This window comes from Streptomyces sp. NPDC017940 (genome assembly GCF_044328435.1).
Taxonomy (GTDB): Bacteria; Actinomycetota; Actinomycetes; order Streptomycetales; family Streptomycetaceae; genus Streptomyces.
Genome location: NZ_JBIRHJ010000014.1, coordinates 1 through 57,671, shown reverse-complemented (window position 1 = coordinate 57,671; position 57,671 = coordinate 1). Strand labels below are relative to the sequence as shown.

Genomic DNA, 57,671 nt, shown 5'->3' with positions numbered 1-57,671 from the left:
CAGCGGGATCAGGCGGGAGCCCTGGTGCCATCCGCGTCGCTTTAGATGTCAACCTCCCCGGCGGCAACCCGTGCCCCTGCTTCGATGTCGTCGTAGCGCACCCGTACCTCCTGGATGCCGAGCGCACGCAGCAGATCTGAGAGCCGCACCACATACCGTCGCCCGGCACTCCGGACCGGGCAGGGAAAGCTACCGTTCCTGACCTGGCGATACGCAGTGGTCAAGCTCAAGTTCAACGCTTCTGCGGCCTCGCGTAGCCCGACCTCCGGCGGGAGTCCAAACATTGCGGAGAAGGACACGGACTCGTCACGATGGCGCTTCATCCACCGGCCCCCACATCTCGAACAGATCAGGCTGACTGCCAGCCCTGCCTGGGATCTGGTGCGTACTGGCAAGCGGTCGACCCTGCCGGGACCGGAGATGTCGGCGCTCACGGCGCACATGTGCCAGAAGACCCATGCGATATGCCAGCGAACCCAATCGTTCACCCTGCGCCCGTTGAACGATCGCACCAGTCATCACGTCGACGCATATGACCTCGCCAGGCGTGGCGCCTGAGGACTGCAACACCATCTCTTCCCGCCCCCTGTCCCGCTCCCAGACGTCACCGACCGGCGTCTCCCTGGGGCTGCGCCGACCGGTCTGCCATCCCACGGTGAACGCCGTGTCGATCAGGTGTTGCTCGACCCGCGCCGCATCCACCTTTTCGATGGCCTGTGCGGCTTCCAAAGCGCCCTGCAAAAGCGCGGAGCAGACATCTGCCCGCTCGGCGCCCGTTCGGCGGGCGATGGCGTACGCCGCTCCCCGTAAACGGGGGACGAGCAGCCATATGGTGATCAGCATCCAGTCCCGTTCGCCCTCATCCGCCGCCTCGTCGCGCAGGTGGCGGGCGACGTACCGCCAAACAGCGGTGTGTTCGGGGGAACCGGGCTCGCCATGGACTGCGCGAGCCTTCAGACCGTCCAGCGTGATTCCGTCTATGCCGCAGCGCGGTGTGTCACACCGGTCCGTACGCGTGCACAGCGGTTCTGTGTCGGCGTACCGAGCCTCCACGGATCGGCAGATGCGGTCGAAGACATCGCGCACCGGGAAGATTTTCACTGTTCGCTCCCTTCAGGGACCGAACCGCGTGCCTCCTGTCCCTGGCCAGCAGGGGCCCACCAAGTCCTCTCGTTCGCTTCGGACACCTGGCCTTGCGGCGTGTCCTGCCGGCCGCCCGGACGGGGTGGCTGGGCTTCGTCGGTCCCGTAGCCGTCTCCCCCTCCCTCGTACGGGGGCGGAGTATTGGCACTATCGGCAGCCACCGGCACGTCGGGCGGGGAGTGCTCGAAGGGGTCGGCAGCGGGCGACCCTTCTTCTCGCCCCGCCCCGCGCATCTTCCTGCGAATGTTCTCCGCGGCCTCCGACCGCCCGGCCGCGTCCGACATCTGCGCGAGGCGGTGCAGGAACGCCGTGCCTTCGGCAGATCCCTCGTCGAGCCCCATGCTCTCCATCCAGTCGGACAGGTGCTTGCTCATCGACGGCGATCGCTCCGCTGTGGGCCGGTTGCAGTCACCGCCCGGCACGGCTCCCACACCGAACGCCTCCGGGTGATCGAATCCGCCCGTCTCCTTTTCGACTGCATTCCCATACCTCTGCAGGAAGTCGCGGTACTCCTCCGGGATCCCCTCATCATTGGCAGCGGCGGACAGGACCGTCAGCGGGGCGATCATCTCCACCGCGCGTCCGATCTGATCGTCGTGGCGGGCCATCCACCACACCACCGCGTTGCCAGGGCTCTGCAGGACGTCATTACCGAGGTACTCGCGGACATTCCGCTCGTGCTGGCGACGGCTCTCCCAGGTGTCCACGGCTTTGCGTAACCCGTCCAGTTCTTCGAGGTGCTCCCGATCCTTCTGGCGCAGAACGAGCCGGATGTCCGTGGCGAAGGCGACCACCAGTCCCTTGCCGTCGAGACCGGGCATCCCCAGTACGCCCTCCATGGAGTGCTCCAGGAACGTGCACCGGTTGGGATGTTCCATGGACGTGATCCGCTGCACGCGTTCGAGGACGGACGTCGAGGCTAAGGCAGCGGGGTTGCCGTGCGACCAAGACGCGCCCTCATCGGCGAGCCGCCACCAGACGTTGGCCGAGAACAGGAACGGGCAATCCGCGACGGCACTCTCGACCGGCACGACCACCACCGAGGCCTCCTGGTAGGGGTTTCCGGCGGGACGCTCCGGCGCCGGCGTACCCGGCGAGGGGACCCAGGCGGAGCGCTCCTCCTCGGGGCGCGGTACCCGCATGTCGATCAGGAGGGCACCGGCGCACAGCGCTGGGAGCAGAAACCACACCCAGATTGGCCAGGCGAGCGTGGCTCCCATCGTCAGTACGGCGATCAGGAGCCCGGCGGACAGGAGGCGGGTGTTGTAAAGGATATTCATGTTCCTTCCCCGGGGCCTAGTGCAGCCGGGTCGGGGGAACAGCCCCCGACACCTTGCGCAAGATCGATTTCGTGGCAGAAGGCCTCGGTGATCCGTTTCCTGTCCTCCCACCGCGCCTGCTCGGCCGTGCCACCAACCTGTGAGTCTGCCCAGTCACAAGTGGTCACGTAGAGCTGGTTCAGCAGTTCCCGGTCGCCCGAGGAGGCCAGAAGCAGAGCGCCGAGGATCCGGTCACTCACTTCCCGCCGTGCGAGCAGGGTGAGCCAGCGTTGCACGACCGGCCGCCAGGCAGCAGCAGGCTTTCCACCCATGACCGCCCGCCATGCCAGCGTGAACTCCTGCCAGGGGGGCTCGATCGCCACATCCGTGGGATCCAACAGGGCCAGGAGGACATCGAGGTTTCCGCTCTCCAGCCTGGCCCGGGGCAACAGCGACAAGATCGAACGCACGTACAAACGGCGGTTTCCGCACGCCAGTTGGGACAGGGTCGAACGTGCCTCTTTGACCAGTGGCTCGGGCACCTCCCGGCGCAGCGCGAGGTGGCGGAGCCTGACCACGGCCTGTTCCGGGTGGGTGACGGCGATGACGTGCCGGCAGACGCCGATCAGTACCCGTGCTAGATCCGGCGTCAGCCGCGTTGCCGTTGCCCATTGGTAGACGCGGGAACGGAAGCGGGAACCGTACTGTTCATGGCTGAGGCCCAGTTCCAGGGCCGTCGCGGCCGCGGCGCTCAGCCTGCCTCCTGCTGAGGGTTGGGTCCACTTCTCGACGAGTACGCACAGGTCTTCGGGGCGCCCGGATGCGAGGGCCTGCTCGGCGAAGCGGCCGACGAGACGGCCACGGTCCTCCGAAGCCAGGCCCGGGAGTGCCGTGCACTGCGCCACCCAGTCCCGGAAGCCCGACCGAAGGTCGGGAAAGTTCTCCCAGAAATGCCTGCGGACCGCACCGTCATAGGCGAGACCGCCGAAGTGGACCCGTCCGTCGGCTTCCCGGACGAGGGACAATTTCTCGAACTGCTCCCCCAGACCCTGCTGCGCCAGTCTCGGTGTCTCGTCCTTCGGGTGCCGCACGAGCTCAAGGAGCCGGTTCGCGGCGCCCATGACTGTATCTGCCGTCGCGCCGCTCATCATGGCTGCCGCCAGCAACAGCGCACGCTCAGGGCCGCTGCGGTGCTCCCGCAACTGCTGAACCACCTGATGGGACCAGTTCGTCGCTGCGGTTAGGGCCTCGTCCCGCCAGTGGCTGAAGTCCGTGCCGTACCGGGCGCTGTCCCGGGCCTGCAGCACCAGTTCCGCCAGACGGTCCAGCTCCCGCATCGGCGCGGTGGCGAACATCTGCGTCAACTCATCCGTGCTCAATTGCTCGTACTCGAACTGCACGCCTCGTACACGCAGGTGCCTGCTCAGGACGGCCCGGCCGCGGGGCCGCTCGATGGCCACCGCCAGCGGGGCAAGGTCCGCGTCCAGCATCCACTCCAAGCCGGTCGGGAAGACGGTGACCATACGGGCCCCGTGCTTCTCGACGAGCGACCGGTACATCATCAGCGTGCGCTGCGCAGCCGCGTAGTCGTCCTCACCGACGCGGGAGAGATCCAGCAGGTAGCGGTCCGCAGGCGACGGTTCAGGGACGCCCTCTTCCGGATTCGACTGCAGTTCCTCGATCCGGTCACCTGGTTGCGATGCCCTCTCCAACAACATCGTCGCCGTCGTGCGCCGACCCGACCCAGAAGCGCCCTGCAGGATCACCATGGCACCGGGTTGTGTCAGCCGTTCGGCTGCCCGGCCGCAACCGCGCGGGGGTACGAAGCACCGGGCAAGCCGGAGTCGGTGCTCCCGTACGATCTCCAGCCGGTCGGTACCGGCTCTGACCAGCGGCTCTTCGCTCCCCATCGACCAGTAATAGTTGTACTGGTTTCCTCCTCCGCTGTGCAGGGGACCGTGCTGGTTACTGACCGACGTTCCGCCCAGACCGGTCAACGCTGCTCTTCCTCGGGGTGTCCGTTCCGATCTCCCCGATAGACGTCTCCATGGTTGTCGGCCTCGTAGTGCACATCGCCGCCGTCGCTGGAGATGTACGAGCCCAGGTACTGCTCGCCCGCCTGATAGAGATGGCCGCTCCCGGTATGGACAGGACCCTGGGACTCATTGACGAAGGTCCCGGAGAAGTCGCCGTTGAGGTTGCCGATGCCGCCACGCTGACGGTGCTTGATCAACTTTGTCGGCGTCCGCTCGTCCGCGCGCCTGCCCGATTCGCCGCCTCGGCCCCGATCCGCTGTGGCCGAAGGCGACCGGTAGCCGTTGTTACGAGCGGCAGTGGCGAGCTCGGGCAACAGTCGCACGAGATCGTCGGCCAACCCTGTCAGATCGGCGTCGGCGTTGCGGTGATTGAGCCGCCGGTACTGGCAGTCGGCGAGGTCCCCGATCTCAGTGGGGAGATCCTCTTTCCCAAGCCGCTTCGCTCCGCCGACCAGAAGAGGGATGACGACGGCTCCAGTCTCAAGTGCTTCCTGGATCTCCCGTCGCGTCCAGTCACTCTCCTCTTGAAGAGGGCTCCGGCCCCCGGGGCCTTCCGCCTTCAGCCAGCGGGGACCGATCACAGCTAGCAGCACACTGCTGCGTCGAACAGCGGTGAGCAATTCCTGCGGAAACCGGCTCCCCAGCCCGATGGACTTGCTCGCCCGGAAGACAGCGTCGTTGCCGAACACTCTGGAAAGTTCCCGGTCCACGAGCGTGGCAGTTGCTTCCTCATCGTCGGTCCGGTAGTTCACAAAGATCAGAGGCATGTGGGTTCCCGTTCTGTGTGGATGGTGTTTGAGTCAAGAAAAGTAGAACAACCCACTGTCGCCTTATGGAGCACTGATCGGCTTTACGGCGCCAGAGGGCATGGGAGTAATCCACCGGGCCAGAACGAGTTCCTGACCGGGATCACAGGTGAGCACTGCAGTGTCAGCCGATAGATTCGGCGAGACAGTCAGTTACCGGAGCTCAATGCATTGGCAAGCACGGGCCGTAGACTGCGCACCACCGCGTTACCGCGGAACCTAGACCATTCACGGTCCAGCCGCATCCCGTCTGTGCGCACGGTGGCGGAGGGGATGACGGTCATGAAGGAGAGCAGCTCGCGAGCCGTCTCACAGGAACTCTCGACCTCGCCCGCTGAGGCCAGCGACAGGGCACGTCGTATCCCGTATCGCATACGGGTACTCAGGGCGTGCGGTGCGATGTGGCGGCACTCACGTTCCAGAACGTCCGCCGCCTCCCGAGGTCGGCCCAAGTCGTACAGGCACCAGCCGGACACCATCGAGACCGGGTCGAGGAGTTGTGTCGTGCCCAGCACCGCGTCGCCGGAAAAGTCTCCCTCCAGCGCGAGCTGTTCGCGAGCTCTGTCCAGAGCACGCCCACAGGCCCGTTCGTCGCCAAGGAGCGCATGTCCCTGAGCCTCGCGCTGGGCCGCAAGACCCCTGACCCGGGGTGGCGCGGCGCTGTGCTGGGCCTGTTGCGCGAGCGCGACCGTCCGAGCCGCCTCTCCGTTGTAGTACGTGATGAGTGCGTGACGGACCAGTGCATAGTCCGCGAGGTGCTCGTCACCACCGGCCCGTGCCAAGTCGACCGCCTCGGCCGTGGCGTGCAGCGCCATGGCCTCATCACCATTCTCCTGGGCCATCCACCCGATGTACTCGACGAAACGTGACGCCGTGATCAGCAGGCCGGACCGGGTGACGCCCGCGCACCGGGAGGCCAGCCCGATCACGTTCGAGACCTGAGAGCGCAGAACGGGCAACAATACGGCGGGGGGCAGGTTCTGCCCCAACTGCTTCATCTGGCGCAGCTGGTCCTGGTAGAGCGCCCTCGGCGGCAGTTCCCTGTCACCGGCGTGGCCGTTCCTTCCTCCGTCGACCAAGCCGGCGGCAAGCAGGGAGCCCACTCCCGTAACGAGCACCTCGCGACGGGCCGGGACTCGACTTGCTTCCAGCTGACTCCACCTCCGCGGAGTACATCTTGCGCAGTCGTCCGCCGGCACGGAAGTGAGCGTCGCAACGCTGCGCCAAGTGCATGGTGGGGGGATTGGCTCCCCGTTCGATCTTCGAGAGGTGCCCTCTGCTGTAGCTCGTGACGTCAGCCAGTTGCTGAAGCGTCATGCCCGCGCCCTCCCGCAACCGCCGCAACTCCGCTCCGAAACGTAACGGGACGTCCATACCTTCACCCTTCTCCACCGGCTTGCCGGCCGAATTCCCCTTCGCCCGCCGGTGGGGAAGAGTCTGGCATGACCGACGTTCATTCCGTCGGGTAAGGAGAAGTTTCATGTTTCCTCCTTGGGTGTGGGTGCACGGTGCCAGGGAACGCGGGGCGTCCCGAGTGTCGGTTGTGCATCCCCGGTTACCGTGAATAGCTCCTACCGGCTGAGACGACTGGCTATCGTGGCCGGGAGACGATCAAAGGGGGAGCGGGTGCTGCCGGAAAACATGCGTGCCATCACAGTCGAGGCGGGAGTCGCCGTCGTGGAGACGGCTGGGACAGCGCTCTGGGGATCTTTGGAGCAGCGGGTCGTCTCTTGGCTCACCCAGGTCGATGGTCAGGCCGAGCGGACAGGGATCGTCCGCCTGACAGAGACCGCGGCCGCTCTGCGGACTGGCGGCGGGCGCTCCGCGAGCATCGCTGCCAGGCACGCGTTGGACTGGCACATCTACTTCACCGAGGTACTGGAACACCTCCATGCCGACGTGCGTATTCCAGCCGCAGAGCGCCTACGGCGACTGGTAAGTGAGCACTCTGCCGTCAGCACCGGCGTGTCCCCCGCCGCCGGTGGCATCGCCGGCGAGAACCTACGGGTCCAGGCCGACCACGGCTCCTTCGCCGCAGGCGTGGTGAACGGAGACATACACATGGCTTCCCCTCCCGTCCCGGATCCGGCACAGGGCTGAGCGGACCGGGTGCTTCAGGCCCACACACGACGCACCACCGCGGTCAACTGGCCGTGCCGTCCGCCGCCGCCGAGGCTCCAGCAGGGGGTCCGCTGAGTGTGCAGGCGTCCGGTCATGCCTTCGCCGTGGGCATCTTGAACCAGTACCTCCAGCCCGAACCACAGCACACAGCCCCTGCCACCTCGCCCAGCCCGACCGGTTGTAGTCACCCCGACCTGAGCACAGCGAATTCCGATCGGCGAGCTGTCCGGCAGGCCCAGCGACGCTTCCTGCGACGTACAGAACGAGTACGACCGCCGTTCGGGCTGGCGGTGCGGCCCCAGGCACAGGAGCTGTTCGATCGCCTGCTCGCGGGGGACGGGCCGTCCACGATCGTGTGCGACGGCCCTGCCGGCATGGGCAAGTCCACAGTGGCGAGCGAGGTCATCGACATGATGGCAGTCCGTGGTTGGCCAGTCCTGCCCTTCCGGATGGACGAAGTGGAGGCAGACGACCGCACGGCCGAAGCCGTCGGCCGACGACTCAGCCTTCCGTCTTGCCCCGACACGCTGATCTCCCGGGTGGCCAACGGCGGTCCGGCGCTGCTGGTGGTGGACCAGCTCGACGCGGTGAGCACCTACAGCGGCCGTATACCCGACGTCTTCGAGGCTGTGGACGAGATGCTGGAAGCACTTGCCGACGCACCGAACGTCAAGGTCGTACTGATCGCGCGGACCGTCGACGTCGAAAAGGACCCACGGCTCACAAGCCTGATCGGCCAGGAAGGTGTCGTCGAACGGTTCTCGCTGGGCCTGCTGGAGGATCACGCCGTACGCACGGTGCTCGAAGCGGCTGATACACCTGCGCACAGGCTGAGTGCCGAAACCTTGGCTCTCTTGCGGACCCCGTTGCATCTCGCGGTCTTCTGCCGCTTGGCGACGAGTTCGCGGGCAACCGCGTACGGGAGCCTGCAAGAGTTGTACGACCAGTACACCGACCAGACCCGGCGCGAAGCTGAACGGACTCTTTCCCGTGGGGCGTGGCAGGCCATCACTCACTGGCTCGTCGAGGAGATGAGTCGCCGCGAGACCGTTACGGTCCCGTACGCGCTTTTGGACCAGTTCCCCCGGGCCGACCTGGCGGTGCTCGTCTCAGGAGGGATCCTGCTCCACGCGGACAACCGGATCGGTTTTTTCCACGAGACGTACTTCGACTACCTCTTCGCCCGTTCCTTCGTCCTGATGGGTAAGGACCTCCATGACTTCCTAGCGGCGAGTGGGCAGGCTCTTTTCCACCGGGCTCAGGCCCGGCAGGTTCTTGAGCATCTGCGTGATACGGACCGGGAGGCGTTCAGGCACACCGCGGTCCGTCTCCTCAACTCGGTCGTGGTCCGGCCTCATCTGCGGTTCGTGGTTCTCGCAGTACTCGAACAGCTCGCTGCCACGAGTGAGGACTGGGTCGCGCTGGAGCCCTACGCGTGGGGAGAGGATGTCACCGCGGTCAGGCTGCGCGGTCTGCTGGCCCTGCCCACCTGGTTCGAGGCCGCCGACACGGGGAGATGGGAGAGATGGCTCGCCCATCCCCAGCTGGTTCCTCTGGTCTTCCCGCAACTGGAGTGGTGCACCGATCACCATCCCGTTCGCGTGATGGAACTCCTCGAACCGTACCGGGACGCCGACGGTCCGTGGCGGCAACGACTTCTCGGCTGGGTCAGCACACGCCCCTCAAAGTCGTCCCTGGATCTGGCGCTCACATTTATCGAACGGGGCGACCTCGATGACGCGCCCGGCCAAGCCGTCGGTGGCGACCGGCAGTTCTGGGACCTTTTCGAACAACTCGCTGACAAGGACCCGCCCGCCGCGATCCGCTTGCTGGGAGCTTTCCTGCATCGCGGGTTGCGGCGCGCTGCGGAGGCAGGGCACGGTGATCCTTTCGCATCAGGTCATCTGTCCGCCTCCCCCGGCTCGCACGTGAGCGCCGCTGTTGCGGAGGCAGCCGACGCGGCCCCCGCAGCTATGCTCAAGCACGTCCTGCCGTTTGTGATCGCCGTCGCGAAGGCGAGCCACGCCGCGCACGGGGACAGGTCCGCTCTTCAACCCCGTTGGGCCTATCCTCCCTCGCTCGTCGATCCCAAACTCGACGACGCCCTGTACTTGGCCGCGCACGATGCCCTGCGGACGTTGGCACAGCAGGATCCGTCCTCTCTCACAGAGACCATGGGGCTGCTGACGGCAAGCAGCGGGCAAGCCCTGAGCTTCCTCGTCTGTCGGACCTACGCCGTCTGGAATCGCCCGGACGAAGCGCTCACATGGTTGACGGACGATGTCGAACGCTTACGCATCGGATGGCTGGACAGTGCGTGCTGGGCTTCGCGTGAACTCATCGCCGAGGCGACGCGCCGCTGCGGAGAGCCTGCCCTGCGCCGACTCGTCCATCTGCTGACCAACCTTGTGCCGGGCTGGGAACGTCATCCCGACAACCGACACGCCTTCGGCCGTACCCAGTACGTGCTTCTTACCGGGGTCGCCGAGGAGCGCCGCAACGCCGAGGTGGCGAAGCGTCTGGGAGAACTAGAGCGAAAGTTCGAGCGACAGCCACCGACCGGGCCCCAGCCAGGAGAGGCGCACTGGGCCGGCCCGCCGGTGCCGCCCTCCGCCGGCGAACGCATGACGGATGAGCAGTGGTTGCGAGCACTGAGGAAGTACGCCACGGAGGGCGTTGATTGGAGCAAGAACCCACCGACAGGGGGAGCCCGCGAGCTGGCCTCCCTAATGGGTGCTGTGTCCGAGCAGCAACCGGAGCGTTTCGCCCGGCTTGCATGCTCCTTCGACGCGAGCATTCCCCCGTCCGCTTTCAGCGCCGTCATCAACGGGGTCGCTGGAAAGGTGCAAATCAACAGCCTGCTGAATCTCTGTGTGCACGCCCATCGGCTCGTCGGGCCGAGCGTGGGGCGGGACGTTTGTTCAGCGATCCAGGCCGCCGGCCCGGAGGCGGCGGAACATCCCGCAACCTTCCAACTTCTGGACAGTTGTGTCCGCGACCCACACCCGACCTTCGAAGCGGCACGAACCATCGCCGGGTCCGGCCAGTTCGGCTACGGGGGTGATCTCCTGACCGCAGGGATGAACTCCACGCGAGGCGAAGCCGCGCTCGCTATTGCCTCTCTGCTGGAGACCTCCGACGCCGCTTGCCAGGACCTGCTCCCGATGCTCGACCGACTCACCCACGACCCGATCATGGCTGTGCGGGCCTGTGCTGCGAAGGCCGTGACCGCGCTCATGCGGCACGCTCCAGAAGCCGCACTCGACCTTACGGAGGTCCTGTTCAAGGACGTCCCTGTCGACGTCCACGAGGACCGGGCCATCCACACTCTGCTCACCTGGGCCCTGATCCTCGACACCGAGCGGTTCGCGCCAGAGCTGACGAGGGCTCTCCTCGGTCCCGGTCCAGCCGCCCGACACGCCGGAGTGTCATGGGCCGTTCTCGCGATGCAAGGACGGCTTCCTCACTGTCTGCCCATGAGCCTGGCCGACCTCACCCCGCCAGCACGCAAAGGAGCTGCCGAGGCAGCCGCCAGCGATCCCGGCTATGGCGTATCTCTGCTCCGGGAGCTGTTCCACGACAGCGACACGGCAGTGCGTACGGCGACAGTACGCTCCCTGAGCGACGTGACCTCGCTGCCACCGGACATCGCGGACGACCTCATCGGTTCGTTTCTCAACAGCCCCGCTTTCTACGAAGGCCCGGAGTCACTGGCTCGCGCGCTCGCGCGCTCGACCCGGCGGCTGCCCTCCCGGACGATCGAGGCGTGCCGTGCACTGGCAGCCTTCTCCGAGCAGGGCAGCAAGGACGGGCGACGCGCGTACGCGCTGATCCAGCGCCATCTGATCGAGGTGGTGCTGCGTCTGTACCGCCAGGGGAACCCCGCGATCCGGAGCCAGTGCCTCAGCATTATTGACGATCTCTACCGTATGGACGCGCGCCAACTGGACAGCGCCCTTTCCGGAGAACGCTGACACCTTTTCGTGGTCCTTGACGGCGCCGACACCCTCGGCAACCACGCCGACCCGCCGTGGCTGGTGACCCTGCCCGAGCCGGGCGCTGCGCCGACCGTCCCACGGAGGCGTGGGACGCACCCCCGGAGGAGCGGGCTCCGGCCCCGGGGTGCGGTCAGTGCCCCACGTACGCCGCCAGATGCTCCCCAGTCAGCGTCGGCCGCGATGCCACCAGTTCCCGCGGGGTGCCTTCGAAGACGACCTTGCCGCCGTCGTGGCCCGCGCCGGGGCCGAGGTCGATGATCCAGTCGGCGTGGGCCATTACCGCCTGGTGGTGCTCGATGACGATGACGGACCTGCCGGAGTCGACGAGGCGGTCGAGCAGGGCGAGGAGTTGTTCCACGTCGGCGAGGTGCAGGCCGGTGGTGGGCTCGTCGAGTACGAGGACGGTCCTGTCGCCGCCCTTGTCCCCCATGTGGGTAGCGAGCTTGAGCCGCTGCCGTTCGCCGCCGGAGAGGGTGGTGAGCGGCTGGCCGAGGGTGAGGTAGCCGAGGCCGACGTCCGTGAGCCGGGAGAGGATCCTGTGCGCGGCGGGCGTCCGCGCCTCGCCCCCGGAGAAGAATTCCTCGGCCTCGGTCACGGACATCGCGAGCACCTCGCTGATGTCGCGCCCGCCGAAGCGGTACTCCAGGACCGAGGGCTGGAACCGCTTGCCCTCGCAGTCCTCGCAGGGGCTCGCGACCCCCGCCATCATGCCGAGGTCGGTGTAGATGACGCCGGCGCCGTTGCAGGTGGGGCAGGCGCCCTCGGAGTTGGCGCTGAACAGCGCCGGCTTCACGCCGTTGGCCTTGGCGAAGGCCTTGCGGATCGGTTCGAGCAGTCCCGTGTACGTCGCGGGGTTGCTGCGCCGCGACCCTTTGATAGGGGTCTGGTCGACGGCCACCACCCCCGCCTCGGCCGGGATCGAACCGTGGATCAGGGAGCTCTTGCCGGAGCCCGCGACACCGGTGACGACGCACAGGACACCAAGTGGGACGTCTACGGAGACGTCGCGCAGGTTGTTCGCCGTGGCCCCGCGGATCTCCAGGGCCCCGGCGGGTGCCCGTACCGCGTCCTTGAGGGCGGCCCGGTCGTCGAGGTGGCGGCCGGTGACGGTGTCGCTGGCCCGCAGCCCGTCGACGGTGCCCTCGAAGCAGACGGTGCCGCCCGCCGTACCCGCGCCGGGGCCGAGGTCCACGACGTGGTCGGCGATCGCGATGGCCTCCGGCTTGTGCTCCACGACGAGCACCGTGTTGCCCTTGTCGCGCAGGCGCAGGAGCAGGTCATTCATGCGCTGGATGTCGTGCGGGTGCAGGCCGACGGTGGGTTCGTCGAAGACGTACGTGACGTCGGTGAGCGACGAGCCGAGGTGGCGGATCATCTTGACGCGCTGCGCCTCGCCGCCGGACAGCGAACCCGCGGGACGGTCGAGCGCGAGATAGCCGAGGCCGATCTCGACGAACGAGTCGAGGGTCTGCCGGAGCGCGGTGAGCAGCGGCGCCACCGAGGGCTCGGTGAGGCCCCGGATCCACTCGGCCAGGTCCCTGATCTCCATCGCGCAGGCGTCGGCGATCGAGACCTTCTTGATCTTCGAGGACCTGGCGCCCTCGCTGAGCCGGGAGCCGTCGCACTCGGGGCAGGTGGCGAACGTGACCGCGCGTTCCACGAACGCCCGGATGTGCGGCTGCATGGCCTCCTTGTCCTTGGCGAGGAACGACTTCTGGATCTTCGGAATGAGCCCCTCGTAAGTGAGGTTGACGCCGTTGACCTTGACCTTCGTGGGTTCCCTGTAGAGAAAGTCCTGCATCTCCTTCTTGGTGAACCTGCGGATCGGCTTGTTCGGGTCGAGGAAGCCGGACTCGGCGTAGATCCCGACCGTCCACACGTTGTCCGACTTCCAGCCGGGGATGGTGAACGCGCCCTCCGCGATCGACTTGGAGTCGTCGTACAGCTGGGTAAGGTCGATGTCCGAGACCGCGCCCCGGCCCTCGCAGCGCGTACACATGCCGCCGACGCGGTTGAAGGTCGCCTTCACGGTCTTCGTCCTGTCCAAGCCGCGGTCGACGGTGATGCCGCCGCTCGCCCGTACGGACGCGGTGTTGAAGGAGTACGCGCTCGGCGGGCCGATGTGCGGTGTGCCGAGGCGGCTGAAGAGGATGCGCAGCATGGCGTTGGCGTCGGTCGCGGTGCCGACCGTGGAGCGCGGGTCGCCGCCCATGCGCTGCTGGTCGACGCTGATCGCCGTCGTCAGGCCGTCGAGCACGTCGACCTCGGGCCGCGCCGCCGTCGGCATGAAGCCCTGGACGAAGGTGCTGTAGGTCTCGTTGATGAGCCGCTGCGACTCGGCGGCGATCGTGTTGAACACCAGGGAGCTCTTGCCCGACCCGGAGACGCCGGTGAACACCGTGAGGCGGCGCTTGGGGATCTCGATGCTGACGTCCTTGAGGTTGTTCTCGCGCGCGCCGTGCACCCGGATGTACTCGTGGCTGTCGGCGGCGTGCGACGCGGGTGACCGGCCGTCGTCCGCTCTCTTCGTGCTGCTCATCGTGTCGTCGTCTCCCTGTGTGGGGCCCTTCGTGCGGCGGGCCGCCCGTTCAGCGCCGTTCCTGGATGCGGATCAGATTGCCTGCGGGATCGCGTACGGCACAGTCCCGCACGCCGTGCGCCTGCTCGGTAGGGTCCTGGGCGATCTCCGCGTTCCCGGCCCACAGGCGCGCGAAGACGCCGTCGAGGTCGTCGGTTGCCAGGAGGACACCGGCGTAGGTGCCCTTGGCCATCATCTCGGCGATGGTGCGGCGCTCGGCGGCGGTGACTCCGGGTTCGGCCGCCGGCGGTCGCAGGACGAGCGACGTCTCCGGCTGCCCCACGGGCCCGACCGTGATCCAGCGCGTCCCGTCGTGGCCGACGCCGCCGCGAACCTCGAAGCCGAGCAGGTCCCGGTAGAAGACCGCGCAGGCCTCCGGGTCGTCGTACGGCAGGAAGCTCGCGTGAAGGGTGATGCCCATGTCCGTCACGCTAAGCGCGTCCCCGGGTGGCGCGCTTCTCGAATCCTGACCGGTCGCCGCACGCGGCCGGGCACCCGCGGTCCGCTCACCGGCCGTTGTCAGTGGCGCCCGCTTCAATGAGAGGAGAACGAAGTCAGGGAGTTCGGGAGATCGGCGAGAGGGGTGGCCACAGCCATGGGCCTGGTGACCTTGGATCTGCCCGCGCCGGCACAACTGCGCGGGCGCTGGGCGGCGTTCGCGGCCATCTGTGCCGCCCGCGGCTGGGAGTCCACGTGCCACGCGCGCGACGGCGTCTGGCACTTCGACGACTCGGGCGGCAACTGGGCGCAGCTGCATCTGCTCGACGGCGGCCGCGCCGTCCTGATCGGCCACGACCACGAGTACTCGGACACGTACTACGGCCCCGCCGCCGAGGAGTTCGGCGAGGACGAGACCGACCTCCTCGCCAACGCGCCGGACTGGTGGCGCCCCGTGGTGCGGCGGACCCTGGACGCCAGGCTCCTTGTGGGGTTCGTGTACGGGTACGACGCGGCGGAGGGCTGGAGGCGCGCGGAGTACGCGGTGGACGACGGTTTCCACAGCGTGGGCCTGCCCGCCCTGACCGGCCGGCGGACGCACGAGAGCATCGTGGCGTACGCACGCCACGCCCCAGGCGCGGGCGGCGCGGACGCTCCGCGGGAGGCGGTCGAGGCGCTGGTGGCGGCCGACGGTGAGGTTACTGCGGCGCAGGTGAGGGCGGTTGTCGCCCCGGGGGCGGGGGGTGGAAGACCGGCCTCGGGGGCCGGGGGTTCGACCGCCGCGGGGGCCTGGGACGCGGCTGCGGGGGTCGCTGCGGCGAGGGCGTTCCTGACGGGGCTGACTGCCGACTGGCTGAGTGGCTGACCACTGCCCGACCCGCCCAGTTGACCGGCCGCCGAGCAACCGCCCGGGCGGACCCGGTGAGCGCGCGGCCGGCGTACCGGCCGACCCGGCGAGCACGTCCCTCCCCGGCCGCCCCGCAGTCCCGCAGTCCCGCAGTCCCACAGTCCCGCAGCCCCGCACACACAAAGGGGGCCTAGATACACCCCAGGACACCACCTCCCCCCATCCCCTGCGGGCCGCGTACGCAGCAGAGTTGAGGGCATCGAGAGCAGCACTCCGCACAGTGCGCCCTTCGCGAGGAGACGCTCGCGAAGAGAAGCTCACGAAGAGATGCTCACGAAGAGACGCCGCCGAAGAGACGCTCGCGCAGAGACAAAGACGAGGCCCGCCATGACGACCGACACCCTCCCCCGAGCCACCGCACACGCCCAGACGGCAACAGCAACGCCAACCGCTACCGCCGCAGCGGGGACGGGGCGGGCCCGCGAAGGCGCCGCCGCCCGGGCGCCCCGGCCGGGCTTCTGGCGGGCCCCGTTCGCCGCTCCCACCTTCCGTACGTTCGGCTACGTCCTGACGTCGCTGCCGGTGGCCGTCGCCGGATTCGTCTTCGCCGTCACGCTGTTCTCGCTCGGCGCGGGCCTCGCGGTCACCCTGCTCGGGCTGCCCGTGTTCGCGGCCGTGCTGGCCGGTGCGCGCGGCCTCGGTGCGAGCGAGCGGCGGCGCGCGCGGAATCTGCTCGGCCTGGACGTGGCGGAGCCCGCGCCCGTACGCACGGCGGACGCCGACGGCGTCCCGGCGCGAATACGGGCGCGGCTCGGGGACGCGGCGGGCTGGAGGGCACTGCTGTTCCAGGTCGTCATGTTCCCGTGGCGGGTGGCGAGCTTCGTGCTGTCGGTGACGGTCTGGGTGGTCGGCTGGGCCCTCGCGCTGTTCCCCACGTACTCCTGGGTGTTCGCGCACTACCTGGACTGGCCCGGCTACCGCGTCTTCGACTTCGAGTCGGGCGGCGAGCACTACGAGTACTACATCGAGTCGCCCTGGCAGGTCGCGGGCGTCAGCGCGCTCGGGGCACTGGTCGTCCTGCTCACGCCGCTGCTGCTGCGTGCGCTCACGGGCGTGGACCGGTCGGCGGTACGGGGCCTGCTCGGCCGGTGAGTACCGGTCCGCGTCAGGGCGACGCCCAGCAGGACCACGGCCATGCCGCCCACCACGCGGACACCGATCTCCTCCCCGAGGACCAGGGCGCCGAGCGCGACCGAGACGACCGGCAGCAGATAGCCGACCGTGGCGGCCGCGGTCGGCCCTTCGTCGGCGATGAGCCGGGTGTTGAGGTGGAAGGTGAGCCCCGTACCGAAGACGCCGAGCACGACGACGGCGAGCACACCGGTGAGGGTGGGCGCGGACTGCCCGGCCGGGCTCGCGGGCAGGCCGAGCGTGGTCAGGCCGGTGGCCGCGAGGAGCTGGGCGGCGGACAGGGCGAGCGGCGGTGTGCCGCGGCCGATGAGGTGGCGGGCCATGTATGCGAAGGCGACGGCGTAGCTGACGGCGGCGGCGAGCAACGCGAGCGCCGCCCAGCTCGCGAGCCCCGACTGCTGCCACGGCGCGAAGATGAGCAGGGTGCCGCCGAAGCCGAGCAGCAGCCCGACGAGCCGCTTCGGGCCGAGCGCGCGCTCCGTACCGAGCAGCAGCCCGAGTCCCAGCGACCACAGCGGTGTCGTGGCGTTCATGACACCGGCGACACCCGAGTCGACGCTCTGCTCGCCGATCCCGAAGAACAGGAACGGCATCGCGTTGCAGAAGAGCGCGGCCACCACGAGGTGGGCCCAGGTCCGCCGGTCGCGCGGCAGCCGTTGCCTCGCGGAGCGGGCGAGGAGCAGGAGCACGGCGGCGCCGAGCGCACAGCGCACGACGGTCAGATGGAGCGGCGCGAGCCCGCCGTCGAGGGCCAGCTTGATCCACAGGAAACTCGACCCCCACAGCAGGGCGAGAAGAGCGACGCGCATGAGCCTCTCCAACACATCGAGGACACACAGCCAGGGAACAGCCGGAGCCGAAGGGACGAACGGAGCCACAGGAGCCAAACGGAACCGAAGAAGCCAAGCGGAGCCAGCCGGAACCGGACGAGACAGGCGCAGTCAGCCGGGGGCGGAGGAGGCAGGCGGAGCCTGCGAGCGAGCGGCGCCGGAAGGACCACCGCCACCACCACCCAGGGAAGACGATCCCGGCTCCCACCCCATTAGACAAGCGAACAAATAAACACCCACCCTTAAGCAGAGCTACATTCGCGGCGTAGGGTGGGGAGATGCTCGACATGCGGCGCATGCAGATCCTGCGGGCGGTGGTCGACGGCGGCTCGGTGACGGCGGCGGCCCGGAACCTCGGCTACACCCCGTCCGCGGTCAGCCAGCAGATCGCGGCCCTGGAACGGGAGGCGCGCATCCCGCTCCTGGAGCGCACAGGGCGAGGCGTGCGCCCCACGGAAGCGGGGCAACTCCTTGCGGACTGCGCGACGGCCATCGGCGGCCAGGTGGCGCGGGCGGAGACGGCACTCGCGGACCTGCGGGCGGGCCGTACGGGACGGATCTCGGTACGGTACTTCGCCACCGCGGGCGCCCGCCTGGCCGCACCCGCGCTGGCCCGTCTGCGCCGCGAACACCCTGGCGTACGGGCGGAGTTGCGCCTCAGCGACCCGGGCGACCCGCTGCCCGAGGTGAAAGCGGGGCGCACGGACGCAGCCCTGGTGGTGCGCCGCCGCGACGCGCCCCCCGTGGACGGCGTCCGCTTCGTCCACGTCCTGGACGACCGGTACCACGCGGTGCTTCCGCACGCCCATCCGCTGGCGGCGGAGCCGGAGCTGCGCCTCGCCGACCTGGCGGAGGAGCCGTGGGTGGGAAGCGAGTTGCCGGGCCCGTGCCTGGACGCGGTCCTCGACGCGTGCGGGGCGGCAGGATTCACGCCGGACTTCGTGATGGACAGCGGGGACTACGCGACGGCGCAGGGTTTCGTGGCGGCGGGTGTCGGGGTGGCGCTGGTCCCGGCGACGGGCCTGGTGCCGCGGGCGGCGACGGCCCCGGTCCTGCCCCACTCCGGGCTTGCGGTCCGCGCGGTACGCGACCCCGTGCCGGTCCGCTCGATCTGGGCGGCGGTACGGGCGACGGCACCGCGGAACCCCGTGCTCCAGGCGTTCCTGGAGGCGCTGCACGAGGCGGCCGCGACGGCTGGGGCGAGCGAGTCGACGGAGTGATTGCCGCCGGGGCCTGAACGGGCGGGGCCCCGAGAACGACGCCGCCCCGCCTCAGGCCAGGGAGACGAACTCCCGGTACTCCGGACTCCACCAGTCCTCCGTACCGTCGGGCAGGACGAGGACACGGTCGGGGCGCAGGGCGTCGAGGGCGCCTGCGTCGTGGGTGACCATCACCACGGCTCCCGGGTACGTTCCCACGGCGGCGAGCACCTCGTCGCGCGAAGCGGGGTCGAGGTTGTTGGTGGGCTCGTCCAGGAGCAGCACGTTGGCGCCCGAGTGCACGAGCCCGGCGAGGGCGAGCCGCGTCTTCTCGCCGCCCGAGAGGACGTGGGCGGGCTTGTCGGCGTCGTCGCCGCGGAACAGGAACGCCCCGAGCACCTGGCGCACCTCGCCGGGGGTGAGGTGCGGTGCGGCGGCGGCGAGGTTGTCCCGTACGGTCGCCGCCGGGTCGAGGGTGTCGTGTTCCTGTCCGAAGTACCCGAGGCGCAGCCCGTGCCCGTGCACGACGCGGCCGGAGTCCGGGGTCTCGCGCCCGGCGAGCACGCGCAGCAGGGTGGTCTTCCCGGCCCCGTTGAACCCGAGGACCACGAGCCGGCTCCCCCGGTCGACGGCGAGGTCGACGCCGCCTAGCACGCGTACGGCGCCGTAGGACTTCTCCAGGCGCACGGCGCCCAGGGGCGTCCGGCCGCAGGGGGCGGGGTCGGGGAGGCGGATGCGGGCGGTCTTCTCGCCGCGGCGCACGGGCTCGGTGCCGGACAGGAGCCGGTCGGCGCGGCGGACCATGTTCTTGGCGGCGGTGGCGGTGGCGACGTGGGCGCGCATCTTGTCGGCCTGGGTCCTGAGGGCGGCGGCCTTGCGTTCGGCGTTTGCGCGCTCACGGGCGCGGCGCCGGTCGTCGGCGGCGCGCTGGATGAGGTAGGTGTGCCAGGTGGTGTTGTGTACGTCGAGAGTGGCGCGCGCGGGGTCGAGGTGGAAGACGCGGTTGACGACGTCGCCGAGCAGTGCGGTGTCGTGGCTGACGAGGACGACGCCGCCGGGGTGTCCGCGCAGGAACCCGCGCAGCCACTCGACGGAATCCCGGTCGAGGTGGTTGGTGGGTTCGTCGAGGAGCAGGGTGTCGTGGCGGGAGAACAGGATGCGGGCGAGTTCGACGCGGCGCCGCTGTCCGCCGGACAGGTCGCCGACGGCCTGCCCGAGTACGCGCTCGGGCAGGCCCACACCGGCGGCGACGCGGGCGGCCTCGGCCTCGGCGGCGTACCCGCCGCGGGCCTGGAAGTCGTCGTCGGCGCGGGTGTAGGCGGCCATGGCCGCTGGGTCGCCGCCGCTGCGGGCCAGGGCGGTCTCGGCGGCGCGGAGGGCGCGTACCGCCCGGTCGAGGCCGCGGGCGGACAGGATGCGGTCGGTGACGGTGGCCGCCGGGTCGGCGGGGGCCGGGTCCTGGGCGAGCCAGCCGAGGGTTCCGGTACGGGTGACGCGGCCGGCGTCCGGTTCCGGGCCCTGCCCGGCGAGGGTCTTCAGGAGGGTGGTCTTGCCGGCGCCGTTGCGGCCGACCAGGCCTACGCGGTCGCCGGGGCCGACGTGGAAGGAGACTCCGGACAGCAGGGTCCGGCCCCCCGCACGCAGGTCGATATCACGTACAGCAATCACAACAGAACGCTCCGCACTCAAAGCAGGACACACGGGTGACGTGAAGGCGTGTGACCTGGCTAGGAGATGCGGGGCGTAGACATACCCCCGAGGCTAGGCGAGGCACCCTCGCCCCCGCACCCGAGTTTTCCCCACCCCCCGCCCGTCGCCCTTGGGCCTGGGTTGGACCCCTCCGCCCACATAACAGGCACCCGGCGGTATGGGCTGTGCCCACCCTCCCCCAAGCTCTCGGCTCCGCTCGAGCAGGGAGGTACCCCCCTCGCCCCTGGCGGACCAGCTGCCCACAGCGGGGGGCACGGCGGGCGGCGGAAGCCGCACGGGCCGCACAAGACACCGATCCGCAGACGCTGAACGCACGGGAGGGGTCGTGGCGGGATGACCGAGCGCAGCGTGCCAAGCAACACACTTACGGCAAGGTGAAGCAGACAGTGTCCACTACGCGAGCACGGCCATCCCGCCACGACCCCGCCACCCCCACAAACGGAAAGGCGAAAACCCTGCCACCCCCACCACCAACGGAAACCGGAAAGGCGAAACGGCGGCAACCACCCCCACCGGCCACAGAAGCAACCCGTTCGGGCGGTTTCCGCTCACGAGCGTCGACGGCACCAAGTGCCCGGCGCCCACTTCCCCCCGGCCCCCGCTTGAGTCTTCCCGGTTTGTGCCGCTTTCCGGCAGCATTTCCCGACGCCGCACTAGCCCGCCGAGGCTGCGCCCGGTGAGCCTTGACCGGTAGGCTTTCCGTGTGATCTTCAAGCGCATCGGAAACGGCCGGCCGTACCCCGACCACGGCCGGGAAAGCACCCGGCAGTGGGCGGACGTCGCGCCGCGCCCGGTCCGCCTCGATCAGCTCGTGACGACCAAGGGCCAACTGGACCTGGAAACCCTGCTCGCGGAGGACTCCACGTTCTACGGCGACCTCTTCGCACACGTGGTGAAGTGGCAGGGCGACCTCTACCTGGAAGACGGCCTGCACCGAGCGGTCCGCGCCGCGCTCCAGCAGCGGCAGGTGCTGCACGCCCGCGTACTCGAACTGGGCTGACCTTCCCGGGGCCTTCGGAGCCTTCGGGGCGTCCACGCACCGGCTTCGACCGACATTGACCCTTTCGGGTTGCCCTGCCGACCGAGCAATGATCATTTAGTAGGAATCCCCACCGCACAGCACTACGCTGCGCCCATGAGCATGCTCACTCCCCCCGGCATGGGCGGCAAGTACCGCATCACGGGGGACAAGTACCCGCGAATGCGCCGCCCGAGCGGCCGCCGCAGGATCGCGCTCGCGGCGGTCGCGGCACTCGCCGTAGTCGGCCTGCTCGGCTGGGGCAGTTTGCAGCTCATCGACGTGTTCAGCGGCAAGGACGAGGCGTCGGCGGCGAGCGGGACGAAGGACTGCGGAACGAAACAGCAGTCGGACACGGCCCGGCGGCAGCAGCAGCAGAACCAGAACGCAAAATCCCTCCCCAGGCCGTCCCAGATCAAGGTCAACGTCCTCAACGCCACCCCGCGGGGCGGCCTGGCCAAGGAGACGGCGGACGAGCTGAAGAAGCGCGGCTTCGCCATCGGCAAGGTGGGCAACGCGACGAAGGCGTACGACAAGAAGGTCGAGGGCCCCGGGATAGTGCTGGGCGCGAAGTCGGCGACGGACACGGCGCTGCCCGTGCTTGCGACGCAGCTCGCGGGGGCGCAGCGGCAGACGGACACCCGCGAGGGCGGCGAGGTCGACCTGATCCTGGGGAGCAGGTTCAAGGACCTGGCGAAGAAGGAGGACGCCGACAAGGCCCTGGCGGCACTCGCCAAGCCCTCGTCGCCGCCCTCGAAGCCGTCGGCGGACGGCAAGAACTGCTGAATTCAAACGGGGCACGAGCCGGGACGCAAACCCGACCCCCACACCGCCCCGAACCGCACCGCACCACACCGAACGGCACGCACAGGGAACCGCCCAGGGCAGACCCCGGCGTACGCAGCAAACTGCGCGCCTACTCGGCGGTCCCGTACATCCGATCCCCCGCGTCCCCGAGCCCGGGCACGATGTACCCGCTCTCGTTCAGACGCTCGTCCACCGCGGCGGTCACGACGGTGACCGGCGTCCCCGCGAGCTCCCGCTCCATGATCTCGACGCCTTCCGGGGCGGCGAGCAGCACCACGGCGGTCACATCGTCCGCGCCGCGCTTGATGAGCTCCTGGATCGCCGCGACCAGCGTGCCGCCGGTGGCGAGCATGGGGTCGAGGACGTACACCTGACGGCCGGAGAGGTCCTCGGGCATGCGGGTCGCGTACGTGGACGCCTGGAGCGTCTCCTCGTTGCGGATCATGCCGAGGAAGCCGACCTCGGCGGTCGGCAGGAGCCGGACCATGCCGTCGAGCATGCCGAGCCCGGCGCGCAGGATCGGCACGACCAGCGGCCGCGGGTGGGACAGCTTGACGCCGGTCGTCGTCGTCACCGGCGTGTCGAGGTCGACCTGCTCGGTGCGCACGTCCCGGGTGGCCTCGTACGCGAGCAGGGTGACCAGCTCGTCGGCGAGGCGCCGGAAGGTCGGGGAGTCGGTGCGCTTGTCGCGCAGTGTGGTGAGTTTGTGCGCCACCAGCGGGTGGTCGACGACGTGGATCCGCATTGTTCAACAGTAACCGGGCGAAGCGCCCCCCAGCCCCGACCCGGGCCCCGGCACCCCGACTCGCCCTCCAGCCCCAGTCCCGGCCCAGCCCCGGTCCAACCCCAGCCCCGGCCCAGCCCCAGCTCCGACCCCCAGAGCCCGCCCCAGCCCCACCGCACCGCCACCACCGCACTGCCACCACCTCACTGGCATCAACCGCAGCCCCGGAGGGAAGGTGGACATACGAACTGGGGTGGTGTGGCCGATGCCCGACGGGGAAGCACGGGAAAAGCGGGAAGCACGTGAGACCGACGCAGAGCGCCGCAGGCGGCGTGCCCAGTTCCTGCACGAGCTGAACGAGGCCCGCGAGCTGCGGGCCCGGGTGACACCGCGCCGCGCCCGGGCGGCCAGACTGCGGCAGGCGATGCGTATGCGTACGTTCCGCTGGTAGCCGCGGGGCCCCGCGGCCCCGACCGCGGCCCGCGATTCGAGACGCGACGCGAACACAGCGGCCGGAAGACCTCTCCTGAAGCCGTTGTTTCTGCCACGATTCCGAGTGGGCGGGGCTTGGAACAGCACTCCCGCCCCCTACGTCCGCCGGGGGGATCCCCAACCGGCGCCTATGAACAGTGGGAGAGTCACGGTGTACTTCGCCGCACTGCTCGCGCGCACCGAAGACGGGTGGGAAGCGAGCGACACGGAGCTCGACAATGTGGAGACCCTGTCGGATCTGACCGACCTGGCCCGCGAGGCCGCCGCCGAGATCAGCGAGAACTACGACGACACAGTGCTCGTCTTCATCGAGCAGGAGGGCGCCTGGTTCGGCGTCGTGCGCATCGACGGCGAGGAGGACCCGCGCATCTTCGTCTCGAACGGGGCGGCGGCGTCGCGCAGCGCGTACGGCGAGATCCTGCTCACCGACGAGATGCTGGGCCGCGACCCGGACGACAGGGCCGACGACCTGGACGCCCTCGACCTCGACGGCACCGAGGACGGCGAGTCCGGGGTCGACGTCCCCGAGCCGGAGGTGACGGAAGCCGCGGGCGAGGCCGTGCCCTCCGGCGCCCTCGGCGACACGGAGATCCTCAGCGACCTGGGCGTGCCGGAGAAGGACCTGCTCGGCCTGGTGAGCGGTGACGCGCTCAACGAGATCGCCGACATCCTCGGAGCCGCGGAGGTCCTCGAAACCGTCCGTTAGGTTCACCGTGTGACACAACTCCCAGACCCGGTACGAGACCGCTGGCGGGCGCCGATGCGGGTCGCCCTGGACGAGGCCGAACGGGCCGTCCGGGGCGGTGACGTGCCCGTCGGCGCTGTCGTGCTGTCCGCGGACGGCGAGACCGTGCTGGCCACCGGGCACAACGAGCGCGAGGCCACCCACGACCCCACCGCGCACGCGGAGGTCGTGGCGCTGCGCCGGGCCGCGGCGAAGCTCGGCAGCTGGCGGCTGCCCGGCTGCACGCTCGTCGTCACCCTGGAGCCCTGTGTGATGTGCGCGGGGGCGCTTCAGCAGTCCCGGGTGGACCGGGTGGTCTACGGCGCCCGCGACGCCAAGGCGGGCGCGGCGGGCTCGCAGTGGGACCTGCTGCGCGACCGGCGCCTCAACCACCGCCCGGAAGTCGTCGAGGGCGTACTCGCCGAGGACTGCGGACGGCTCCTCACGGGATTCTTCCGGGACCGCGACACCCCCCGGGGGCAGGGGCCGACCCCGCCCGGGCCGGCATAGCCGCAACGGATTTCGGACCACGGCCCACCTTGGGCTAGGATCTCTCTCGGTAGCGTGTCCGAGCGGCCGAAGGAGCTCGCCTCGAAAGCGAGTGTGGCGCAAGTCACCGAGGGTTCAAATCCCTCCGCTACCGCTCTTGTGTGAAGGGCCCCGTCCGGTGGACGGGGCCCTTCACGTATCTACGGCGTGGGACGGGGCGGGAGCACGAAGGAAGCCGAGGGAAGACGAAGGAAGCCGAAGAAGGACGACGAAGGACGACGAAAGACGACGAAAGACGGCGAAAGACGGCGGAAGACGGCGGAAGACGGCGAAGCCGAGGGAGGACGACCGGCACGGACCCGCGCCGCCAGGTCATCGATCCTTAAAAACCTGGTGAGTTCGAGCCACGTTAGACTCGCCCGGCACAGACGGAGCAGCAGGCACACGGCAGAAGGCACACGGGTGCGGGGATGAGCGGGCACGGGAAGGCCACAGCGTGAAGGACCCGAAGAAGATCGTTCTTTTCCTGCTCGTGGTGTTCGTCCTCTACGTGATCATCACCGACCCGGAGAAGGCCGCCGACTACGTCCAGGTAGGGTTCGAGGGCATTTCGGACGGCGCCAAGGCCATCGGCGACTTCATGACCTGGGTGGCCAACGGCGGCAAGGACGACTGACCGACCACTGGGAGTGCCCGTGATCCGCCATCTGGTCCTCTTCAAGCTGAACGACGGCGTCGAGCGCGACGACCCGCGGGTGGCCGCAGGCGTCAAGGCGTTCGAGGAGCTCGACGGGCTCGTCCCCGACCTGCGGTTCTGGGAGTGTGCCTGGAACATCTCCCCGCGCCCCATCGCGTACGACTACGCCATCAACTCGGCCGTCGACGACGCCGATGCGCTGACGCGCTACCTGGAGCACCCGGCCCACCAGGCGGGCGTCGCGCTGTGGCGCGAGTTCGCCACGTGGGTGATCGCCGACTACGAGTTCTGAGGCCGTCGGCGCCCCGGCGCCCGACCCGCGCCCGGTGCCGGAGCGCACCGCCGCCACCTCGCGTTTTCCGCCGCCCCGCCACAGCCCCGCACCGCGCCGGTGCGGGGCTGTGGCATGTCTTGCGCGTCAACTTCCCGGTCAACACGGAGTTTCGGGGTGCTTGCACACAGTGCACATGTCTTGTGATGCTATGACCGCTTTTGACGGATGAGTTGATCGAGTGCGACCGGGCTTGACTGGGACCGACTGAGCCCTGCCGGACTCGCGGGAGAAGGGGTGGCGTTGACCGTGCCGGCCAGTTCTGCGCCCGAAGCACCACCCGCCCAGGCCGCCGAGGCGCCGCCCGCCCGAGGAGGCGAAGCACCGCCCGCCAAGGCGTCCGAGACGCCCCCCGCCCAGGCCGCACCGGCCGACGACGCACCGCACACCGCACCGGACGGCGCGGTACCGCGCACCAAGGCGCCGAGCACCCGGGGCGCCGACACCCGCGCCCTCACACAGGTCCTGTTCGGCCAGCTCAAGGAGTTGCAGCCGGGCAGTCCCGAGCACGGCAGGGTGCGCGGCGCGCTCATCGAGGCGAACCTGCCGCTCGTACGGTACGCGGCGGCCCGCTTCCGCAGCCGCAACGAGCCGATGGAGGACGTCGTCCAGGTCGGCACCATCGGGCTGATCAACGCCATCGACCGCTTCGACCCGGACCGGGGCGTGCAGTTCCCCACCTTCGCCATGCCCACGGTCGTCGGCGAGATCAAGCGGTACTTCCGCGACAACGTGCGCACCGTCCACGTGCCGCGGCGGCTGCACGAGCTGTGGGTGCAGGTCACCGGCGCGACCGAGGACCTGACCACGTCGTTCGGGCGCTCCCCGTCGACCGCGGAGATCGCCGAGCGGCTGCGGATCTCCGAGGAGGAGGTGCTCTCCTGCATCGAGGCCGGGCGTTCGTACCACGCGACATCGCTGGAGGCCGCGCAGGAGGGCGACGGGCTGCCCGGACTCGTGGACCGGCTCGGGTACGAGGACCCCGCGCTCGACGGCGTCGAGCACCGCGACCTCGTACGCCATCTGCTCGTCCAACTGCCCGAGCGCGAGCAGCGGATCCTGCTGCTCCGCTACTACAGCAATCTGACGCAGTCCCAGATCAGCGCGGAACTGGGCGTTTCCCAGATGCATGTGTCACGACTACTGGCCCGAAGCTTCGCGCGGCTTCGATCCGCAAATCGGATCGAGGCGTAACCGTATCGGGTGGAACGGCCTTTTGGTCGTTACCGACGAAGTCACGACAGAAAAAGCCCCAGACCCCCTCTTTCCTGCACGGATGTCACCCTCAGTTGTCGACAAGTCACTACAGCGCGTTGCCGACATGTGACATTCTGCTGGAGCAGCGTTTGCCGGGGCCTCGCCGCCGGTATTCAGGTGGAGGCTGCGTTCCTTCGAAGGAGCGCCGACCGCGACCGTCCGCGACCTCAAGGGGGTGGCATGTCCGCAGACCAGGGCAGCTCGAAGGTGCTCACGCTCACGCTCGAAGACAGCGAGAGCGGATCAGCGCCCGACGCGCTTCACGGTTCCGAGGCCCCCGCGGCCCCGGAAGTCATCGACACCCGCACCCTGTCCCGCTCCCTGTTCCTGCGGCTCGCGACGCTCGCTCAGGACAGCCCCGAGCGCGCGTACGTCAGAGACACCCTGATCGAGCTCAACCTCCCCCTCGTGCGGTACGCGGCGGCCCGCTTCCGCAGCCGCAACGAACCGATGGAGGACATCGTCCAGGTCGGCACCATCGGCCTGATCAAGGCGATCGACCGGTTCGACTGCGAACGCGGCGTGGAGTTCCCGACGTTCGCGATGCCGACCGTCGTCGGTGAGATCAAGCGCTTCTTCCGGGACACCAGTTGGTCCGTGCGCGTGCCGCGCAGGCTCCAGGAGCTGCGCCTCGCCCTGACGAAGGCCAGCGACGACCTCGCCCAGCGCCTGGACCGCTCGCCCACCGTGCCCGAACTGGCCGCCGTGCTCGGCGTGTCCGAGGAGGACGTCGTCGACGGCCTCGCCGTCGGCAACGCGTACACCGCGTCCTCGCTCGACTCTCCCGCGCCCGAGGACGACGGCGGTGAGGGCTCCCTCGCGGACCGTCTCGGGTACGAGGACACCGCCCTAGAGGGCGTCGAGTACCGCGAGTCCCTGAAGCCGCTGCTCGCCAAGCTGCCGCCGCGCGAGCGCCGCATCATCATGCTGCGGTTCTTCGCCAACATGACGCAGTCGCAGATCGGCGAAGAGGTCGGCATCTCGCAGATGCACGTCTCCCGGCTGCTCACGCGGACGCTGGCGCAGCTGCGGGAAGGGCTCATCGCGGACTGAGCCGCTCCCCGGCCGCCCCGGCCCGACGGATGCCTCTGACGCGACGGCTCCCAGGCCCGACGGCCGCGCCCGACCCGACGGCCTCCCCTGGTTCTGTTGACTGGGTTCTTAATTGACGGAGCGTCAGCCACACTGGCGCGATGCTTCCTGGTGCGTGGAGTGGCGGTCGTGGCCGCCGGGGCGCCCTGGCCGGGGCCTCGGCGGTCGTGCTGTGCGCGGGCGTGCTGCTCGCCGCGTGCGGCCGTGACGGGCGCGAGGGCCATGTGGCCACCGGCGCGGCCGCCGACGGCCCTCAGGCGGGTGGCCAGGGGGCCGTACCGCCCGGCGGGGACGTGGAGTTCGTACCGCTGGACGGCAGCCCCTCGGGGAGGCCCTCAGGGAGGTCTCCGGGTTGGGCTCCGGGGCAGAGCCCGGGGGACCCCGGCGGGGATCCCGGACCGGACTCCAAGTCACCCGACGACGGGCCGGGTTCGGGCGTTCAGGGCACCCCGGACAGCCGCGGTCCCTCGACTTCGACCTCCGGGAGCCGCAGTCCCTCGACCTCGGCCTCCGGGAGCCGCAGCCCCGCGCCGGGCAGCAGCGGCCTCGGCGGTAACGCGACCGGGAGCGGGAGCGCAACCGGGAACGGAAACGAGGACGAGGACGGCCCCGGCAACGGCAACGGCAACGGCAACGGTGCAAGCGATCACCGCCCCGGCCCTCCCGGCAGCAGCAGCGGGAGCGCTCCGACCACCCCCGGAACCACCCGCCCGCCGAGCACCCCGGCCCCGCCGGCCCCCGCCGCCCTGGAGGTCGGCGCACCCCGGCGCGAGGCCGCCGACAAGCGGTGGTGCGAGGACGTGACCCTCAGCTTCCGCAACACCGGTGGCGCACCGGTGCGTTCGGGCAGCGTCACCCTCGGCACGCACATCATCGGCGCCCTCGGCGTGGACTGGGGAACGATCGAGTCCACCCGGAAGCTCCCGGCGCCCATCGGGGCCGGGAGAACCGTGCGGAAGAATTGGCCGATTTGCGCCGACTGGTGGCGCGTTCCGCCAGGTATGCACATCGAGACACGGGACGTCGACGTGCGGTGGAAGTAGCCGTCAGACGGGGGAAGCAGCCGCCGTACAGCGAGCGCAGCCGACGCAGAACCGAAGAACGCAGGCGAAAGCAGCGAAGCAGAAACGGCGAAGCGAAAGCGAAAGCGGCGAAGCGAAAGCGGCGAAGCGAAAGCGGCGAAGCGAAGCTGCGCACCGGAAGCGGCGAAGCGAAAGCCGCGCACCGGAAGGGGGCGAAGCAACCGCCGAGTGCCTACTTCAGCGCCAGCCAGGCCACCGCCGCGACGATCACGACGCCGACGATCACGCTGAGAACGAGGCCGATGCGCGGGCCCGCCGGAGCCGCCGCCTGCCGCTGCTGGGCGCGGCCGCCCCGCGGCGGCTCGTCGACGAAGGCGCGGAACATCTGGGTGGAGCCCGCCGGGTCGTGCTGGCCCTCGGGACCCTGGGGGGCATGGGGGTTGTGTGCCATGGATCAGGACCCTAGCGAATCCCCCGCATCCGGCCCAACCCCCGCTGACCGGCGACTTTACATCCGGTGGCGCAGACCTTTGCCAGGCCTTTAAACCTTTCGTCCGATATTAGTTTGCCTGTGGCAACCAACTGCTTCTATGGTTGCCCTAAGCAACGAATAGTAGTGAGGGTGGGTGCCGTGGCCGCACAGCGTGAGTACGAGGAGCTGGCCCGCCAGCTCAGCGCGATCGGCGCCGTCAAGCGCGGCCTGGGCCGCGGACTCCCCGCGGACTGCCCGGGCGGCTCCGCCGCCGTGCTCACCCTGCTGCAACGCCACGGCGAGATGCGGATGAGCAGGCTCACGGAGCTGCTCGCCGTCGACATGTCGGTGACCAGCAGGCATGTCGCGCACGTCGCCGAGCGGGGCTGGATCGACCGGGCCCCGGACCCGGCGGACAAGCGCTCGCGCATCCTGCGGCTCACCCCGGCGGGCGAGGCCAAGTTCGCCGAGCTGTCCGAGCTGTCCATGCGGACCCTCGCCCACTACCTGCACGACTGGTCCGACGACGACGTCGGCCGGCTCAGCGCACTGCTCGCGCGCCTGCGTGCCAGCTTCGGGGACTGCCGAGCGGCTTCGGCCCGGCTCCCCGGGCCCCCGCACGCGACCGAGGAAACAACCCGTACACCCGCGTAAGAACCAGGAAAAGGAACCCCATGGCAACATCCACACCATCCGGTGTGCGGGGCAGCCATGCCAAGCACGGAGCGCACGGCGGACACGGCCGCGGCGCCGACGGTGCCCCGATGACGCACCGGCAGATCATGGAGGCCCTGTCCGGCCTCCTGCTCGGCATGTTCGTCGCGATCCTGTCGTCGACGATCGTCTCCAACGCCCTGCCCGAGATCATCGGTGACCTCGGCGGCGGCCAGTCCGCCTACACCTGGGTGGTCACCGCCGCGCTGCTCTCGATGACGGCGAGCACCCCGCTGTGGGGCAAGCTCTCCGACCTGTTCAGCAAGAAGACGCTCGTCCAGATAGCCCTGGTCGTCTTCGTCCTCGGATCGGCCGCGGCCGGTCTCTCGCAGAACGCCGGGATGCTGATCGCCTGCCGTGTCGTCCAGGGCATCGGCGTCGGCGGTCTGTCGGCGCTCGCCCAGATCGTCATGGCCGCGATGATCTCCCCGCGCGAGCGCGGGCGCTACTCCGGCTACCTCGGTGCGACCTTCGCCGTCGCCACCGTCGGCGGTCCGCTGCTCGGCGGCGTCATCACCGACACCTCCTGGCTCGGCTGGCGCTGGTGCTTCTACGTCGGCGTGCCCTTCGCGGTCATCGCCCTGATCGTGCTCCAGAAGACCCTGAAGCTGCCCGTCGTCAAGCGCGAGGTCAAGGTCGACTGGGGTGGCGCGTTCTTCATCACCGCCGCCGTCTCGCTGCTCCTGGTGTGGGTGACCTTCGCGGGCTCGGGCTCCGGCAAGAAGTACGACTGGCTGTCGACGCAGTCGTACCTGATGGTCGGCGGCTCGATCGTCCTCGGCCTGCTGTTCCTGTTCGTCGAGTCCAAGGCGCGCGAGCCGATCATCCCGCTGCGCCTGTTCCGCAACCGCACCATCGCGCTGGCCTCGGTCGCCTCGCTGTTCGTCGGCGTCGCGATGTTCGCGGGCACCGTGTTCTTCAGCCAGTACTTCCAGCTGGCGCGCGACAAGTCGCCGACGATGTCGGGCGTCATGACGATCCCGATGATCGCGGGCCTGTTCGTCTCGTCCACGGTCTCCGGCCAGCTGATCACCAAGACGGGCAAGTGGAAGGCCTGGCTCGTCAGCGGCGGCGTGCTGCTCACCGCGGGCCTCGGCCTGCTCGGCACCATGCGCTACGACACCCCGTACTGGCACATCGCCTGCTACATGGTCCTCATGGGGCTCGGCATCGGCATGATGATGCAGAACCTGGTCCTGTGCACGCAGAACCAGGTCGCGCCCGAGGACATCGGTTCCGCGAGCTCCGTCGTCACCTTCTTCCGGTCCCTCGGTGGCGCCATGGGCGTGTCCGCGCTCGGCGCCGTGATGGCCACGCGCATCAGCGACTACGTCAAGGACGGCCTCACCGACCTCGGCCCGAAGGGCGCCGCGTTCGGCCACGGCGGTACCGGCGGTGGCGGCATCCCGGACCTGGACGCGCTGCCCGCGCCGTTCAGGACCGTGATGGAGAGCGCCTACGGCCACGGCATCGCGGACGTGTTCCTGATCGCCGCGCCCATCGCGTTCGCCGCGTTCCTCGTGACCCTGTTCATCAAGGAGGTGCCGCTGCGCACGGCGGGCGCCCTCGCGCAGGCCGCGGACACCTCCGCCGACCCGGCCCCGGTGTCCCCCGGGGCCACCGCCGCCGGGACCCCCGCCGCCGACGAGCCCGTGCTCGCCTCCGTGGCCGCGCGCACCGAGGCCGCGCCCGAGTCCGGCCCCGGATCCACCCAGCGGCTCGCCGCCGTGGCGTCCGCCGCCGGGTCCGGTGACGCGCCCGCGCCGACCACCGGCGGTGTGCCGGTACGCGGCTTCGTGCGCGGAGCCGAGAGCGCGCCCGTGCCCCGGGCCGCGGTCACGCTGATCTCGCTCGGCGGGCAGCAGCTCGGCCGCTCCGTCGCGCGGGGCGACGGCTCGTACTCCCTTGACGCCCCCGGCCCCGGTTCGTACGTCCTCATCGCCTCCGCCGACGGCTTCCAGCCGCAGGCCTCCACAGTCGTGGTCGGTACCGAGCCGCTCGCGTACGACCTGCTCCTGAGCGGTACGAGCGGGCTCACGGGACTGGTGCGCACCGCGGACGCCAAGCTGCCCGTGGCGGGCGCCATGGTGGTCGTGACCGATGTGCGCGGCGACGTGCTCGCCACCGGCGCCTCCGGTGAGCAGGGCGACTTCGCCTTCACCGAGCTCGTGCCCGGGCCCGTGACCGTCGCCGTGAACGCGGCGGGACACCGGCCGGTGGCGCTGCCCGTGGAGGTCTCCACCGTGGGCGTCACCCGCGTCGAGGTCGAGCTGCGCTCCGGCTCGAGGGTGCTCGGCACCGTGCGCGCCGCGGGCGGTCCGCTGAACGGCGCGCGGGTCACGCTCGTGGACGCGGCCGGCAACGTGGTGGCCTCCGCGACGACCGGAGCGGACGGCGAGTACGCCTTCACCGACCTGGACGGCGGCGAGTACACGGTCATCGCGGCCGGTTACCCGCCGGTGGCCACCAGCCTCGCCGTGGCCGGTGACAGCGGCGTCGTCGAAGGCCACGACATCGAACTCGCCCACCCCGGCGAGTGACCGACCCCGCCCCGGGGCCGCGCTGTGAGCGGACGCGGCCCCGGGGCGGTGAGTAGGGCCCCCGGGACGGTGGCGACGCGACGGCAGGGGACGGCCGGTCGCCACCGCCGGGGGCCGATTTCCTCTTCGGCCCTCTCAGACCTTTCGAACCTCTACGAGGAGTGCGTGACGTGGGACTTGCTGGACGGATTCGGACCCGGGACGGATGGGCCGTGCCGCATGCCGTCGTGACGGTCACGGACATGACGGGTACGCAGGTGCTGCGGGCCGGGGTCGACGGGGAGGGCGCGGTGCGGGACACCACGCGGCTCGCGGCGGGCCCGTACACCGTCATCGTCACCGCGGTCGGGTACGCGCCCGCCGCCGCCACGGCCCTGGTCACGGCGAGCGGGCGGGCCGAGATCGGCACCGTGGTGCTCGCCCGGGCGGGCGGCACCGAGCTGCCGCCGCCCGGGCCGTGGACCATCGACCCCGTCCACTCGTCCGTGGGCGCCGTCGCCCAGCACCTGGGCATCTCCAGCGTGCGGGGGCGGTTCGCCGAGTTCTCGGGGCGCATCGAGATCGCGCGGAACCCCGGTGAACCGGAGAATTCGCGGGTCGACGCGGTGATCGCGGCGGCGTCCGTCGACACCGGCAACGCCATGCGGGACGGGCACCTGAAGTCCGCCGACTTCCTGGACGTGGAGACGTACCCGGAGATCACCTACCGGTCGACCGGCCTCGAACCCGCGGGCACCGACCGGTGGACGGTCCACGGCGAGCTCGGCATGCACGGCGTCGTGCGCCCCGTGGACCTGGACCTGGCCTACCTCGGCACCGGCGCCGACCCGTGGGGCGGCACCAGGGCGGCGTTCCGCGCCACCGCCGAGCTGCGCCGCGAGGACTTCGCCATGAACTACAACCAGGTGCTCAAGGCCGGCATCTCGGCCATCGGCACGACGCTGCGGGTGGAGCTGGACATCCAGGCGGTACAGGGCGAGAGCCTGCCGCAGGTGTAGCGGCTCCGGCGCCGCGGCGGGCGGGGTCAGGATTCCCCGGCAGGCGGGGTCAGCGGGCGGTCCGGGTCCAGGAGTGCCTCGATGCCCGCGATCATCAGGTCCAGGGCGATCATGAAGTCCCGCTCCCACATCTGGGCGACGGTGCCCTCGCCGCGGGACGCCATGAGTTCCTGGGCCGAGCGCACCGCCTCGTTCGTGGACAGCTCCTCGTTGACGCTGCCGACCGCGTCCCTGAAGTACTCGTCCTGGGTCATCCCGGCCGCCGCGCACCGGGCGAGGAAGTGCCCCTCGATGGTCCCGAACCCGTACACGAACTGGAACACCGCGGCGATGGCGCCGTTGCGCCGGTAGGGCGAGAGGCCGGTGTTGCCGACGGCCTGCTGGATGGCGAGGGAGAACTTCAGCCAGTTGGGGCCGATGTTCAGGAACTCGCCGACGAGCGGCGACACCCAGGGGTGCCTGACCAGGAGTTCGCGGTAGCCGTCGGCCAGTTCGCGCAGCTGCTCGCGCCACTTCCCCGGCTCGGACGCGGTGTCGGGCAGCGGCACCTCCACGCACACCGCGTCGAGCGCCAGCTCCAGGAGGTCGTGCTTGGTGTCCACGTACCAGTACACGGACATCGCCGTGACGTCGAGCTCCGCGGCGAGCCTGCGCATGGAGAACTTGGCGAGCCCCTCCGCGTCCAGGAGCCGGACCGTGGCCGCGGTGATGCGGTCGCGGTCGAGGCCTGCCGGTTTCTCGCCCCTGCGGGAGGTGCCGCGGCGGGCCTTGCCCTCCAGCCAGACGCTCGTGCGCGCCGGTCGCTTCGCGCGGTCGGCTGCCTTCGCCATGGCGCACCTTCCTGGTCCTACTCGTGTGGGCGGGTGCTGATTCCCCGGAGGGCCGGGCGGCCCGGAAAGTCCCGGTCCGCCCGCCCCCGATGCTATGCCGACGCGGCTACGCGGTCGTCTTCTCCCCGGTGTCCCGCGGCCGCGCCGGGTGCTGCGGCGATTCCGCACGCTCCGCCCGCCACAGCAGCGCCGCGGCCAGCGCCCCGCCGAGGAACAGCGCCACCGCGCCGACCAGCTGGCTGGTCTCCAGGCCGGAGGAGAACGCGTCCGCGATGCGCTCCCGCTCGCCCGCGGACTCCGCCGCCGCCATGGCCGCGGGGAACGACGCCGCGGACACCGTGACCAGGGCCGAGAAGCGGGAGTTCAGGACCGCCCCGAGCACCGCGACGCCGAGGCCGTTGCCGAACTCGGCGAGGGTGCCGTTGATGCCCGCGCCCACGCCCGCCTTCTCCGGCGGGATCGCGCTCATGATGGCGTTGGCCATCGCGGGCATGGCGAACGAGATGCCCGCGCCCATCAGGATCAGTCCGACGAGCATGCCCGAGTAGTCGTGGCCGCCGAACGAGGCCAGCACGGCAAGGCCGCCCGCCAGCATCGTCATGCCGGTCAGGATCGTCACCGGAGTGCCCAGCTTGGCGTGCACCTTCGCGCCGATGCCCACCAGGTTCAGGACCACGACGGTCACCGCGAGGGGCGCCGTGCGCAGGCCCGCCTCGAGGGGTTCGTACCCGAGGACGAACTGGAGGTGCTGGGTGAGCAGATAGAGCGAGCCGCCGAGGCCGAAGGCCACCAGGATCGCGCCCGTCACCGCTCCGATGAAGCGCTTGTTCCGGAAGAAGTGCATGTCGAGCATGGGGTACGGGGCCCGCAGCTCCCACAGCGCGAACAGCGCGAGGACGCCGGCACCGACCCCCGCCGCGACCAGGACCTGCGCCGACGCCCAGCCGTGCTCGGGGCCCGAAATGATCGCGTACACCACCGACGCCATGCCGATGGTCGAGAGCAGCGCGCCGAGCAGGTCGGGGCGGTCGCCCTGCGGGTTCTTGGACTCCGGCACCATCCGCACCACCGCGACCACGCCGATCAGCGCCACCGGGATGTTGATCAGGAAGATCGAACCCCACCAGAAGTGGTCGAGCATGAAGCCGCCGAGCAGCGGGCCCGCGGCGAAGCCGAGGGAGTTGACGGTCGCCCAGAGGCCGATCGCCTTGACCCGCTCGGCGTCGTCGAAGAGCTGCACCACGACCGCGAGGGTCGTCGTCATCAGGAGGGCACCGCCTATGCCCATGCCGGCGCGCGCCGCGATCAGCTGCGCGGAGGTCTGGGACAGGCCGGCCACCAGCGACCCGATGCCGAACAGGACGAGTCCCGCGGTCAGGAGCTTCTTGCGGCCGTAGCGGTCGGCGGCGCTGCCCGCGGTGAGCAGCAGGCCCGACTGGACGAGCGAGTACGCGTTGATCATCCACTGGATGTCGGACGACGACGCGTCGAGCTCCTGGGTGAGCGAGGGGATCGCGACGCTCAGGACGGTGTTGTCGAGCAGCACGGTGAGCTGGGCGAGGCAGATGACGCCCAGGATCAGCCAGCGCTGCGGGTGGCGGCCGCCCGGTGCGGCGGCCGCCCCGGGACTGTCGGCGGTCGTCGCCGTCATCGGGGCTCCTTCTCTTCTACGGTGTACGTCGATGGGTTCGACGTACACCGTAGAGGAAGCGCCATACGCTGTACAGCTAATCGGTGTCGGGCGGGCTGCGTCACCGAAAGGGGTGGCTGGCGTCCGGGATGCGTCAGCCCTTGCGCTCGGGCCGCGTCAGGTCGTAGAAGGTGCTGTCGCCCGCCGTGACCTCGGTGAAGTTCTCCCTCACCCAGGAGGTGATCAGGGACGCGCTGCCCTCGCCGCCCGGGCCCGGGCCGCCGCCCCTGCCGTCGCCCGCGATGAAGTAGGGGACCCTGCCGTCGGCCACCAGGCTCTTGAACTGGGCGAGGGTGGGTGAGGGGTCGCTGCCGTTGAAGCCGCCGATCGCCATCACCGGCTCGCCGGTGGCCAGTTGGTAGCCGGCGGCGTTCTGGGCGCCCACGGTCGCGGCCACCCAGGTGTGGTCCCCCGCCCTCCGCTTAAGGAGGCGCTCGGCGGCCGGGCTGACCCGGGGGCCATCGAGCAGGCCGCCCATGCTGCGGGGGCCCTGCCGGCTGCCTGGGGGGTGCTGCTGGTCGCCGCCGGGTGGGCGGGTGCCGTCCTGGGGCTTTGCCCGGCCGGGGGTCTGGCCCGGGACCTGGCCGGGGGCCTTGGCGGGGGTCTGGCCGGGGGCCTTGCCGGGACCGGGGCCGGGGCCTGGGCCTGGGCCTGGGCCCGGGCCGATGATCACCGTCCCGCCGCCGCCCGCGCGCCCCGCCACCGCGGGCCCTGCCGTCACGATCGACCCGGTGTGCGGGCTGTCCACCGTGGACAGGGTGTACGCGACGGGCCCCGCGAGGCACGCCGCGAGGCCGAGCCCCGCGGCGGTGCGGGCGAGCCGCCGCCCGAGGCGTGCCGTGAGCAGCAGTCCCGCCGCTGCCGCGAGCCCCGCCACAAGGACGGGCGTGCGCAGCCAGGGCAGGTGGTCCGGGGTACGGGCCAGGAGTTCGTACCCCCACCAGGCCGTCACCGCGGTGGTGGTGCCGAGGGCCACGGCCGCCCACCGCTTGGCGCGCTCCTCCCACAGGACCGTCACGCCCATGCCGACGAGCGCCGCGACGCAGGGCGCGAGGGCGACCGTGTAGTACTCGTGGAAGATCCCGGCCATGAAGCTGAAGACCGCGGCGGTCGTCAGGAGCGCGCCGCCCCACGCCACGAACGCCGCCCGCGCGGTGTCCGTGCGCCGCGCGCGCCACGTCACGACCAGACCGGCGGCCAGGAGCAGCAGGGCCGCCGGGAGCAGCCAGGAGATCTGGCCGCCGACCTGGGAGGTGAACATCCGGTCGAGACCGCTCCCGCCCCACCCGCTACGCACGACGTCCGGACCGCCGCCGGTGCCTGTGACGTAGCTGCCGCCGGGGCCTGTGACGTAGCCGCCGCCGGGGCCTTCGGCGTAGCCGCCGCCCTGGAAGAGGCGGCCTCCGCCGACGCTGCCCGGCTCGTCGCCGTTGATGCGGCCGAGGCCGTTGTAGCCGAAGGTCAGCTCCAGGAAGGAGTTGTGCCGGGAGCCGCCGATGTAGGGACGTGAGGACGCGGGCCACAGCTCGACGACGGCGACCCACCATCCGCCCGCGACGATCATGGCCCCGGTGGTGAGGGCGAGTTGTCCGAGCCGCCGGCGCAGCCGTGTCGGTGCGCACACCGCGTACAGGACCGCGAGCGGCGGCAGGATCAGGAACGCCTGGAGCGTCTTGGTGAGGAACGCGACGCCGACGGCGGCGCCCGCCCACACCAGCCACTTGGTGCGGGCGTGCTCCAGGGCGCGCAGCACGCAGTACACGGTGACCGTCGTCAGGAGCGTGAGCAGCGCGTCGGGGTTGTTGAAGCGGAACATCAGCGCGGCGACCGGCGTGAGCGCGAGCACCGTACCCGCGAGCAGTCCGGCGGCCGCGCTGAAGCGGCGGCGTACGGCGGCGTGCAGCACGGCGACCGTCGCGACGCCGAACAGCGCCTGCGGCAGCAGGATCGCCCATGGGTTCAGGCCGAAGAGGCGTACGGACAGGGCCATCGGCCACAGCGCGGCCGGGGGCTTGTCGACGGTGATGGAGTTGCCCGCGTCCAGCGAGCCGAAGAACAGCGCCTTCCAGCTCTGGCTGCCGGCCTGCGCGGCCGCGGAGTAGTAGGAGTTGGCGTAGCCGGAGGCGGCGAGGTCGTGGACGTAGAGCACGGTTGTGCCCAGGAGCAGCCCGAGGAGGGCGGGCCGCACCCAGCGGGCGTCGTCGGCGCGGCCCCGCCACAGCCGGACGAGGAGCCGGGCGGCTCCCCGGCCGCGCCGGACTCCCCCGGGGATGGCGACCGCGGCGGGCGGTGGGGCGGTGGTCATCGGGGGGTCCTCGGGTCGTGGGGGCTGGTGGGGTGTTCGGGCTCAGCGGGCCGCGGGGGCTCGGTGAGTCGCGTACGCGCGGTGGCACGGGTGCGGTCGGGGAAGACCCAGGAGCGCAGGAGCAGGAAGCGGAGGACCGTCGCCGCGAGGTTCGCGCCGACGAGGACGGCGAGTTCCGCGGAGTGCGCGGGTTGCCGCGTCGCCGCGTCGAGGGCCGCGAGGGAACCGCTGGTCAGGGCGAGCCCGATGGCGAAGACGAGGAGCCCCTGCGCCTGGTGGCGCACGGCGTGGGCGCGGCCGCGCACACCGAAGGTGAGACGGCGGTTGGCCGCCGTGGTCGCGACCGCGGAGAGGAGGAGGGCCCCCGCGTTGGCCGCCTGCGACCCCGTGAACGTACGGAACCCCGAGTACAGGAGCAGATGGAACAGCGTGGAGAGCACGCCGACCGCGCAGAAGCCGACGAGCTGGCGGGCGAGGCCGCCCGGCACCCCCGGCAGTTCGCGGTCGCGCGGATCGTCCCCGAAGGGGCGCGCGAGCCGGTCCAGGGGGAGCGCGCCGACGGCGAGCGCGCGGCCGACGCGCCAGACGCCCCTGAGGTCATCGGTCGCCGTGCGCAGGATGCGGACCGTCGATTCCGGGTCGTCGATCCAGTCGACGGGTACCTCGTGGATGCGCAGGCCCGCGCGTTGGGCGAGGACGAGCATCTCGGTGTCGAAGAACCAGCCGGTGTCCTCGACCAGCGGCAGCAACTCCCGTGCCACGTCCGCCCTGAGCGCCTTGAACCCGCACTGCGCGTCGGAGAAGCGGGCGTGCAGCGAGCCGCGCAGGACGAGGTTGTACGACCGCGACACGAACTCCCGCTTCGGCCCGCGCACCACGCGTGCGGCGCGGGCGAGCCGGGAGCCGATCGCGAGGTCGGAGTGGCCGGAGATCAGCGGTGCGACGAGGGGGAGCAGCGCGTTGAGGTCCGTGGACAGGTCCACGTCCATGTACGCGAGGACGGGCGCGTCGGACGCGGACCAGACGGTACGCAACGCGCGCCCGCGGCCCTTCTCCTCCAGGCGTACGTACGTCACGTCGGGGACGTGCGCGGCGAGCCCGGCCCCGATGCGGGGGGTGGTGTCGGTGGAGGCGTTGTCGGCGATGGTGATGCGGAAGCGGTAGGGGAAGGTCCGCGTGAGGTGGTCGTGCAGCCTGCGCACGGACGGCGGCAGGTCCTTCTCCTCGTTGTGGACCGGGATGACGATGTCGAGGACGGGGGCCGCCGGTTCGTCGCGGGGGCCGCCGTGGCCGTGCGGGTCCTGGACGGGCAGGTGGGCTCGGGTCGGCAGCTCGGCCCGGCTCGCCGGGGCGCCCGACGGCCCTGGGGAAGCGTCGGTTGGCATACGGCCGACGCTCGTCGGCCGCGCTGTCAGGGCTGTGTGGTGGGGCTGTGGTGCGACTGTGAGTCATGGAACCCGTACGGGGTGGGTGCGGCGCGCGTCCCGTGGGGCGCGTACTCCTTACGGGGCCGGGTGGGCGTCCGCTCGCTCCGTGGGCGCGTACCCCTTACGGGGCCGGGTGGGCGTCCGCTGTCCCGTGGGGCGCGTACCCCTTACGGGGCCGGGTGGGCGTCCGCTCGCCCCGTGGGCGCGTACCCCTTACGGGGCCGGGTGCGCCGCCACTTCGTACGGCGAGAGGCGCGGTGGCTCCCCGTGGGCGGGCAGCCGCACCGCGAACACCGTGTTGCCGGGTTCGCTCGTGACCGTCACGGTGCCGTCGTGCGCGGTCACGACCGCGTGCACGATGGCGAGGCCGAGGCCGGTCGAGCCGTGGGCGCGCGAGCGGGACGAGTCGCCGCGCGCGAACCGTTCGAAGACGTGCGGGCGCAGGTCGGGTGCGATGCCCGGCCCGTCGTCCACGACGTCCAGGCAGGCCCAGGCGGTGTGGCGGTACACCCGGGCGGTCACGGTGGTGCCCGGCGGGGTGTGGGTGCGGGCGTTGGCGAGGAGGTTGGCGAGGACCTGATGGACGCGGGCCCGGTCGGCGAGGACCGGTACCGGATCGTCGGGCAGCTCCAGGCGCCAGACGTGGTCGGGGCCCGCGGCACGAGCGTCGCTGAGGACGTCGACGACGAGCGGGGAGAGGTCGACGGGTTCGCGGTCCAGGGGGTGCGTCGGGCCGCTTTTTCGGGGTGGGGGGTGCGCTGTGCCGCTCTTTCGGGGCGGGGGGTGCGCGGAGCCGCTCTTGCGCGGCGGAGGGTGCGCCGGGGCCCCGTGGCAGGGCGGCGGGTGCGCCGGACTCCCCTCGCTGGGCAGCGCGCCCCCCGACCCACCCTCGCGAGGCAGCGCCTGCGCCGAACCCCCCTCGCGGCCCGCGTCGAGGCGGGCGAGCAGCAGCATGTCCTCGACCAGGCCGGTCATCCGGGTGGCCTCGGACTCGATGCGGCCGAGGGCGTGCCGGGTGTCGGGCCCGATCTCCTCGTGGCCGCGGCGCGTCAGCTCGGCGTACCCGCGGATGGACGCGAGCGGGGTGCGCAGCTCGTGGCTCGCGTCGGCGACGAAGCGGCGCGCCCGCGTCTCGCTGTGCTGGCGTGCGCGCAGCGCCGCGTGGACGTGGTCCAGCATGCGGTTGAGCGCGGCGCCGACCTGGCCGACCTCGGTGCGCGCGTCGGCCTCGGCTCCGGGGACCCGCTCGTGCAGGGCCACTTCACCGCTGTGCAGGGGGATCTCGGCGACCCGCGCGGCCGTGGCGGCGACGCGGCGCAGCGGGCGCAGGGCCACGCCGACCATCGCGGCGCCCGCGAACGAGGCGGCGACCAGGCCCGCCGCGGTGACACCGACCTCGGTGACGACGAGCGTGCGCAGGGTGGTGCCGACCTCGGCGGTCGGCAGGCCGACGAGGTAGTCGCCGTTGCCGCCGGTGGCGTACTGGACGCGGTACGCGCCGAGCCCCGGCACCTCGACGGTGTGCGGTTCGCCGTCCCGGGACACGGTGGCGAGGGCGGCGAGCTGGGCCTCGTCGAGCCCCACGGCGGCGGCGCCGAGCGACACGTCGGCCGCGCCCCGCTCGGCGCTCACGGAACCGGCGCCGACCGTGCCGTCCCCGTCGACGACGGCACCGATGGTGCCGATCTCCTGGGGGCCGAAGGTGACGAAGCGCAGGGGGCCGCCGGGCTTGCCCGGGGTCTTGGCGGGGCTGGGGGCCGTGTCGGTACCGAGGCCGGGGGGCGTGTCGGTACCGAAGTTGGGGGCCGTGTCGGTACCGAGGTTGGGGGCGCCCGGTGTGAGGACCTTGCCGTCACGGTGGTCCGGGAGCCCGGCGGACCCCTCCGGGGGCCCGGCCGCACGCGTCGCGACCTGCCCGAGCGCGCCGTCCACCTGCTCGTACAGGTGCGAGCGCAGGGCGATCGTCGTGACGGTGGCGATCACCGCGCAGACCACCGCGATCAGGGCGACGGCGGAGACGACCAGGCGGGTGCGGAGGGTGCGGGGCGTACGGGGAGCGCGCAGCCCGGTCACGCCGCCAGGACGGCGGGCTTGATGAGGTACCCGGCGCCGCGCCGCGTGTGGATCATCGGCTCCCGGCCCGCGTCTATCTTGCGGCGCAGATAGGAGATGTACAGCTCCACGACGTTGGCCTGGCCCCCGAAGTCGTAGCTCCACACCCGGTCGAGGATCTGCGCCTTGCTGAGCACGCGCCGCGGATTGCGCATGAGGTAGCGGAGCAGCTCGAACTCGGTGGCGGTCAGATGGATGGACTCGCCGCCGCGCGTCACCTCGTGGCTGTCCTCGTCGAGGGTGAGATCGCCGACGGCGAGCACCGACTCGCTGCGGCGGCCCGTGGCCCAGGACCGCCGGATCAGTCCGCGCAGCCGCGCGACGACCTCTTCGAGGCTGAACGGCTTGGTGACGTAGTCGTCGCCGCCCGCGGTGAGCCCGGCGACGCGGTCCTCGACGCCGTCCTTGGCCGTGAGGAACAGCACGGGCACGTCGGGCAGCTCCCTGCGCAGCCGTCCGAGCACCGACAGGCCGTCCATGTCCGGCAGCATCATGTCGAGCACGACGACATCGGGGCGGAAGCCCCGCGCGGCCCGCACCGCGCCCGCGCCGTCGCCCGCGCTGCGGATGTCCCAGCCCTCGTAGCGCAGCGCCATGGACAACAGCTCGGTGAGCGACACCTCGTCGTCCACGACGAGCACGCGGACGGGGCTCCCGTCCGGCCTGAGCAGTTCGGTACGTCCCTGAGGCGATGTCGTGGTCATGCCCCAAGGGTCGGCGGCGGCGGTGAGAGACGGATTGTGCCTGCCTGTGAATTCCCTGAGAAAACCCTTCGGGGCGTCGCGGGACCCCTACGGGGCGCGACGGGGTCCCTCCGGGGCGTCGCAGGACCCCCCGGGGCGTCGCGGGCCCCTCACTCCAGGTCGAAGAGCCGCGCCCCGTTCCCGTGGCACACCGCTCGGAGCCAGTCGTCGCCGAGGTCGAGCCGCTCCAGGGCTTCGAGCTGGTGGACGTACCCGTAGGGGATGTTGGGGAAGTCCGTACCGAGCAGGATCCTGCCGCCGAGCCCGAGGTCGGCGAGGCGGCCGAGTTCGGCGCGCGGGAACGGTGCCGACTGCTCGCCGAAGTCCGTGAACGCCATCGTCGTGTCGAGCCGCACCTCCTCGTACCGTTCGGCCAGGTCGAGGAAGTCCGCGTACTCCGGCATCCCCATGTGCGCCACGACGAGCGGCAGCCGCGGATGGCGGCCGAGCAGCCGGCCCACCGGTTCGGGCCCGGTGTGCTTGCCGGGCACGGGGCCCGAACCGCAGTGCATCACCACCGGGACACCGGCCTCGGCGAGGAGACCCCAGACCGGGTCCAGGAGCGCGTCGTTCGGGTCGTACCCGCCGACCTGCACATGCGACTTGAACACCCGCGCCCCGGCCGCGACCGCCTCCGGCACATAGCGCGCGGCGTCCGGCTCGGGGAACAGCGTCGCCGTGTGCAGACAGTCCGGCGTCCGCGCGGCGAACTCCGCCGCCCACCCGTTGAGCCACTCCGCCATGCCCGCCTTGTGCGGGTACAGCATGGACGTGAACGCCCGCACTCCGAACCCCCGCAGCACGGCAAGCCGCCGCTCCTCGTCGTGCCGGTAGGTGATCGGCCATGGCTCGCCCGTGAGCGGGCCGACCGAGTCGAAGTAGTTCCACACCTTCGCGAGGACGCGCTCGGGCATGAAGTGGGTGTGGACGTCGACGAGCCCTGGCAGGCCGAGGCGCTGCCAGAAGGCGGTGACGTGGGTTGCTTCGTCCGTTGGGACGGCACCTTCCTCCCTCACGCTTCCTCCCTCACCCACTCCCGTAGCTCCGTTCGACCTTGGCGACGTGCACGACGTAGTCCTCGTACCACTCCGCGCGGCCCCGTGCCCGCGCCGCCCGGTGCTCCGGGTCGCCGCGCCAGGCCGTGATCGCCTCCTCGTCGCGGAAGTATCCGACGGTGATGCCGAGCCCGCCCGGCGACCGCGCCGAGTCCAGCCCGAGGAACCCGGGCACGGCCCGCACCCGCTCCTCCATCCGCTCGGCGGTCGCGCCGTAGTCGTTGTCGCCAGGAGTGCGCAGGGAGCTGAACACGACGGTGTAGTAGGGAGGTTCGAAGGGGCCCACGGGACCGGGCCCCGGGCCGTCGCTCACGGAAACGGCGGCAGCAGCATCGGGTTGATCACTCATGACACACACGGTCGGGTGTACGCCGAGCCCCTGTCCACCCTCCGGCGCCCGATATTGCCCAACGGGCGGCGGGACTTTGCCTTCAGGTCGACGAAGCCTCGGAAATCAGAACAGCCCGCCCTGCACCACAGGTATCTCCCGTACGGGGACCGTCACGCCCGCGGCGGCGCTCGGGTCCACGGCGGCGGGTACGGCGACGTCGCCGAGGCCCACCAGCTGCCACCCGCTCATCAGCCGACTGTCGATCACCAGCCCCCGCGTGCCGGGTCCCGGCATTCCGGGCGCCCGTGTCCCGGGCTCCCCTGTCCCGGGCTCCGCTGCCCCGGGCCCCCGCGCCCGGCCACTCGTGCTCACGGCCAGGTGCAGATCGGGCCCTGCCGCGGCGAGGAGCGTGCCCGCCACCACCCCACCGTCGGTCAGCTGGTCCACGACCTGCTCCGGGACGGCGGCGAAGCCGCGGGAACCCCCCGGAACCCCCGGGGCGACCCGGGCACCCTGGGCACCCGAGCCACCCTGCTCAGCCGGGGCACCCGCCCCACAGGGCCCGCCGGACCGGCCCAGCGCGGCGAGCCCGAACACCTCGCCGTGGTCCACGACTTCGCACGGCAGCCGCTCCAGCGATTCCGGCCAGCCGCCGAGCGCCACCGCCTGCCGGTGGACCCGCGCCAGCTCGCCCGCCCGCTCCTCCGCTCCGGGCAGCAGCGCCCGCAGCGCCCGCTTCCGCTCGTACGGAATCCGGTCCGGTACGCCGAGGGCGGTCCGCAGCAGCTCCTCCGTCCGGCGCGCCGCCATCAACGGCCCCCGGCCCAGCCAGGTGTAGGCAACGGCGCCCTGCTCCAGGAGGCGCGCGCCGCCACGCGCGACCCCCGTGATGCCCACCTTCACCAGTCCGGGGCCGAACCAGGCCACGTACACGTGGTACGGCCGCGGGTCGTCGGCGAAGGTGTCCGCCGCGACCGAGTGCGCCCGGTCGACGCGCGCGCACTCCTCGCACTGCGCCCGCGTGGACCGCCCGGCCACCGCGGCGCCCGTCGGGCACACCGTCCACCTGCCGCCCCGCCGCACCCCGAGGCAGCGCCGCCCGCCCTGCACCCGGAAGGCGATCTCGCCCCCGGCCGACAGCGCGCTCTCCCGCTCACCGCGCCCCGGCGCGTACCACCCGAGGACGGGCCCCGCACCGACCCGCCACCGCACCCCCGTGCACCACCACGCCATGGGAACGAGCATGCCGCACGCCACTGACAATCGCGGCGGGCGACATCATCGGCCTGGTCCACGCCCTGCGGTGATTGGCTACCGTCACGGGTGACAGGGCACCCAGGGACCGCAGGAGGGACCACATCATGGCTGTCGTCGCCGAGTTGTCGTACTACCCCGTCAAGGGCTGCGCGGGAACGGCGGCAAGCGAGGCCGTCGTGACGCCCGCGGGCCTCGCGCACGACCGCAGCTTCATGGTCGTCACCGAGGAGGGCGGGTACCGCACGCAGCGGCGGGACCCACGCCTCGCGCTGATCCGCCCCACGATCGGCGCGGACGGCGACCGGCTCACGCTGCGCGCCGACGCCCACGGCTCCGTGGACGTCGCCGTGGACACGACTGGCGCCCGAAGGGACGTGGACCTCTTCGGAGCCCCGTACAAAGGCATCGACCAGGGGGACGCGGTGGCGGAGTGGCTGTCGGCCGTGCTCGGCGGCACGCCCAGCAGGCTGGTCCGCGTACCGCCGGAACACGACCGCGCGACCGACGGTGCGACGCCCGGCACCTCCGGCTACGCCGACAGCAGCGCGCTGCACCTGATCTCCCTGGCGACCGTGGACCTCCTGAACGGGAAGATCGTCGAGCGGGGCGGGGAGCCCCTGCCGATGGACCGCTTCCGCCCCAACGTCGTCGTTTCGGGCTGGGACGAGCCGCACACCGAGGACCGCGCCCACCACCTCACGATCGGCACCGCCGAACTCGGCTACACGAAGGCGGCGATCCGCTGCGCCGTCACCCTGGTCGACCAGGACGCCGGCCGCAGGGCGGGCCCTGAACCGCTGCGCACCCTCGCCACCTACCGCCGCGCACCCCGGGGCGGGGTCGCACTCGGCACGAAGTACGCCGTACTGCGCACCGGCAAGCTGTCTGTGGGCGACGAGGTGACGGTCGGCACGTGGGGCGCGCCCGAGGTCCCCTGAGCCGGGAGGCCGCCGGACCGCGGGACACCAGCGGCAACAAATGAGTGGACGCGCCCGTGGGACATAGCCACCCTGCAACGACCACCGCACTCAGCCACCCGCCCACGGATAGGTCCCCCGCACGGACCCGTACGGATCCACACGGACCCGCACGGATCCACACGGATCCACACGGACCCGCACGGACCCGCGCGGACCCGCACACGAGGAGTCACCCCCCCATGCCACCTGCCGTCCTCCCGCCCGACCCCACCGTGGTGCACCCGATGCCGGAGCAGCCCCGTGTGGTGCTGCTGCGGCCGTTGATCACCTCACCGCTGATCGAGGTGGGCGAGTTCACGTACTACGACGACCCGGACGACCCCAAGGCCTTCGAGACCCGCAACGTGCTCTACCACTACGGGCCGGAGAAGCTGGTCATCGGGAAGTTCTGCGCGCTCGGCGAGGGCGTGCGGTTCATCATGAACGGCGCCAACCACCGCATGGACGGCCCGTCCACCTTCCCCTTCCCCATCATGGGCGGTTCCTGGGCCGAGCACTTCGACCTGATCTCGGGCCTGCCCGGCCGCGGCGACACCGTGGTCGGCAACGACGTCTGGTTCGGCTACCGGGCCACCGTGATGCCGGGCGTCCGCATCGGCCACGGCGCGATCATCGCCTCCGGCGCCGTGGTCGTCGACGACGTACCGGACTACGGCATCGTCGGCGGCAACCCGGCCACCCTCATCCGCCGCCGCTACAACGACGAGGACGTGACCCGCCTCCTGGCCACCGCCTGGTGGGACTGGCCCTCCGACCACATCAGCGCCCACGTCCGCACCATCATGTCCGGCACCCCCACGGCCCTGGCGGAGGCTGCCCCCGGGAGCCCGTGACCCATCACGCGGGTCGGGGCGCGCCCCGGCTGGCGGGCAGGGCTACGCGCCAGCCGGGATACGCCCCGGAAACGCCAGAGGCCCCGGATCTCTCCGGGGCCTCTGGTCTGCTGTGCACTCGGCAGGATTCGAACCTGCAACCTTCTGATCCGTAGTCAGATGCTCTATCCGTTAAGCTACGAGTGCTTGGTTTTTCTGTTGTGTTGCTCTTCCTCCCGGGCTTTTTCGCCCCGGTCGGCGTTGCGAGAACAACATTACATGACCTGCGCCGTGAGGCGAAATCCGTTTCCCTCACCCCGTCTGACCTGGGCAAATGCCCGTCAGAGGCGTTCTCCGGCGCCCCTCGGCCCGCGGGCGCACCCCGCCGAAGCTGCGCCGGGCCGCCCGAAGCCGCGCCGGTGCGCGGGAGGCGTACGGGGTGAAGGGGAGCGCATACGGCCGAAGCCCCGGTCGGATGACCGGGGCTTCGGATCGTGGTGCGGAGGCGGAGGGATTTGAACCCTCGATGGGCTTTAAGACCCAAACCGCATTAGCAGTGCGGCGCCATAGACCGGACTAGGCGACGCCTCCCAACCTGCACATCCACGCGAGCGCGGGGGTGCGTGCAGATGATGACACAGCCAGGGGGCGCGTCACCAATCGCGGCTCCACGGTACTAGCCGTGCGGCCCGCAGGGCAAAGTCAAAACCGCGGGCGCAACGCGACGGGGCCGACGGCGTTATAGGCGGTGGGCGCCGGAGGCCGACACGGGCTCCGGCGCCGACGGCCTGGCCGTGCCGCGCCTCGCCGCCACCGCGTCCCCAGGGGAGCCCCCGTGCAGCACCTCACACCACGCCGCCTCTTCCTCACCGCCGCCGCGACCCTCGCCGTACTCGCCGCGGGCCCCACCACCGCGCAGGCCTGCCTACCGGGCACCGCAGGCCCGACGGCATCGGACACCTCGGACACCTCGGACACCTCGAATATCTCGGACATCTTCGATGGGGCGGACGACGCCTGGAACACCGTGCCCGGCGAGCACGGCAGGCATCGCCTGACGATCACCGTGGAAGGGACCGGGGGCGCCGCAGACGGCACGTACACCCTGCGGTGCGCCCCCGCCGGCGGCTCCCACGCCTCGCCCGGCGCCGCGTGCGAACGGCTCGACCAGCTCGCGGCCGACGGCCTGGACCCGTTCAAGGCCGTCCCGCGCGGCACCATGTGCACCCAGCAGTACGGCGGCCCCCAGACCGCCCGCGTCCGGGGCGAGTGGCAGGGGCGGCACGTCGACTCCGTCTTCTCCCGCACCGACGGGTGCGAGATCTCGCGGTGGAACAGCCTCGTGCCGGTGCTGCCTTCGGACAGGGTGTGAGGCGGGGCACGAGACCGGGCACGGACGGCCCGCGTGACGGGGGCGCGGGCAGCCCGTGAGCCAAGGGCCGACGGCACCCGAACCGGAACGAACGGAAGCGGAGGCGATGGGTCCGGCGCGCTCTTCTTAAGAAGTGCACGCTTGACCCTTCTGTGACCAGGCACTACTGAAGGCTCACAGCTTCTGCGTGCGACCTCCCTCTCATCCGGCGTCGCGCCCGCAACCACTCCCCGTAGACTCCCTCCCGTGACACGACACGAGCCGCGAGGCAAGATGGCCCGGTCGGTCGGCAAGGTGCAGTGATCAGGGAGGAAGCGTCGTCGTGAGCAGCAGGCCATCCCGAGGCGCTGCTCGCCTCGCAGCCATACTCGACGCGCTCCCGGACGCGCTCGTGCTCGTCAACGCCAACGGGACCGTCGTCAACGCGAACGCCATCGCGCTCGAGGCATTCGAGGCGCCGGGCACCGCCCTGGTGGGGCGCGGACTGCTCGATCTGCTGCCGGAGTTCGACTCCCGGCTCATCCCCGGCTCCATGCGCCGACCGGTGACGGTGGACGAACAGGGACGTACCAAGCCGAAGCGGATGATCGCCCGGCGCACGGACGGCAGCGAGTTCCCCGTAGAGGTCACAAGCTCCAACCTCGAGGACAGCCGGCAGGCGTACGACGAGCGGTTCGGCAGCCACGGCGGGTACGGCGGCTACAGCGGCGACGAGATGCTGATGATCGTCGTCCGTGACCTGTCGGGGACGCTCAACACCGAGGCCGAACTCGCCCGGTCGCAGCGGCAGACGGAGATGATCCTGCGGGCGGCCGCCGAGGGCGTCGTCGGCACCGACACCGACGGCCGCGTCGTCCTCGTCAACCCGGCCGCCGCCCAGATACTCGGCTTCCGCGCCAGCGACCTCGGCGGCCAGGAGCTGCACCCGCTCGTCCTGCACTCCCGCGCCGACGGCGAGCCGTTCCCGTACGAGGACTCCCCGCTCGCCGACACCCTGCGCTCCGGCCGCAAGCACCGCGTACGCGGACAGGTCCTGTGGTCCAAGAGCGGCGAGAAGGTCTCCGTCGACCTGACCACGGCCCCCGTGCGCGACGGTGACCAGCTCGTCGGCGCCGTCATGACCTTCACCGACCGGCGGCCCTACGACGCCCTCCTGGAGAAGTACGAGGCCGCCGTCGCCCGGCACACCGAGGAGCTGCACACCGCCGCCGAGCAGCGCGAAGCGGAGCTCAGGGACGCCGCAGAGCAGCGCGAGGAGGAGCTGCGGACCGCAGCCGAGCTGCGCGAGGAGCAGCTCGCGGCCGAGCAGGAGCGGTACGCCGCGCTCGCCGAGCGCGAGAAGGACCGCTACGAAGAGCTCGCCGAGCGGGAGCAGACGCGGTACGAGGCGCTTGCCGCGCGCCACAGCCAGCTCGTCGCCGTCCTCGACCGGTCGCTGCGCGGCCCGCTCGACGAGCTCCGCCGCGAACTCGCCGCCCTCGCCTCCGACGACGCCGGCCAGCTCTGGCCCGAGGCCAACCAGGTACTGCACCATCTGTCCGCCGGCTACGCCCGCATGACGACGCTCGTCGACAACGTCCTGGGCTACCAGCGGCTCGAAGCCGGTACGGAGCAACTGGCGCGCACGCCCGTGCTGCTCGACGCCGTCGTCGCCGCCGGTGTCGACGGCGCCGTCGAGCTGATCGGCCCCGGCAGGGCCCAGTTCGCCGTGCACGCGCCGCCGATCGAGGTCGTGGTGGACGCGCACCGCCTCGCCACGGCCCTCGCCCACCTGATCGCCGACGTCGCCGGAATCGACGCCACCGGCAACTCGCGCGCGGGAGCGGGGGCGTACGTCGACTCGACCGTCGTCGTCGCCGCCGCACAGCGCGGCGAGGTCGTCCGCATCGAGGTGCGCGGGCCGTACTCCGGGGGCGACCCGGTGCACGAGCCCGTCGTACGGGGCATCGTCGAGGCACACGGAGGCGTGCTCCAGACGCACGAGGTACCGGGCACGAACGGCAGTGCGTTCGTTCTTGAGGTGCCCATGGGGGATGTGTCCGGCGGGGGATCGTCCTCCGGTGCCGCAGGTTCCTCCACCGGTTCCTCGGTTGCTTCCTCAGGTTCTTCTCCCGCTCCCTCCGGTTCTTCCGGTTCTTCTGGTTCTCCCGCTCCCTCCGGTTCTTCCGGTTCTTCCAGTTCTACGGAGACTGCTGGTTCGGGCGCCTCGGTGCCCGCGCGGGGAGCGGGCGGCTCCGGGGACTCCGACACCACCGGAGGCGGGCGCAGGCGGGCCCGGCGGGCCTCTGTGGACTCCTTCCTGGACAGTGCCGCGTCCGGTGAGGCCGATGCGAGTGCGGGCGGCGACAGTTCCGGCGGGACCGGGCGGCGCAGGCGGCGGGCCGTCGCCGAGGGTCCGGCGAGTTCCGGTCCTGAGGCGGTGGCGGGCGCCGGTGGTGCCGACTCCGGGCCTGACGGGGGCGTCGGGGCGGGTGCCGGTGCCGCCGCCGGTGATACGTCGGGGGGCGCTTCGGGTGCTTCGGGCGCTTCCGGTGGTACGGGGCGACGGCGCGGGCGGCCGAGTCCGGCCGAGGGCGCCGTGACGACTGCCGCCGAGCACGCTGCCGGAGCGGCTGCCCTCGGCGAGGCCGTACCGCCGCAGGGAGTGCCGTCACAGGGCGGTCCGGCGCACGGCGGCCACGGGTCGGCTGAGGTCGCCGTGGCGTCGGGTCGGCGTGCGCGGCGCGGTGGCGAGCAGCAGGCGTTGGCGTTGCCCTCGGGGACGGGACAGGCCGCGAGGGGGCCGGAAGCCGGTGGTCCGGAGGCCGGTGGTCCGGAAGCCGGTGGTCCTGCCGGGGCAGACGGCGGGGACGCGCCGCGCCCCGGTGGCCGACGGGCCCGGCGTGCGCTGGCCGCCGCCCGGGAGCGTGCCGCCGCGGAAGAGACCACCAGCGGGCGCGTGTTCGCGCTGCCACCGGCCGAGGCCGACCGCGAGGCGGGCAGCGGTGCGGCCGGTGTGGCCGAGCAGGTGGGCGTGGCCGGGCAAGCGGGCGTGGCGCCGGATGCCAGGCAGGTCGGGGCCGGTCACGGCGCTGTCGCGCCGGCCGGTGCCGCGCAGGTCGCCGCGCAGGTCGGTGCCGCGCAGGTCGGTGCCTCGGTGAACGTACCGGCCGGTGTCCAGGCGGGACTTCAAGCTCGTACTCGGGGTGGTGTGCCCGCACAGGGTGGTGCGCCCGCGCACAGCGCTGTGCCCATGCCGAGTGGTGTGTCCGGGCCGAGTGGTGTCCCCGGGCCGGGCGGCGTGCCCGCGGTGCCCGCGCAGGGTAGTGCGCCCGAGGGGGCCGCGCAGGCCCAGGAAGACGTGGCCGCAGCGGAACACGGCGCCCCGGCAGCGGGAGCGCGGGGCGCCCGCGTCGCCGGTGCGCGGCGCGGTGCCCCCTCGGGAGCGCAGAGGGGCGTGCCGGTGGGTGCGCCCGCGCGGGCCCCGGGTGTCGCGCCCGGGGCGGCTCCGGGAGCCATGCCCGACACGGGCGCCGCGGGTGCCCCGGGTGCCGTGGGCCCCGCCGGTGCCCTGAACCCCAACGGCGCCGTGAACTCTCCCCGCCAGGACGCCCCCGGGCAGCACACCGCCGCCCTCCACGACCCGGCCGAGGACCACACGCCGCTGGAGCCCCACCCGGGGCAGTCTCCGATGCCGTACGGTCCTGCGGCTCCGTACGCGCAAGGCGTGCCGCACGGCCCCGCGCCCGCGCCGGGCACCCCGGCCCAGGGAACCCCGGCCCAAGGCGCCCCCGCGCCCGGCGCCCCCGCATCCGGCGCCCCCGCGGGCGGACCGGCCGAGTCCGGCCCCGCCCCGGTCCCGCAGCAGCAGAACCCCACCGGCCGCCGCCGGGCCCGCCAGACCCCGCCCGCCGAGTCCGCCACGCCGACGCCTGCGCAGGGCATGCCGGTCCAGGGCGTGCCGGTCCAGGACACGCCGGCCCAGGGCGCCCCCCAGAGCGGTACACCCGCCGGTGGCACCCCCGCCCCGTCCGGCGCCGCACTGCCGCCGGAACGTGACCCACGCGCGCGTGCCGCCCAACCGCTGCCCGCCGAGGCCGCTCCCGTCGACCCGAACTCGACGCAGGGGCGCGCCATCAGCGTGCGCACGCTCGGCCAGGGGGTGCCGTTCGGACGCCAGGCCCCCGCCGACGGGTCGGGGCGTACGCGCCAGGAAGCACAGGCTCCGCAGAACCAGCACCACGCTCAGGGAGCGCCACAGCCCCAACAGCCCCAGCAGGCCCAGCAGGCCCCGCACGCACAGCCGTTGCCGCAACCGCGGCCGCAGCCCGCGCAGCCGGACCCCGCGCAGACTCCGGCTCAGCCCTCCCCGGGAGGCTCGGGACGTCGCCGTCGGCTGTCCACGCCCCCCGAGCCGGCGACCGACGACCGCCAGGACGCCGCCCGCCGGCAGGCCCAGCCCCCGGCACAACCACAGGCGCAGCAGTCCGCGACCCCGCAGGCCGGGGCCCAGCAGACCGCGGCCCAGCAGTCCAGGGTGCAGCCGCAACCCCGGCTCTCGCCGACCACCGAAGGCACCGGCCGTGCCTACGCGATCGGCGCTCCGGACCAGGACGCCGACGAGGGCCCGGAGCTGCTGGACGGTCCCGGAGGCGCCGTGGAGGTGTCGAACCGGCCGCAGCCGCAGCCCATGGACGACGAGTTGCCGCCCGAGCCGCTGGACAACCCGCGCCGTCTCCTGGTGTGGCCCGCCCCCGACGTCACCACCCAGCAGGCGCTCAGCGACCGCGGCTACCGTCCCGTCATCGTGCACTCGCGCGAGGAGGTCGACGCGCAGATCGCCGCGTTCCCCGCGGCCCTGTTCGTGGACCCGCTGACCGGGCCGATCACGCGTACCGCGCTACAGTCGCTGCGCCAGGCCGCGGTGGCCGCCGAGGTGCCCGTCCTGGTCACTGCGGGGCTCGGACAGGCCTCGCGCGAGGCGGCGTACGGCGCCGACCCCGCCGTACTCCTGAAGGCCCTCGCGCCGCGCGACAGCGAACAGCATCCGCCGCGCGTGCTGCTCATCGAGGAGCACGAGGAGATCGCCCTCGCCCTGACCGCGACGCTCGAGCGGCGCGGGATGCAGGTGGCGCGGGCCGACAGCGACGCGGACGCGGTCACGCTCGCCGCGCAGATGCGGCCGAACCTGGTGGTCATGGATCTGCTCCAGGTACGCCGACGGCGTGCCGGGATCATCGACTGGCTGCGCGCGAACGGCCAGTTGAACCGTACGCCGCTGGTCGTCTACACGGCCGCCGTCGACAAGACCGACCTGTCGAAGCTGGCCGCGGGCGAGACCGTGCTGTTCCTGGCCGAGCGGTCCACGAGCGGCGAGGTGCAGAGCCGGATCGTGGACCTGCTCGCGAAGATCGGTACGAACTGAGCCCACGGGCCCGTCGCGTGGTCGATGGCCCCCCAAGGTCAGCCGGACGGCTCCGTGACACGGCGCGCCGCCGCGCGGATCGAGGCCCGCAGCCGCGCCTTGTCCGCGTCCTCGGCGCCCACGAGTACGCGCCGCATCTGCGGCACCGCGGAGGCCCAGCCGGCCAGCGCGACCAGCATGAACAGCAGGTCGCGCGCCGGGACGGCGTCCGTGATGACCCCGCGCGCCTGGCCGTCCTCGAAGGTGGCGACCTTGCGGTCGTAGTGCACCTGGCGCTCGTACTCGTGCGGCAGCTCCTCGGTGCCGCCGTACTCGATGCCCTCCCAGAACAGCAGGCGCAGCACCTCGGGGTGGGTGGCGTGATAGTCCATGAGCCGGTCCATCCAGCCGTCTATGTCGTCGGGGTCCGGCGGGACGCTGACGGCCAGATCGAGCATCCGCTTCTCGAGGACCTGCGCGAAGAGCTCCGCCTTGTTGCCGTAATAGGCGTAGATGAGCTGTTTGTTGGCCTTCGCCTCGCGCGCGATGCGGTCGATGCGGGCTCCGGCGATGCCGTACCGCGCGAACTCCGTGACCGCCGCGTCGAAGATCCGGGCCCGCGTGGCCTCGGGGTCTCTCACTCCCATGGGACAAGCGTAAGCGAACTTCGCCGCTAACCAACCGTTTAGTTGCTTGACAGTTCTCGCGATACGGGCGCAGACTTGCAACCAACCAGTTGGTTACGAGTGTTCGCGCCACTGCACTGCGGCGCTACTGCACCGCGGCGCCACGGCGCTACTGCACTACGGCCCTTAGGCACCACCGCACCACCCGCACCACGGAATCACCCGCACGGCCCGCATCAACCGCACCACCCGCACCACGGCCACCCCCACGCACAGAGGAGCCCGTCGCCCATGACTTCAGCCACGCCGTCCCCGCCGGGCGCCCTGACGGCGGAGCTCACGGAGCCGCGTCCGGCCACGGCACCCCGTAGCTCTGCGAGCACGCCCCCGGCGGCCGGGCTGCCGCCCCGTGCCTTCCTCGTCCTCATCGCCGTCTGCACGGCGGTCACCGCGGCGAACATCTACGTCGCCGCGCCGCTTCTCCCCCTCATGGCCGCGGACTTCGGTTCGACCCCGTCGGGCGTGGCGTGGATCGCCTCGGTGGCCCAGTTCGGGTACGCGGCGGGGCTGCTGTTCTTCGCCCCGCTCGGCGACCGGGTCGACCGCCGGCGCCTGGTCGCCGCCCTGTCCCTGGCGACGACCGCCGCGCTGGTCCTCGGCGCGACGGCGTCCGGCACCACCGTGCTCGCCGCCGCCGTCCTGATCGCCTCCACGGCGACGGTCGTCCCGCAGCTGCTCGTGCCGCTGGTGGCCGAGCGCGCACCGGCCGACCGGCGGGCCAGCCATGTCGCGGCCGTCATAGCCGGGCTCTTCACCGGCGTCGTGGCGGCCCGGGTCCTCGGCGGTCTCGCCGGGCAGGCCTGCGGCTGGCGCTGGGTCTTCCTCGGCGCGGCCGTGCTGACGGCGGTGCTCGGTCTTGCCTCCGCGGCCGCCCTGCCCAAGGAGACCCGCCGCCGCACGGGCCCGCTGTTCGGCGGCCTCGCCCAGCTCCCCGGCGTGGTGCGCGGCTCACCGGAACTGCGCCGCGCCTGCCTACGCCAGGGCGGAATGTACGGCGCGTGGAGCGCGCTGTGGACCTCCCTCGCGCTCCTCCTCACGAACGAGGGCGACGGGTACGGCATGACGACCGGCGCGGCAGGTCTCTTCGGCCTCTTCGGGCTCGCGGCCGGCGTGGTGGCGCCGATCGCGGGCGGACTCGTGGACCGCTTCGGCGCGGCCAAGGTGGTGGCGTCGGCCTACAGCCTCGCGGCGGTGTCGGTGCCGCTGTTCTGGCTGGGCGGGGAGCGTCTCTGGGCGCTGTGCGCGGCGGCGGTCCTCGTGCACGCGGCGCTGGTCGCAAGCCATGTCGCCAACCAGACCCTGGCCCTGACCACCACTTCCATCCCGGCGGTCGCCAACACCGCCTATGTGGTGGCCGGATTCGCGGGCGGCGCCCTCGCCTCCGCCCTTGCGGGCACGGCCTTCGCCCACTGGGACTGGTCCGGGGTGTGCGCGGTGGCCGCGGGCTGCCTGGCGGTGGGCTGGGGGGCGACATCGCTGCTCATACGCAAATAGGGGCGGGCGGGGCCGGGCACCCGGGGCCCACACGCCCAGCGGTGCCGCGCGGGGCACGCCCGCGGAGCCTCCGCGCCGCCGCCCCGCCCCCGCCGGAGAGTCGGGCCCGCTCCCGTCTCAGGGCCGGGCCCGCCCCGTCTCAGAGCCGGCTCACGTCCAGCTCCCCCGCCGCGTACTGCCTGCGCAGTACCTTCTTGTCGAACTTGCCGACGCTGGTCTTGGGAACGGCCGGGACGAACGCCCAGCGCTCGGGGACCTGCCACTTGGCGACGCGGTTGGCGAGGAACGCCTGGAGGTTCGCGAAGTCGGCGGTGGCGTCCTGCTTGAGGACGACGGTGGCGAGGGGACGCTCGCCCCACTTCTCGTCCGGGACGGCGACGACCGCGGCCTCGGCGACGTCCGGATGGGACATCAGCGCGTTCTCCAGCTCGACGGAGGATATCCACTCGCCGCCGGACTTGATGACGTCCTTGGCGCGGTCGGTGAGGGTGAGGAAGCCGTCGGGGCTGATGACGCCGACGTCACCGGTCTTCAGCCAGCCGTCGGGGCTGAACCTGTCCTCGGGCCTGATGACCTCGCCGCCCGCGCCGCCGTAGTAGGCACCGGCGATCCAGTTCCCGCGCACCTCGAGCTCGCCCGCGGACTTGCCGTCCCAGGGCAGGTGGGAGCCGTCGGGGCCGGTGAGCCGGGCCTCGACTCCGGCGGGGAAGCGGCCCTGGGTGAGCCGGTAGCCGAACTCCTCCGCGGTGCCGATGGCGTGGGCGGGCGGACGGGCCACGGTGCCGAGCGGAGAGGTCTCGGTCATGCCCCAGGCGTGGCAGACGCGCATGCCGAGCGTGTCGAAGGCCTCCATCAGGGAGGGCGGACAGGCCGAGCCGCCGATGGTGACCTGGGTGAGGCTGCTGACGTCGCGGGGCTTGGCCGTGAGCTCGGCGAGCAGGCCCTGCCAGATGGTGGGCACGGCGGCGGCGTGCGTGGGCCGCTCGGACTCGATCATCTCGGCCAGCGGCGCGGGCTGGAGGAAGCGGTCCGGCATCAGCATGTTGACGCCGGTCATGAAGGTGGCGTGCGGCAGGCCCCAGGCGTTGACGTGGAACTGCGGCACGACGACGAGACTGAGGTCGGCGTCCGTCAGGCCCATGGACTGGGCCATGTTGACCTGCATGGAGTGCAGATAGATGGAGCGGTGGGAGTAGACGACGCCCTTGGGGTCGCCGGTGGTGCCGGAGGTGTAGCACATGGCGGCGGCGCGGCGTTCGTCGAGCTCGGGCCAGTCGTAGGCGGTGGGCTTGCCCGCGAGGAGTTCCTCGTACTCGTGGACGCGGACCCGGCTGCCCTCGATGAGGGTGCGGTCGCCCGGCCCGGAGACGACCACGTGCTCGACGGTCGTCATCCGGTCGAGCAGCGGAGCGAGAAGGCCGAGCAGCGAGCCGTTGACGATGATCACGCGGTCGGCGGCGTGGCCGACGATCCAGGTCAGCTGTTCCGTGGGGAGCCGCAGGTTGAGCGTGTGCAGGACGGCCCCCATGCAGGGGACGGCGAAGTAGGCCTCGACGTGCTCGGCGTTGTTCCACATGAACGTTCCCAAAACATCTCCCTCGCGGACTCCGAGATCGTCTCGCAGTGCGTGGGCGAGCTGGGCGGCGCGGTTGCCGATCTCC

The 57,671-nt window shown here is 71.5% G+C and carries 46 protein-coding genes, 3 tRNA genes and 1 pseudogene; 24 read left to right on the top strand and 26 right to left on the bottom strand.

All coding sequences use genetic code 11. The features are described 5' to 3' along the window. Positions 1–41: 41 nt before the first annotated feature. From ACH4DX_RS33395 to ACH4DX_RS33365, 7 genes are all read right to left on the bottom strand, one after another. A complete protein-coding gene (locus ACH4DX_RS33395; protein ID WP_398157844.1) occupies positions 42–284 on the bottom strand; it encodes a helix-turn-helix transcriptional regulator in 243 nt (80 codons plus the stop codon). A gap of 22 nt (positions 285–306) precedes the next feature. Further along, positions 307–1,101: a hypothetical protein gene (locus ACH4DX_RS33390; RefSeq protein WP_398157827.1), complete on the bottom strand. Its 795-nt coding sequence runs from the start codon at positions 1,099–1,101 to the stop codon at positions 307–309. Continuing rightward, positions 1,098–2,423 (bottom strand): hypothetical protein, encoded by a 1,326-nt coding sequence (locus ACH4DX_RS33385; protein ID WP_398157826.1) that lies wholly within the window; start codon positions 2,421–2,423, stop codon positions 1,098–1,100. The genes ACH4DX_RS33390 and ACH4DX_RS33385 overlap by 4 nt, the downstream gene beginning before the upstream one ends. After that, on the bottom strand, positions 2,420–4,399 hold the full coding sequence (locus ACH4DX_RS33380) for a hypothetical protein (RefSeq protein WP_398157825.1): 1,980 nt from the start codon (positions 4,397–4,399) through the stop codon (positions 2,420–2,422). The genes ACH4DX_RS33385 and ACH4DX_RS33380 overlap by 4 nt, the downstream gene beginning before the upstream one ends. Continuing rightward, complete coding sequence (locus ACH4DX_RS33375; RefSeq protein ID WP_398157824.1) at positions 4,396–5,205, bottom strand: toll/interleukin-1 receptor domain-containing protein; 810 nt, start codon at positions 5,203–5,205, stop codon at positions 4,396–4,398. The genes ACH4DX_RS33380 and ACH4DX_RS33375 overlap by 4 nt, the downstream gene beginning before the upstream one ends. A gap of 188 nt (positions 5,206–5,393) precedes the next feature. Then, complete coding sequence (locus ACH4DX_RS33370) at positions 5,394–6,347, bottom strand: XRE family transcriptional regulator (RefSeq protein WP_398157823.1); 954 nt, start codon at positions 6,345–6,347, stop codon at positions 5,394–5,396. Beyond that, entirely contained in the window at positions 6,289–6,561 is a 273-nt protein-coding gene (locus ACH4DX_RS33365; protein WP_398157843.1) for a helix-turn-helix domain-containing protein, read from the bottom strand. The genes ACH4DX_RS33370 and ACH4DX_RS33365 overlap by 59 nt, the downstream gene beginning before the upstream one ends. Before the next feature lie 309 nt (positions 6,562–6,870). Here ACH4DX_RS33365 and ACH4DX_RS33360 point away from each other — a divergent pair, with 309 nt between their 5' ends. Then, positions 6,871–7,344: a hypothetical protein gene (locus tag ACH4DX_RS33360; RefSeq protein ID WP_398157822.1), complete on the top strand. Its 474-nt coding sequence runs from the start codon at positions 6,871–6,873 to the stop codon at positions 7,342–7,344. Positions 7,345–7,469: 125 nt separating this feature from the next. Continuing rightward, positions 7,470–11,339, top strand: coding sequence for an NACHT domain-containing protein (locus ACH4DX_RS33355; RefSeq protein ID WP_398157821.1), 3,870 nt, complete (start codon positions 7,470–7,472; stop codon positions 11,337–11,339). Between the two features lie 154 nt (positions 11,340–11,493). Here ACH4DX_RS33355 and ACH4DX_RS33350 read toward each other — a convergent pair whose 3' ends face one another. Together ACH4DX_RS33350 and ACH4DX_RS33345 are read right to left on the bottom strand one after the other, a co-directional pair. Next, positions 11,494–13,902: an ATP-binding cassette domain-containing protein gene (locus tag ACH4DX_RS33350; protein WP_398157820.1), complete on the bottom strand. Its 2,409-nt coding sequence runs from the start codon at positions 13,900–13,902 to the stop codon at positions 11,494–11,496. A 49-nt stretch (positions 13,903–13,951) separates the two neighbouring features. Continuing rightward, a complete protein-coding gene (locus ACH4DX_RS33345; RefSeq protein WP_398157819.1) occupies positions 13,952–14,362 on the bottom strand; it encodes a VOC family protein in 411 nt (136 codons plus the stop codon). 162 nt (positions 14,363–14,524) lie between these two features. Here ACH4DX_RS33345 and ACH4DX_RS33340 point away from each other — a divergent pair, with 162 nt between their 5' ends. Both ACH4DX_RS33340 and ACH4DX_RS33335 read left to right on the top strand, forming a co-directional pair. Further along, complete coding sequence (locus ACH4DX_RS33340) at positions 14,525–15,244, top strand: proteophosphoglycan 5 (protein WP_398157818.1); 720 nt, start codon at positions 14,525–14,527, stop codon at positions 15,242–15,244. 309 nt (positions 15,245–15,553) lie between these two features. Continuing rightward, a pseudogene (locus ACH4DX_RS33335) lies at positions 15,554–16,309 on the top strand (sensor domain-containing protein); the annotation flags it as partial. Here the strand turns inward: ACH4DX_RS33335 and ACH4DX_RS33330 are convergent. Continuing rightward, the gene (locus tag ACH4DX_RS33330) at positions 16,246–17,226 is read right to left on the bottom strand and encodes a DMT family transporter (RefSeq protein WP_398157817.1); all 981 of its coding nucleotides are present in this window, start codon (positions 17,224–17,226) and stop codon (positions 16,246–16,248) included. The pseudogene ACH4DX_RS33335 and the gene ACH4DX_RS33330 overlap by 64 nt on opposite strands. Positions 17,227–17,525: 299 nt before the next feature. On the opposite strand from ACH4DX_RS33330, the gene ACH4DX_RS33325 reads away from it, so the two are divergent. Next, positions 17,526–18,467, top strand: a complete 942-nt coding sequence (locus ACH4DX_RS33325; RefSeq protein WP_398157816.1) for a LysR family transcriptional regulator — start codon at positions 17,526–17,528, stop codon at positions 18,465–18,467. Positions 18,468–18,518: 51 nt separating this feature from the next. Here ACH4DX_RS33325 and ACH4DX_RS33320 read toward each other — a convergent pair whose 3' ends face one another. Then, positions 18,519–20,114: an ABC-F family ATP-binding cassette domain-containing protein gene (locus tag ACH4DX_RS33320; protein WP_398157815.1), complete on the bottom strand. Its 1,596-nt coding sequence runs from the start codon at positions 20,112–20,114 to the stop codon at positions 18,519–18,521. A 745-nt stretch (positions 20,115–20,859) separates the two neighbouring features. Here ACH4DX_RS33320 and ACH4DX_RS33315 point away from each other — a divergent pair. Further along, a complete protein-coding gene (locus ACH4DX_RS33315) occupies positions 20,860–21,156 on the top strand; it encodes a type II toxin-antitoxin system VapB family antitoxin (protein WP_003955420.1) in 297 nt (98 codons plus the stop codon). Between the two features lie 135 nt (positions 21,157–21,291). After that, positions 21,292–21,960: a LytR C-terminal domain-containing protein gene (locus ACH4DX_RS33310; protein WP_398157814.1), complete on the top strand. Its 669-nt coding sequence runs from the start codon at positions 21,292–21,294 to the stop codon at positions 21,958–21,960. A 130-nt stretch (positions 21,961–22,090) separates the two neighbouring features. Here the strand turns inward: ACH4DX_RS33310 and upp are convergent, their stop codons facing one another. Beyond that, positions 22,091–22,726 carry a uracil phosphoribosyltransferase gene (gene upp / locus ACH4DX_RS33305; RefSeq protein WP_398119120.1) on the bottom strand — a complete coding sequence of 212 codons (636 nt, stop codon included), beginning with the start codon at positions 22,724–22,726 and terminating at the stop codon, positions 22,091–22,093. A gap of 244 nt (positions 22,727–22,970) precedes the next feature. On the opposite strand from upp, the gene ACH4DX_RS33300 reads away from it, so the two are divergent. The 9 genes from ACH4DX_RS33300 (at position 22,971) to ACH4DX_RS33260 (ending at position 28,830) form a co-directional block, all read left to right on the top strand. Beyond that, complete coding sequence (locus ACH4DX_RS33300) at positions 22,971–23,156, top strand: hypothetical protein (protein WP_398120021.1); 186 nt, start codon at positions 22,971–22,973, stop codon at positions 23,154–23,156. Positions 23,157–23,327: 171 nt separating this feature from the next. Then, positions 23,328–23,903, top strand: coding sequence for a hypothetical protein (locus ACH4DX_RS33295; protein WP_398157813.1), 576 nt, complete (start codon positions 23,328–23,330; stop codon positions 23,901–23,903). A gap of 54 nt (positions 23,904–23,957) precedes the next feature. Next, positions 23,958–24,431, top strand: a complete 474-nt coding sequence (gene tadA / locus ACH4DX_RS33290; RefSeq protein ID WP_398157842.1) for a tRNA adenosine(34) deaminase TadA — start codon at positions 23,958–23,960, stop codon at positions 24,429–24,431. A gap of 48 nt (positions 24,432–24,479) precedes the next feature. Next, positions 24,480–24,564 (top strand) — tRNA-Ser (locus ACH4DX_RS33285). A 342-nt stretch (positions 24,565–24,906) separates the two neighbouring features. Then, entirely contained in the window at positions 24,907–25,086 is a 180-nt protein-coding gene (locus ACH4DX_RS33280) for a hypothetical protein (RefSeq protein WP_058849922.1), read from the top strand. 19 nt (positions 25,087–25,105) lie between these two features. Then, complete coding sequence (locus ACH4DX_RS33275; protein WP_398119124.1) at positions 25,106–25,399, top strand: Dabb family protein; 294 nt, start codon at positions 25,106–25,108, stop codon at positions 25,397–25,399. A 288-nt stretch (positions 25,400–25,687) separates the two neighbouring features. Then, positions 25,688–26,632 (top strand): RNA polymerase sigma factor SigF, encoded by a 945-nt coding sequence (locus ACH4DX_RS33270; protein ID WP_398119126.1) that lies wholly within the window; start codon positions 25,688–25,690, stop codon positions 26,630–26,632. A 243-nt stretch (positions 26,633–26,875) separates the two neighbouring features. Beyond that, positions 26,876–27,748 (top strand): RNA polymerase sigma factor SigF, encoded by an 873-nt coding sequence (locus ACH4DX_RS33265; protein WP_398119127.1) that lies wholly within the window; start codon positions 26,876–26,878, stop codon positions 27,746–27,748. Positions 27,749–27,888: 140 nt separating this feature from the next. After that, positions 27,889–28,830 carry a hypothetical protein gene (locus ACH4DX_RS33260; RefSeq protein ID WP_398157812.1) on the top strand — a complete coding sequence of 314 codons (942 nt, stop codon included), beginning with the start codon at positions 27,889–27,891 and terminating at the stop codon, positions 28,828–28,830. Positions 28,831–29,041: 211 nt separating this feature from the next. Here ACH4DX_RS33260 and ACH4DX_RS33255 read toward each other — a convergent pair whose 3' ends face one another. Further along, complete coding sequence (locus tag ACH4DX_RS33255) at positions 29,042–29,260, bottom strand: hypothetical protein (protein ID WP_398119131.1); 219 nt, start codon at positions 29,258–29,260, stop codon at positions 29,042–29,044. 180 nt (positions 29,261–29,440) lie between these two features. Between ACH4DX_RS33255 and ACH4DX_RS33250 the strand changes: the two genes are divergently transcribed. The 3 genes from ACH4DX_RS33250 to ACH4DX_RS33240 all read left to right on the top strand — a co-directional run bounded on the left by ACH4DX_RS33250 (position 29,441) and on the right by ACH4DX_RS33240 (position 33,533). After that, on the top strand, positions 29,441–29,935 hold the full coding sequence (locus ACH4DX_RS33250) for a MarR family winged helix-turn-helix transcriptional regulator (RefSeq protein WP_398119133.1): 495 nt from the start codon (positions 29,441–29,443) through the stop codon (positions 29,933–29,935). 20 nt (positions 29,936–29,955) lie between these two features. Continuing rightward, a complete protein-coding gene (locus ACH4DX_RS33245; RefSeq protein WP_398157811.1) occupies positions 29,956–32,535 on the top strand; it encodes an MFS transporter in 2,580 nt (859 codons plus the stop codon). A gap of 170 nt (positions 32,536–32,705) precedes the next feature. Next, positions 32,706–33,533 (top strand): YceI family protein, encoded by an 828-nt coding sequence (locus ACH4DX_RS33240; protein WP_398157810.1) that lies wholly within the window; start codon positions 32,706–32,708, stop codon positions 33,531–33,533. Between the two features lie 26 nt (positions 33,534–33,559). Here the strand turns inward: ACH4DX_RS33240 and ACH4DX_RS33235 are convergent, their stop codons facing one another. The 9 genes from ACH4DX_RS33235 to ACH4DX_RS33195 form a co-directional block, all read right to left on the bottom strand. Further along, positions 33,560–34,363 (bottom strand): TetR/AcrR family transcriptional regulator, encoded by an 804-nt coding sequence (locus ACH4DX_RS33235; protein ID WP_398157809.1) that lies wholly within the window; start codon positions 34,361–34,363, stop codon positions 33,560–33,562. Positions 34,364–34,469: 106 nt separating this feature from the next. Further along, complete coding sequence (locus ACH4DX_RS33230; protein WP_398157808.1) at positions 34,470–36,014, bottom strand: MFS transporter; 1,545 nt, start codon at positions 36,012–36,014, stop codon at positions 34,470–34,472. 133 nt (positions 36,015–36,147) lie between these two features. Further along, on the bottom strand, positions 36,148–38,358 hold the full coding sequence (locus ACH4DX_RS33225; protein ID WP_398157807.1) for a glycosyltransferase family 39 protein: 2,211 nt from the start codon (positions 38,356–38,358) through the stop codon (positions 36,148–36,150). Next, complete coding sequence (locus tag ACH4DX_RS33220; RefSeq protein ID WP_398157806.1) at positions 38,355–39,743, bottom strand: glycosyltransferase; 1,389 nt, start codon at positions 39,741–39,743, stop codon at positions 38,355–38,357. The genes ACH4DX_RS33225 and ACH4DX_RS33220 overlap by 4 nt, the downstream gene beginning before the upstream one ends. A 255-nt stretch (positions 39,744–39,998) precedes the next feature. After that, on the bottom strand, positions 39,999–41,858 hold the full coding sequence (locus ACH4DX_RS33215) for a sensor histidine kinase (protein WP_398157805.1): 1,860 nt from the start codon (positions 41,856–41,858) through the stop codon (positions 39,999–40,001). Continuing rightward, the gene (locus ACH4DX_RS33210; RefSeq protein WP_398119148.1) at positions 41,855–42,601 is read right to left on the bottom strand and encodes a response regulator transcription factor; all 747 of its coding nucleotides are present in this window, start codon (positions 42,599–42,601) and stop codon (positions 41,855–41,857) included. The genes ACH4DX_RS33215 and ACH4DX_RS33210 overlap by 4 nt, the downstream gene beginning before the upstream one ends. 149 nt (positions 42,602–42,750) lie before the next feature. Beyond that, positions 42,751–43,656 (bottom strand): amidohydrolase family protein, encoded by a 906-nt coding sequence (locus ACH4DX_RS33205; RefSeq protein ID WP_398157804.1) that lies wholly within the window; start codon positions 43,654–43,656, stop codon positions 42,751–42,753. A 10-nt stretch (positions 43,657–43,666) separates the two neighbouring features. Beyond that, a complete protein-coding gene (locus ACH4DX_RS33200; protein WP_398157803.1) occupies positions 43,667–44,044 on the bottom strand; it encodes an antibiotic biosynthesis monooxygenase family protein in 378 nt (125 codons plus the stop codon). Between the two features lie 105 nt (positions 44,045–44,149). Next, on the bottom strand, positions 44,150–45,271 hold the full coding sequence (locus ACH4DX_RS33195; RefSeq protein ID WP_398157802.1) for a DUF2797 domain-containing protein: 1,122 nt from the start codon (positions 45,269–45,271) through the stop codon (positions 44,150–44,152). 116 nt (positions 45,272–45,387) lie between these two features. On the opposite strand from ACH4DX_RS33195, the gene ACH4DX_RS33190 reads away from it, so the two are divergent. Further along, positions 45,388–46,221, top strand: a complete 834-nt coding sequence (locus ACH4DX_RS33190; RefSeq protein WP_398119156.1) for an MOSC domain-containing protein — start codon at positions 45,388–45,390, stop codon at positions 46,219–46,221. Between the two features lie 221 nt (positions 46,222–46,442). Then, positions 46,443–47,096 (top strand): CatB-related O-acetyltransferase, encoded by a 654-nt coding sequence (locus ACH4DX_RS33185; RefSeq protein ID WP_398157801.1) that lies wholly within the window; start codon positions 46,443–46,445, stop codon positions 47,094–47,096. Positions 47,097–47,209: 113 nt separating this feature from the next. Here ACH4DX_RS33185 and ACH4DX_RS33180 read toward each other — a convergent pair. After that, a tRNA-Arg gene (locus tag ACH4DX_RS33180) sits at positions 47,210–47,282 on the bottom strand. 293 nt (positions 47,283–47,575) lie between these two features. Next, a tRNA-Ser gene (locus tag ACH4DX_RS33175) sits at positions 47,576–47,666 on the bottom strand. A 244-nt stretch (positions 47,667–47,910) separates the two neighbouring features. Here ACH4DX_RS33175 and ACH4DX_RS33170 point away from each other — a divergent pair. Beyond that, on the top strand, positions 47,911–48,447 hold the full coding sequence (locus ACH4DX_RS33170) for an SSI family serine proteinase inhibitor (protein WP_398157800.1): 537 nt from the start codon (positions 47,911–47,913) through the stop codon (positions 48,445–48,447). Positions 48,448–48,769: 322 nt separating this feature from the next. Next, positions 48,770–53,851 (top strand): PAS domain-containing protein, encoded by a 5,082-nt coding sequence (locus tag ACH4DX_RS33165; protein WP_398157799.1) that lies wholly within the window; start codon positions 48,770–48,772, stop codon positions 53,849–53,851. A 38-nt stretch (positions 53,852–53,889) separates the two neighbouring features. Here the strand turns inward: ACH4DX_RS33165 and ACH4DX_RS33160 are convergent, their stop codons facing one another. Continuing rightward, complete coding sequence (locus ACH4DX_RS33160; protein ID WP_398157798.1) at positions 53,890–54,477, bottom strand: TetR family transcriptional regulator; 588 nt, start codon at positions 54,475–54,477, stop codon at positions 53,890–53,892. Positions 54,478–54,747: 270 nt separating this feature from the next. On the opposite strand from ACH4DX_RS33160, the gene ACH4DX_RS33155 reads away from it, so the two are divergent. Beyond that, positions 54,748–56,010: an MFS transporter gene (locus ACH4DX_RS33155; protein ID WP_398157797.1), complete on the top strand. Its 1,263-nt coding sequence runs from the start codon at positions 54,748–54,750 to the stop codon at positions 56,008–56,010. Between the two features lie 139 nt (positions 56,011–56,149). Here ACH4DX_RS33155 and ACH4DX_RS33150 read toward each other — a convergent pair. Further along, on the bottom strand, positions 56,150–57,671 hold a 1,522-nt coding region (locus ACH4DX_RS33150; RefSeq protein WP_398157796.1), incomplete at its 5' end, for a long-chain fatty acid--CoA ligase.

Excerpts from the sequence above, each read along its gene's own strand:
- ACH4DX_RS33375 (WP_398157824.1), bottom strand. The coding sequence starts at position 5,205 with ATGCCTCTGATCTTTGTGAACTACCGGACCGACGATGAGGAAGCAACT.
- ACH4DX_RS33345 (WP_398157819.1), bottom strand. The coding sequence starts at position 14,362 with ATGGGCATCACCCTTCACGCGAGCTTCCTGCCGTACGACGACCCGGAG.
- upp (WP_398119120.1), bottom strand. The coding sequence starts at position 22,726 with ATGCGGATCCACGTCGTCGACCACCCGCTGGTGGCGCACAAACTCACC.
- ACH4DX_RS33230 (WP_398157808.1), bottom strand. The coding sequence starts at position 36,014 with ATGACGGCGACGACCGCCGACAGTCCCGGGGCGGCCGCCGCACCGGGC.
- ACH4DX_RS33225 (WP_398157807.1), bottom strand. The coding sequence starts at position 38,358 with ATGACCACCGCCCCACCGCCCGCCGCGGTCGCCATCCCCGGGGGAGTC.
- ACH4DX_RS33350 (WP_398157820.1), bottom strand. The coding sequence starts at position 13,902 with ATGAGCAGCACGAAGAGAGCGGACGACGGCCGGTCACCCGCGTCGCAC.
- ACH4DX_RS33325 (WP_398157816.1), top strand. The coding sequence starts at position 17,526 with ATGCTCGACATGCGGCGCATGCAGATCCTGCGGGCGGTGGTCGACGGC.
- ACH4DX_RS33260 (WP_398157812.1), top strand. The coding sequence starts at position 27,889 with ATGCTTCCTGGTGCGTGGAGTGGCGGTCGTGGCCGCCGGGGCGCCCTG.
- ACH4DX_RS33330 (WP_398157817.1), bottom strand. The coding sequence starts at position 17,226 with ATGCGCGTCGCTCTTCTCGCCCTGCTGTGGGGGTCGAGTTTCCTGTGG.
- ACH4DX_RS33200 (WP_398157803.1), bottom strand. The coding sequence starts at position 44,044 with ATGAGTGATCAACCCGATGCTGCTGCCGCCGTTTCCGTGAGCGACGGC.
- ACH4DX_RS33160 (WP_398157798.1), bottom strand. The coding sequence starts at position 54,477 with ATGGGAGTGAGAGACCCCGAGGCCACGCGGGCCCGGATCTTCGACGCG.
- ACH4DX_RS33190 (WP_398119156.1), top strand. The coding sequence starts at position 45,388 with ATGGCTGTCGTCGCCGAGTTGTCGTACTACCCCGTCAAGGGCTGCGCG.
- ACH4DX_RS33395 (WP_398157844.1), bottom strand. The coding sequence starts at position 284 with ATGTTTGGACTCCCGCCGGAGGTCGGGCTACGCGAGGCCGCAGAAGCG.
- ACH4DX_RS33210 (WP_398119148.1), bottom strand. The coding sequence starts at position 42,601 with ATGACCACGACATCGCCTCAGGGACGTACCGAACTGCTCAGGCCGGAC.
- ACH4DX_RS33245 (WP_398157811.1), top strand. The coding sequence starts at position 29,956 with ATGGCAACATCCACACCATCCGGTGTGCGGGGCAGCCATGCCAAGCAC.
- ACH4DX_RS33265 (WP_398119127.1), top strand. The coding sequence starts at position 26,876 with ATGTCCGCAGACCAGGGCAGCTCGAAGGTGCTCACGCTCACGCTCGAA.
- ACH4DX_RS33185 (WP_398157801.1), top strand. The coding sequence starts at position 46,443 with ATGCCACCTGCCGTCCTCCCGCCCGACCCCACCGTGGTGCACCCGATG.
- ACH4DX_RS33300 (WP_398120021.1), top strand. The coding sequence starts at position 22,971 with ATGCCCGACGGGGAAGCACGGGAAAAGCGGGAAGCACGTGAGACCGAC.
- ACH4DX_RS33365 (WP_398157843.1), bottom strand. The coding sequence starts at position 6,561 with ATGACGCTTCAGCAACTGGCTGACGTCACGAGCTACAGCAGAGGGCAC.
- tadA (WP_398157842.1), top strand. The coding sequence starts at position 23,958 with ATGCGGGTCGCCCTGGACGAGGCCGAACGGGCCGTCCGGGGCGGTGAC.
- ACH4DX_RS33235 (WP_398157809.1), bottom strand. The coding sequence starts at position 34,363 with ATGGCGAAGGCAGCCGACCGCGCGAAGCGACCGGCGCGCACGAGCGTC.
- ACH4DX_RS33195 (WP_398157802.1), bottom strand. The coding sequence starts at position 45,271 with ATGCTCGTTCCCATGGCGTGGTGGTGCACGGGGGTGCGGTGGCGGGTC.
- ACH4DX_RS33295 (WP_398157813.1), top strand. The coding sequence starts at position 23,328 with ATGAACAGTGGGAGAGTCACGGTGTACTTCGCCGCACTGCTCGCGCGC.
- ACH4DX_RS33310 (WP_398157814.1), top strand. The coding sequence starts at position 21,292 with ATGAGCATGCTCACTCCCCCCGGCATGGGCGGCAAGTACCGCATCACG.
- ACH4DX_RS33255 (WP_398119131.1), bottom strand. The coding sequence starts at position 29,260 with ATGGCACACAACCCCCATGCCCCCCAGGGTCCCGAGGGCCAGCACGAC.
- ACH4DX_RS33220 (WP_398157806.1), bottom strand. The coding sequence starts at position 39,743 with ATGCCAACCGACGCTTCCCCAGGGCCGTCGGGCGCCCCGGCGAGCCGG.
- ACH4DX_RS33155 (WP_398157797.1), top strand. The coding sequence starts at position 54,748 with ATGACTTCAGCCACGCCGTCCCCGCCGGGCGCCCTGACGGCGGAGCTC.
- ACH4DX_RS33385 (WP_398157826.1), bottom strand. The coding sequence starts at position 2,423 with ATGAATATCCTTTACAACACCCGCCTCCTGTCCGCCGGGCTCCTGATC.